Annotated in this window: 61 protein-coding genes and 6 pseudogenes (1 of these 67 running past the window's edge); 31 read left to right on the top strand and 36 right to left on the bottom strand. The window is 42.1% G+C overall.

Annotation, left to right across the window (positions count from 1 at the left end):
• The 21 genes from ACLFKQ_RS24500 to nifU form a co-directional block, all read right to left on the bottom strand.
• Positions 1-1,344: the 5' portion of a nucleoside recognition domain-containing protein gene (locus ACLFKQ_RS24500; RefSeq protein WP_449002308.1), read on the bottom strand. Its footprint begins 99 nt before the window's first position; only the first 1,344 of its 1,443 coding nucleotides appear in the window; the start codon lies at positions 1,342-1,344; its stop codon lies off the left edge, out of view.
• Positions 1,310-1,936 (bottom strand): FeoB small GTPase domain-containing protein, encoded by a 627-nt coding sequence (locus ACLFKQ_RS24495; RefSeq protein WP_449002307.1) that lies wholly within the window; start codon positions 1,934-1,936, stop codon positions 1,310-1,312. The genes ACLFKQ_RS24500 and ACLFKQ_RS24495 overlap by 35 nt, the downstream gene beginning before the upstream one ends.
• Before the next feature lie 153 nt (positions 1,937-2,089).
• Complete coding sequence (locus tag ACLFKQ_RS24490) at positions 2,090-2,302, bottom strand: hypothetical protein (protein ID WP_449002306.1); 213 nt, start codon at positions 2,300-2,302, stop codon at positions 2,090-2,092.
• Positions 2,303-2,322: 20 nt separating this feature from the next.
• Complete coding sequence (locus ACLFKQ_RS24485) at positions 2,323-2,667, bottom strand: hypothetical protein (protein ID WP_449002305.1); 345 nt, start codon at positions 2,665-2,667, stop codon at positions 2,323-2,325.
• Positions 2,668-2,743: 76 nt separating this feature from the next.
• Entirely contained in the window at positions 2,744-3,115 is a 372-nt protein-coding gene (locus ACLFKQ_RS24480) for a hypothetical protein (protein WP_449002304.1), read from the bottom strand.
• A 149-nt stretch (positions 3,116-3,264) separates the two neighbouring features.
• Positions 3,265-3,579 (bottom strand): 2Fe-2S iron-sulfur cluster-binding protein, encoded by a 315-nt coding sequence (locus ACLFKQ_RS24475; RefSeq protein WP_449002303.1) that lies wholly within the window; start codon positions 3,577-3,579, stop codon positions 3,265-3,267.
• 81 nt (positions 3,580-3,660) lie between these two features.
• Positions 3,661-4,029, bottom strand: a complete 369-nt coding sequence (locus ACLFKQ_RS24470; protein WP_449002302.1) for a HesB/IscA family protein — start codon at positions 4,027-4,029, stop codon at positions 3,661-3,663.
• Positions 4,030-4,055: 26 nt separating this feature from the next.
• Entirely contained in the window at positions 4,056-4,850 is a 795-nt protein-coding gene (locus tag ACLFKQ_RS24465) for a HesA/MoeB/ThiF family protein (RefSeq protein WP_449002301.1), read from the bottom strand.
• An 89-nt stretch (positions 4,851-4,939) separates the two neighbouring features.
• The gene (gene nifW, locus ACLFKQ_RS24460; RefSeq protein WP_449002300.1) at positions 4,940-5,281 is read right to left on the bottom strand and encodes a nitrogenase-stabilizing/protective protein NifW; all 342 of its coding nucleotides are present in this window, start codon (positions 5,279-5,281) and stop codon (positions 4,940-4,942) included.
• 39 nt (positions 5,282-5,320) lie between these two features.
• Positions 5,321-5,557, bottom strand: a complete 237-nt coding sequence (locus tag ACLFKQ_RS24455) for a CCE_0567 family metalloprotein (protein ID WP_449002425.1) — start codon at positions 5,555-5,557, stop codon at positions 5,321-5,323.
• Positions 5,558-5,593: 36 nt separating this feature from the next.
• Complete coding sequence (locus tag ACLFKQ_RS24450) at positions 5,594-6,070, bottom strand: NifX-associated nitrogen fixation protein (protein WP_449002299.1); 477 nt, start codon at positions 6,068-6,070, stop codon at positions 5,594-5,596.
• A 79-nt stretch (positions 6,071-6,149) separates the two neighbouring features.
• Positions 6,150-6,548 carry a nitrogen fixation protein NifX gene (nifX, locus tag ACLFKQ_RS24445; RefSeq protein ID WP_449002298.1) on the bottom strand — a complete coding sequence of 133 codons (399 nt, stop codon included), beginning with the start codon at positions 6,546-6,548 and terminating at the stop codon, positions 6,150-6,152.
• Positions 6,549-6,654: 106 nt separating this feature from the next.
• Positions 6,655-7,125 (bottom strand): DUF269 domain-containing protein, encoded by a 471-nt coding sequence (locus ACLFKQ_RS24440; RefSeq protein ID WP_449002297.1) that lies wholly within the window; start codon positions 7,123-7,125, stop codon positions 6,655-6,657.
• Between the two features lie 50 nt (positions 7,126-7,175).
• Positions 7,176-8,510 (bottom strand): nitrogenase iron-molybdenum cofactor biosynthesis protein NifN, encoded by a 1,335-nt coding sequence (gene nifN, locus ACLFKQ_RS24435; protein ID WP_449002296.1) that lies wholly within the window; start codon positions 8,508-8,510, stop codon positions 7,176-7,178.
• Between the two features lie 72 nt (positions 8,511-8,582).
• On the bottom strand, positions 8,583-9,968 hold the full coding sequence (gene nifE / locus ACLFKQ_RS24430) for a nitrogenase iron-molybdenum cofactor biosynthesis protein NifE (protein ID WP_449002295.1): 1,386 nt from the start codon (positions 9,966-9,968) through the stop codon (positions 8,583-8,585).
• 86 nt (positions 9,969-10,054) lie between these two features.
• Positions 10,055-10,369, bottom strand: coding sequence for a Mo-dependent nitrogenase C-terminal domain-containing protein (locus ACLFKQ_RS24425; protein ID WP_449002294.1), 315 nt, complete (start codon positions 10,367-10,369; stop codon positions 10,055-10,057).
• A gap of 7 nt (positions 10,370-10,376) precedes the next feature.
• A complete protein-coding gene (locus ACLFKQ_RS24420) occupies positions 10,377-10,640 on the bottom strand; it encodes a nitrogen fixation protein NifZ (RefSeq protein WP_449002293.1) in 264 nt (87 codons plus the stop codon).
• A 112-nt stretch (positions 10,641-10,752) separates the two neighbouring features.
• The gene (gene nifK / locus ACLFKQ_RS24415; protein WP_449002292.1) at positions 10,753-12,324 is read right to left on the bottom strand and encodes a nitrogenase molybdenum-iron protein subunit beta; all 1,572 of its coding nucleotides are present in this window, start codon (positions 12,322-12,324) and stop codon (positions 10,753-10,755) included.
• Between the two features lie 78 nt (positions 12,325-12,402).
• Positions 12,403-13,848, bottom strand: coding sequence for a nitrogenase molybdenum-iron protein alpha chain (gene nifD, locus ACLFKQ_RS24410; RefSeq protein WP_449002291.1), 1,446 nt, complete (start codon positions 13,846-13,848; stop codon positions 12,403-12,405).
• A gap of 72 nt (positions 13,849-13,920) precedes the next feature.
• Entirely contained in the window at positions 13,921-14,793 is an 873-nt protein-coding gene (gene nifH, locus ACLFKQ_RS24405; RefSeq protein WP_449002290.1) for a nitrogenase iron protein, read from the bottom strand.
• 475 nt (positions 14,794-15,268) lie between these two features.
• On the bottom strand, positions 15,269-16,183 hold the full coding sequence (gene nifU, locus ACLFKQ_RS24400; RefSeq protein WP_449002289.1) for a Fe-S cluster assembly protein NifU: 915 nt from the start codon (positions 16,181-16,183) through the stop codon (positions 15,269-15,271).
• Between the two features lie 107 nt (positions 16,184-16,290).
• Here nifU and ACLFKQ_RS24395 point away from each other — a divergent pair, with 107 nt between their 5' ends.
• On the top strand, positions 16,291-16,659 hold the full coding sequence (locus ACLFKQ_RS24395) for a four helix bundle protein (protein ID WP_449002288.1): 369 nt from the start codon (positions 16,291-16,293) through the stop codon (positions 16,657-16,659).
• Here ACLFKQ_RS24395 and nifS read toward each other — a convergent pair.
• The 4 genes from nifS to nifB are packed head-to-tail and all read right to left on the bottom strand — an operon-like array spanning position 16,656 to position 19,934.
• On the bottom strand, positions 16,656-17,861 hold the full coding sequence (nifS, locus tag ACLFKQ_RS24390; protein ID WP_449002287.1) for a cysteine desulfurase NifS: 1,206 nt from the start codon (positions 17,859-17,861) through the stop codon (positions 16,656-16,658). The two genes, ACLFKQ_RS24395 and nifS, sit on opposite strands and share 4 nt — an antisense overlap.
• 43 nt (positions 17,862-17,904) lie before the next feature.
• Positions 17,905-18,267, bottom strand: a complete 363-nt coding sequence (locus ACLFKQ_RS24385; RefSeq protein ID WP_449002286.1) for a 4Fe-4S binding protein — start codon at positions 18,265-18,267, stop codon at positions 17,905-17,907.
• A 13-nt stretch (positions 18,268-18,280) separates the two neighbouring features.
• The gene (locus ACLFKQ_RS24380) at positions 18,281-18,493 is read right to left on the bottom strand and encodes a hypothetical protein (RefSeq protein ID WP_449002285.1); all 213 of its coding nucleotides are present in this window, start codon (positions 18,491-18,493) and stop codon (positions 18,281-18,283) included.
• Between the two features lie 13 nt (positions 18,494-18,506).
• The gene (nifB, locus tag ACLFKQ_RS24375) at positions 18,507-19,934 is read right to left on the bottom strand and encodes a nitrogenase cofactor biosynthesis protein NifB (RefSeq protein WP_449002284.1); all 1,428 of its coding nucleotides are present in this window, start codon (positions 19,932-19,934) and stop codon (positions 18,507-18,509) included.
• A 1,455-nt stretch (positions 19,935-21,389) separates the two neighbouring features.
• On the opposite strand from nifB, the gene cysE reads away from it, so the two are divergent.
• From cysE to ACLFKQ_RS24310, 13 genes are all read left to right on the top strand, one after another.
• Positions 21,390-22,118, top strand: a complete 729-nt coding sequence (gene cysE / locus ACLFKQ_RS24370) for a serine O-acetyltransferase (RefSeq protein WP_449002283.1) — start codon at positions 21,390-21,392, stop codon at positions 22,116-22,118.
• Positions 22,111-22,380 carry an Asr1405/Asl0597 family protein gene (locus ACLFKQ_RS24365; protein ID WP_449002282.1) on the top strand — a complete coding sequence of 90 codons (270 nt, stop codon included), beginning with the start codon at positions 22,111-22,113 and terminating at the stop codon, positions 22,378-22,380. The genes cysE and ACLFKQ_RS24365 overlap by 8 nt, the downstream gene beginning before the upstream one ends.
• 12 nt (positions 22,381-22,392) lie before the next feature.
• Positions 22,393-22,935: a DNA starvation/stress protection protein DpsA gene (dpsA, locus tag ACLFKQ_RS24360; protein ID WP_449002281.1), complete on the top strand. Its 543-nt coding sequence runs from the start codon at positions 22,393-22,395 to the stop codon at positions 22,933-22,935.
• 95 nt (positions 22,936-23,030) lie between these two features.
• Entirely contained in the window at positions 23,031-23,225 is a 195-nt protein-coding gene (locus ACLFKQ_RS24355) for a DUF2949 domain-containing protein (RefSeq protein ID WP_449002280.1), read from the top strand.
• 34 nt (positions 23,226-23,259) lie between these two features.
• Positions 23,260-24,372 carry a homocitrate synthase gene (nifV, locus tag ACLFKQ_RS24350; protein WP_449002279.1) on the top strand — a complete coding sequence of 371 codons (1,113 nt, stop codon included), beginning with the start codon at positions 23,260-23,262 and terminating at the stop codon, positions 24,370-24,372.
• A gap of 71 nt (positions 24,373-24,443) precedes the next feature.
• A complete protein-coding gene (nifT, locus tag ACLFKQ_RS24345; protein WP_449002278.1) occupies positions 24,444-24,644 on the top strand; it encodes a putative nitrogen fixation protein NifT in 201 nt (66 codons plus the stop codon).
• A 65-nt stretch (positions 24,645-24,709) separates the two neighbouring features.
• The gene (locus tag ACLFKQ_RS24340; RefSeq protein ID WP_449002277.1) at positions 24,710-25,228 is read left to right on the top strand and encodes a flavodoxin; all 519 of its coding nucleotides are present in this window, start codon (positions 24,710-24,712) and stop codon (positions 25,226-25,228) included.
• Between the two features lie 268 nt (positions 25,229-25,496).
• Positions 25,497-25,733: a hypothetical protein gene (locus ACLFKQ_RS24335; RefSeq protein WP_449002276.1), complete on the top strand. Its 237-nt coding sequence runs from the start codon at positions 25,497-25,499 to the stop codon at positions 25,731-25,733.
• Positions 25,734-25,801: 68 nt separating this feature from the next.
• Positions 25,802-25,957 (top strand): hypothetical protein, encoded by a 156-nt coding sequence (locus tag ACLFKQ_RS24330; protein ID WP_449002275.1) that lies wholly within the window; start codon positions 25,802-25,804, stop codon positions 25,955-25,957.
• Positions 25,958-26,038: 81 nt separating this feature from the next.
• Entirely contained in the window at positions 26,039-26,524 is a 486-nt protein-coding gene (locus ACLFKQ_RS24325; protein WP_449002274.1) for a hypothetical protein, read from the top strand.
• 63 nt (positions 26,525-26,587) lie between these two features.
• Positions 26,588-26,842: a hypothetical protein gene (locus ACLFKQ_RS24320; protein ID WP_449002273.1), complete on the top strand. Its 255-nt coding sequence runs from the start codon at positions 26,588-26,590 to the stop codon at positions 26,840-26,842.
• A 7-nt stretch (positions 26,843-26,849) separates the two neighbouring features.
• The gene (locus tag ACLFKQ_RS24315) at positions 26,850-27,320 is read left to right on the top strand and encodes an ankyrin repeat domain-containing protein (RefSeq protein ID WP_449002272.1); all 471 of its coding nucleotides are present in this window, start codon (positions 26,850-26,852) and stop codon (positions 27,318-27,320) included.
• Between the two features lie 660 nt (positions 27,321-27,980).
• A complete protein-coding gene (locus ACLFKQ_RS24310) occupies positions 27,981-28,388 on the top strand; it encodes a transposase (protein ID WP_449002424.1) in 408 nt (135 codons plus the stop codon).
• Between the two features lie 16 nt (positions 28,389-28,404).
• Here the strand turns inward: ACLFKQ_RS24310 and ACLFKQ_RS24305 are convergent, their stop codons facing one another.
• Positions 28,405-29,385, bottom strand: coding sequence for a glycosyltransferase family 2 protein (locus tag ACLFKQ_RS24305; protein ID WP_449002271.1), 981 nt, complete (start codon positions 29,383-29,385; stop codon positions 28,405-28,407).
• A 108-nt stretch (positions 29,386-29,493) separates the two neighbouring features.
• Here ACLFKQ_RS24305 and ACLFKQ_RS24300 point away from each other — a divergent pair.
• Both ACLFKQ_RS24300 and ACLFKQ_RS24295 read left to right on the top strand, forming a co-directional pair.
• Positions 29,494-29,708 (top strand): annotated as a pseudogene (locus ACLFKQ_RS24300) (DUF4277 domain-containing protein); the annotation flags it as partial.
• A gap of 11 nt (positions 29,709-29,719) precedes the next feature.
• On the top strand, positions 29,720-30,664 hold the full coding sequence (locus ACLFKQ_RS24295) for a glycosyltransferase family 2 protein (RefSeq protein WP_449002270.1): 945 nt from the start codon (positions 29,720-29,722) through the stop codon (positions 30,662-30,664).
• A gap of 13 nt (positions 30,665-30,677) precedes the next feature.
• On the opposite strand, the gene ACLFKQ_RS24290 is transcribed toward ACLFKQ_RS24295, so the two are convergent.
• The 3 genes from ACLFKQ_RS24290 to fabI all read right to left on the bottom strand — a co-directional run bounded on the left by ACLFKQ_RS24290 (position 30,678) and on the right by fabI (position 32,874).
• On the bottom strand, positions 30,678-31,316 hold the full coding sequence (locus tag ACLFKQ_RS24290; RefSeq protein ID WP_449002269.1) for a chorismate lyase: 639 nt from the start codon (positions 31,314-31,316) through the stop codon (positions 30,678-30,680).
• A gap of 93 nt (positions 31,317-31,409) precedes the next feature.
• Entirely contained in the window at positions 31,410-32,054 is a 645-nt protein-coding gene (gene hisB, locus ACLFKQ_RS24285) for an imidazoleglycerol-phosphate dehydratase HisB (RefSeq protein WP_449002268.1), read from the bottom strand.
• A gap of 43 nt (positions 32,055-32,097) precedes the next feature.
• On the bottom strand, positions 32,098-32,874 hold the full coding sequence (gene fabI / locus ACLFKQ_RS24280) for an enoyl-ACP reductase FabI (protein WP_449002267.1): 777 nt from the start codon (positions 32,872-32,874) through the stop codon (positions 32,098-32,100).
• A gap of 184 nt (positions 32,875-33,058) precedes the next feature.
• Here fabI and ntcA point away from each other — a divergent pair, with 184 nt between their 5' ends.
• The 3 genes from ntcA (at position 33,059) to ACLFKQ_RS24265 (ending at position 35,723) form a co-directional block, all read left to right on the top strand.
• Positions 33,059-33,736, top strand: a complete 678-nt coding sequence (gene ntcA / locus ACLFKQ_RS24275) for a global nitrogen regulator NtcA (RefSeq protein WP_449002423.1) — start codon at positions 33,059-33,061, stop codon at positions 33,734-33,736.
• A gap of 83 nt (positions 33,737-33,819) precedes the next feature.
• Complete coding sequence (locus tag ACLFKQ_RS24270) at positions 33,820-35,244, top strand: DUF3084 domain-containing protein (RefSeq protein ID WP_449002266.1); 1,425 nt, start codon at positions 33,820-33,822, stop codon at positions 35,242-35,244.
• Between the two features lie 62 nt (positions 35,245-35,306).
• Positions 35,307-35,723: a pre-16S rRNA-processing nuclease YqgF gene (locus ACLFKQ_RS24265; RefSeq protein WP_449002265.1), complete on the top strand. Its 417-nt coding sequence runs from the start codon at positions 35,307-35,309 to the stop codon at positions 35,721-35,723.
• Positions 35,724-35,727: 4 nt separating this feature from the next.
• Here the strand turns inward: ACLFKQ_RS24265 and ACLFKQ_RS24260 are convergent, their stop codons facing one another.
• Complete coding sequence (locus ACLFKQ_RS24260; protein ID WP_449002264.1) at positions 35,728-35,991, bottom strand: DUF3146 family protein; 264 nt, start codon at positions 35,989-35,991, stop codon at positions 35,728-35,730.
• A gap of 328 nt (positions 35,992-36,319) precedes the next feature.
• Between ACLFKQ_RS24260 and lpdA the strand changes: the two genes are divergently transcribed.
• The 3 genes from lpdA to ACLFKQ_RS24245 all read left to right on the top strand — a co-directional run bounded on the left by lpdA (position 36,320) and on the right by ACLFKQ_RS24245 (position 39,572).
• Positions 36,320-37,756 (top strand): dihydrolipoyl dehydrogenase, encoded by a 1,437-nt coding sequence (lpdA, locus tag ACLFKQ_RS24255; RefSeq protein ID WP_449002263.1) that lies wholly within the window; start codon positions 36,320-36,322, stop codon positions 37,754-37,756.
• Positions 37,757-37,825: 69 nt separating this feature from the next.
• Positions 37,826-38,710: an indole-3-glycerol phosphate synthase TrpC gene (trpC, locus tag ACLFKQ_RS24250; protein WP_449002262.1), complete on the top strand. Its 885-nt coding sequence runs from the start codon at positions 37,826-37,828 to the stop codon at positions 38,708-38,710.
• Positions 38,711-38,849: 139 nt separating this feature from the next.
• Complete coding sequence (locus ACLFKQ_RS24245; RefSeq protein WP_449002261.1) at positions 38,850-39,572, top strand: polysaccharide deacetylase family protein; 723 nt, start codon at positions 38,850-38,852, stop codon at positions 39,570-39,572.
• A gap of 177 nt (positions 39,573-39,749) precedes the next feature.
• On the opposite strand, the gene ACLFKQ_RS24240 is transcribed toward ACLFKQ_RS24245, so the two are convergent.
• Together ACLFKQ_RS24240 and ACLFKQ_RS24235 are read right to left on the bottom strand one after the other, a co-directional pair.
• Positions 39,750-40,460 (bottom strand): IS6 family transposase, encoded by a 711-nt coding sequence (locus ACLFKQ_RS24240; protein ID WP_448997902.1) that lies wholly within the window; start codon positions 40,458-40,460, stop codon positions 39,750-39,752.
• Positions 40,461-40,522: 62 nt separating this feature from the next.
• A pseudogene (locus ACLFKQ_RS24235) lies at positions 40,523-41,082 on the bottom strand (M48 family metalloprotease); the annotation flags it as partial.
• Between the two features lie 128 nt (positions 41,083-41,210).
• Here ACLFKQ_RS24235 and ACLFKQ_RS24230 point away from each other — a divergent pair.
• Together ACLFKQ_RS24230 and tnpC (ACLFKQ_RS24225) are read left to right on the top strand one after the other, a co-directional pair.
• Entirely contained in the window at positions 41,211-42,422 is a 1,212-nt protein-coding gene (locus tag ACLFKQ_RS24230) for an IS256 family transposase (protein WP_448998010.1), read from the top strand.
• Positions 42,423-42,551: 129 nt separating this feature from the next.
• Positions 42,552-43,361: pseudogene (gene tnpC, locus ACLFKQ_RS24225) on the top strand (IS66 family transposase); the annotation flags it as partial.
• Between the two features lie 28 nt (positions 43,362-43,389).
• Here the strand turns inward: tnpC (ACLFKQ_RS24225) and ACLFKQ_RS24220 are convergent.
• Positions 43,390-43,782 (bottom strand): response regulator, encoded by a 393-nt coding sequence (locus ACLFKQ_RS24220; RefSeq protein WP_449002260.1) that lies wholly within the window; start codon positions 43,780-43,782, stop codon positions 43,390-43,392.
• Between the two features lie 287 nt (positions 43,783-44,069).
• Positions 44,070-44,345, bottom strand: a pseudogene (locus ACLFKQ_RS24215) (amino acid transporter); the annotation flags it as partial.
• A gap of 168 nt (positions 44,346-44,513) precedes the next feature.
• On the opposite strand from ACLFKQ_RS24215, the gene ACLFKQ_RS24210 reads away from it, so the two are divergent.
• Together ACLFKQ_RS24210 and ACLFKQ_RS24205 are read left to right on the top strand one after the other, a co-directional pair.
• A complete protein-coding gene (locus ACLFKQ_RS24210) occupies positions 44,514-44,663 on the top strand; it encodes a hypothetical protein (protein ID WP_449002259.1) in 150 nt (49 codons plus the stop codon).
• Positions 44,664-44,677: 14 nt separating this feature from the next.
• Entirely contained in the window at positions 44,678-45,007 is a 330-nt protein-coding gene (locus ACLFKQ_RS24205; RefSeq protein ID WP_449002258.1) for a PepSY domain-containing protein, read from the top strand.
• 189 nt (positions 45,008-45,196) lie between these two features.
• Here the strand turns inward: ACLFKQ_RS24205 and ACLFKQ_RS24200 are convergent, their stop codons facing one another.
• On the bottom strand, positions 45,197-45,766 hold the full coding sequence (locus tag ACLFKQ_RS24200; RefSeq protein ID WP_449002257.1) for a DUF3611 family protein: 570 nt from the start codon (positions 45,764-45,766) through the stop codon (positions 45,197-45,199).
• 216 nt (positions 45,767-45,982) lie between these two features.
• Here ACLFKQ_RS24200 and ACLFKQ_RS24195 point away from each other — a divergent pair.
• From ACLFKQ_RS24195 to ACLFKQ_RS24185, 3 genes and pseudogenes are all read left to right on the top strand, one after another.
• Positions 45,983-46,225, top strand: a pseudogene (locus ACLFKQ_RS24195) (IS6 family transposase); the annotation flags it as partial.
• 56 nt (positions 46,226-46,281) lie between these two features.
• A pseudogene (gene tnpC / locus ACLFKQ_RS24190) lies at positions 46,282-47,740 on the top strand (IS66 family transposase).
• Positions 47,635-48,225 carry an IS6 family transposase gene (locus ACLFKQ_RS24185; RefSeq protein ID WP_449002256.1) on the top strand — a complete coding sequence of 197 codons (591 nt, stop codon included), beginning with the start codon at positions 47,635-47,637 and terminating at the stop codon, positions 48,223-48,225. The pseudogene tnpC (ACLFKQ_RS24190) and the gene ACLFKQ_RS24185 overlap by 106 nt, the downstream one beginning before the upstream one ends.
• A 12-nt stretch (positions 48,226-48,237) precedes the next feature.
• Here ACLFKQ_RS24185 and ACLFKQ_RS24180 read toward each other — a convergent pair whose 3' ends face one another.
• A complete protein-coding gene (locus tag ACLFKQ_RS24180) occupies positions 48,238-49,362 on the bottom strand; it encodes an HhoA/HhoB/HtrA family serine endopeptidase (protein ID WP_449002255.1) in 1,125 nt (374 codons plus the stop codon).
• 297 nt (positions 49,363-49,659) lie between these two features.
• Here ACLFKQ_RS24180 and ACLFKQ_RS24175 point away from each other — a divergent pair, with 297 nt between their 5' ends.
• On the top strand, positions 49,660-52,248 hold the full coding sequence (locus ACLFKQ_RS24175) for a glycogen/starch/alpha-glucan phosphorylase (protein WP_449002254.1): 2,589 nt from the start codon (positions 49,660-49,662) through the stop codon (positions 52,246-52,248).
• The gene (glgX, locus tag ACLFKQ_RS24170; protein ID WP_449002253.1) at positions 52,238-54,316 is read left to right on the top strand and encodes a glycogen debranching protein GlgX; all 2,079 of its coding nucleotides are present in this window, start codon (positions 52,238-52,240) and stop codon (positions 54,314-54,316) included. The genes ACLFKQ_RS24175 and glgX overlap by 11 nt, the downstream gene beginning before the upstream one ends.
• The last annotated feature ends 199 nt before the right edge of the window (positions 54,317-54,515 follow it).

Here is a 54,515-nt window from a genome sequence, read left to right as displayed (position 1 = left end):
AACGCTTCGTTCTTTAAACATAAATTGCAATTGGGCGACACAGGGAATAAATAGAGTTAGGGTTACTGCAGCTACCACCAATTGTTGACCCGTCAAAATTCCCGAAGAGTGCAAGTCAAACATTCCCGCCGCACCGTAGTCGCGGCGGAAAAAGCCATAGAGAAAAGTAGGCGCGGCTTCTGTAGGCAATCCCAACCATACCATGATTGGTTCTAGTCCTCTAACTATAAGATCGAACAATCCCGTCAGTTTACCCACCCAAATTAATACTGAAGCAAAGATAAATAAGGGCAAAATTTCACCAAAGTACCACTTCAGACGAACGTAAGTTTTGGTCAGAATCGCTTGAGGACGGGGCAGTCTTAACGGAGGAATTTCCATATAAAAACAAGAGGTGTTTCCCGGTAAGACTTTACCTGCCAAAAAGCCAATCGCTAAAAAGATCGTCGTCATCACACTTCCCCAGATAAACAAAGCTGTGGGTTCTTGAGAAAGCAAGCCTAAAATTACCCCTAGCTGTGCCGAACAGGGAATAGTCAAAGCCAAAAGTAAGGTGGCAATAATTCTTTCTCGTTTGCTTTCTAGAGTGCGAGTAACTAAAGTTGCCATCGTACCGCAACCCAAACCTAAAATTAAGGGAATAATCGATCGCCCTGAAAGCCCAATGGTTTTAAACAGGCGATCGACTAATAAAGATAAACGGGGTAAATAACCGCTATCTTCTAACAGGGAGAACATCAAAAAGAAAGTAGTGACAATCGGTAAGACAATGGCAATGGCGTAACGAATGCCTAAAGTAATGATGCCATAGTCGTTGGCAAGTAAATCTCGAACTACTTGCCAGGGGAAAATAGCTGCGATTATTTGATTGACGATGGGATTGATTTGAGATTCAAAAAAACCTTCGATCCCGTCTACCAGGGTTCCCCCAACGAATACGCCAACAAACTGATAGATGCCAAAATAGAGAACTAAAACTAAAATTGGAATACCAGTTAAGGGATGAACCGTTAAGTGATGCAACCACTCATGTTTAAAACTCTTTTGCTGCTGGGATTGAATCGTAACTTCCTCTTCAATCGCCATAGCTAGTTGATGACGGGATTCGGCGATCGCCAAAGATAGGGATTCGGAAAAATATGCCTGAGTCTCGGTAACGATGCTCTCAATCTCTGGAAAATAAGATTCGTGCTGTAGCTGCGAGCGCACGAGCGGATCTCGTTGCAGCAGTAATAAAGCCATGCTGCGCCGTCCCATCTTACTTTCCGGGCGCTCTGCAAGTAAAGATTCAATGCGACTAATTGCAGCTTTAATAAGTGACGGATAGAGAATTTGGTCGTACATAATCTGCTACCTTAGCGATTAATTTTTTCAGTCCCACTTTTCGCGCTGCTGCCATCGAGATAACAGGAATATCGAGTTTATAGGCTAGTCGCTCTTCATCTACCCAAATACCTAGTTTTTGTGCCTCGTCAATCATGTTGACTACCAGTAATACGGGTAATTGAGCCTCAATTAATTGCAGGGTAAGATTGAGCATTCTACCCAAATGTTTGGCATCGACTACGTGAATCAGTAGATCGATGGTTTCGTTGGTAATTAAATCTCTAGCAACCCGTTCTTCTTCGGTAATGGGAATCAGAGAATACATTCCTGGGGTATCGAAAATAGTAACTTTCTCCCCAGCAATTATTGCATTACCCCGCGCTACTTCTACAGTGGTTCCAGGGTAGTTAGAAACCGTGACGTAAGTACCCGTTAACAGGTTAAACAATAAACTCTTACCTACGTTAGGCGAGCCGACCAAAGCAATATTCGTTAAAGAGTCCCGAGAAAAACTGCTTTTTCCCAAGCTGTTGGACTTGAAATCAAATAATTTCCAACCTTTATTCGGATATTTTGGATGACAACTCTGATGGCAATCATGGCAATCCATTTTTTTCTTACCTAATAATTTTTATCTAACTATTACTTTAGAATATTAAAAGATATTAGATAAAACTGTAGGTTGATATACAAAGTTATTTTATTTATTAGCGAAAAAGTTTATTAAAATTCGTAAAGCAATTACGCTTATTTTGGAATTATTTTATTTATAAACAGAAAAAAGTTTGTGTCCGATAGTTAAAAAAAATAAACTGAGCAAACCCTTGAATAAAGGAGGAGTTAAAATAAAAATACACGTTATAGCAATTAAACCCGATAAAAAAGCGACTAATTGATGAATTTCATCGTGACCGTGAATAGTTAATAAAATCGTTCCAATACAGATTGATAATATCAGTAAACTAACCGTTAACATTTTGAGCTCTCCTCCTAAAATCAATCTACTCGCTCGGCGATCCAGCAAAGCTCTAGCCAAAAACGAAAGTCTTGATGTTTAATTTTAGATCGCGGATCTTTTACTAAATGGTTGGCATTTAAAAAAACTACTTCTATCAGTCCCATATTCTCTGCGGCATCTTTAAAAATATCTTGTTGTTCTAATAAGCGACCACCGAGCCACTCTGGATAATAAACACCTAAATAATAACAATGTTTATTAGTGCCATCACTATTAAAATTAAGTACTTTTACCAAACAATAATGTAGTAATTGCCCTGCTATAGGATAATAGTTATAAATGACATTAATGTATTCTCGTGCTAATCGTTCGCGACTAATCATTTGAGTTAATCAGTAGTTAGTAGTTATTGAGCGTCAATAGATACCAATAGAAGTAATAAAAAACTAATAATAATTTTTATTTCTTCACTTCTAGATTTATTTTCAAACACATTATTTTCAGACAAGGTTCGGCAAGCCGTTGGCACTTGTGTTTGAATACTTCAGCCTGAGCCATACAATTATTGACTTTAAGCTTAAGCTTTTTGGGGTCAATTGCCGCTCTTGGAAGCGGACAAAAATCATCTATTTGAGGACAAAACTGGGGTGGATATTCAGTAATTTTTACCGTTCTGTGATTTTTACGATTTAAACCCAGATCTTCAGCAAAAACAAACTCGCTGTAATCGGCTATGTTATCCAAGCCAATGAGATTGAGCCAAATTTCAGCAGCCAGCCATACCCCAGATTTGTAACAAACCTGTTTCCATATGGTTTTGGCATTCGTCATTTGTCTTTCGTCCTTTGTTCTTGGTTGTTTGTTATTTGTCTTTTGTCATTAGTCCTCTATCTTTTGTTTTTAAAGAAAATAACGATGACTAATGACTAATGACTAATGACTTATGACTGATGAGTGATGACTGATGACCAATGATTAGCTCAAACCAAATAGGCTTCTTGATGAGTTTTAATCGTGCAATCGGATTTGGGATAGGCAACACACAGTAAAACGTAACCTTTAGCAATTTGGTCATCATCCAAAAAGCTTTGATCTTCTTGATCTACTTCACCTTCGACAATTCTGCCTACGCAACTAGAGCAAGCTCCCGAACGACAAGAAGATGGTAGATCTAAATCTTGGTCTTCTGCCGCATCCAAAATATACTCATCTTCGGGAACATCGATAGTTACATCGATTTCGGGTGGTTTTTTCCTTTTTCCTTTGATCAGACGGACTTTATAAGTAGTACCCATGATTTAATTCTCCTAAATTTAGTTGATTTTTATTTGTCCTTCGTTGTTCGTTCTTCGTCCTTTGTAACTAACAACTAATGACTAGCTACACGGCACGGCTGGGGGGGTACAATCGGCGACAGAGAAAGACTTGCCACAGCCACAGCTATCGGTAGCATTGGGATTTTCAAAAGTAAAACCTGCTTGAGTTAGGGTTTCGACAAAATCGATGACGATACCGTTTAAGTAGGGGGCACTTTGGCGATCGAGATAAATTTTTACCTTGTCTTGTTCGTAAATCAGATCGTCAATTTCAGGGCGATCGACGATATCTAAGTCATACTCAAAGCCGCTACAACCGCCATCGACTGCTGCTAAACGAATTCCTTTTTCGGGAGTAGTTGCCTCAGCATTGGTACGAATAAAGCTACGTAAACGGAAAGCGGCTTTTTCGGTTAAGTAAACGGTCATGGAAATTCTCCTTTTTCGGTTAGTAGTTAATGATTAGTAGTTAGGAGTTGGTGTTTAATTGCTCCCTCTGCTTTATCTGCTCTCTTCCCACACACGGGACATTTGGGATCTTGGTAAAGACGAAGTTTATGAAATTCTAGGTTGGCTAGATCCATATTGAGTAATTGTCCCAACAGAGGTTTACCCAATCCCGTAATTAGCTTAATTGTTTCTAAGGCACTCAAACAGGCGAGAGTACCGGAAACCGCACCGAGTACGCCAAAGGCACGGCGATCCCAGTCTGGCTTTTCAGGAAAAATACAAGAGAGACAAGGAGTTTTGCCGGGAACGATCGCAGTTAAATAAGCTTCCATGCTGTTCATCGCAGCTTCAATCATTGGCTTATTCCAGCGAACACAGGCAGCATTGAGCAGATCTCGTTCGGGAAAATTGTGAGCGCAACTGAGGGCAATATCGGAACGTCGGACGAGAGCATCGACATTTTCGGGAGTAATGTATTCGGCGATCGCCTCAATTTCTACATCGGGGTTGATTTGGCTGAGAGTTTCTTTGGCTTTGGTAACCCTTGACTTACCCACCCAATCATCGCTCATCAAAATCTGACGATTCATATCGTCGAGACGCAACCCCCCACCTCGAACTAGAATCAACTTTCCAATGCCTGCAACTGCCAGGTAAAGAGCCACGGTTCCTCCCAAACCGCCTACTCCAGAAACTAGAGCAGTAGTATTTTTTAGAGCTTCCTGTCCCTCTTCTCCCAAACCAGGAAGCTGAATTTGCCGGCTGTAGCGTTCTAGTTCTTTTGGTGTCAAAGTTGTCATTAGTTATTCGTCCTTTGTCATTGGTTTTTTGTCCCTTTGTCATTTGTCCTAATTTCTAAATACCAGTGACTAATGACTAAAGACAGTAACTATTTAGCTTTCTTACTTAACTCATCCAAAGAAACAAAGTTTTTCGGTTTGGTTTGAAATACCTTAAATAACTTGGTTTCTAAGGGACTAGAAGTTAAGAAAACCTGATAAGCTTCTTCTAAAGCGAGGCGATACTTGTCTAGTTTTTCTGCTTCGCTAACATCGGGAAAAGCTTTGTCTACCTCGCTAATCAGGAGAGAAAACTGTTTCAAAATGTGAAGGCGATTGATATTGACGAAATTGCGATCGTATTCGATGTCGAAAAACTGTAAGTAATCTTCCGCATCAGTTAAGGTTTTAAATGTGGTTAAAGTTTTTGGTTGATTAGCAGTCACGGTCATGTTCCTCGCTCCTCAAAGAATTTCAATTAACTAATTAACTTATGACACCTGTTTTTCCCAGGCTTTTAGTTGTTGTTTGAGTTCGGCTAGTTGACGATAGATGTCGTAGGTTTTAGTCGCTTCTTCGATTAGCTTTTCGTAATCTGTAGGTAAACCTTCGGCAAGATCGTGCAAATCCATCTTCATTTGTCCTGCTTTGCTGTTGAGTTTTTTAATGGTTTTTTTCAAATCTGCAACAGCTTCGGGGGTTGGGGATTTTGTTTTTAGTGCAATCATTTTTGTCATTGATAACTAAATAACTGTTTACTGAATTTAGGCATCGGCAACATTGGGGAACTTCTCAATAGTTTTGATGCCCGACTCAACTAATTTTTCTCCTTGGGCTGCTAGTTTTTTAAGAGAAGGATAACCAAAGCGTTGAGCGTCTCTTAAAGTGCGCGATAGCACCATCAAGCGTCCCGTCCAAACGATCGCCCAACCAAAGCCTTCGTGAGAAAGATCGATGACAACTTGGCAGAGTTTGCCCGTTTCTTTTTCGATACAAGCGGCGATCGCACGATAAAAACAGAGAATTCTTAATTGAGTCGCGGGATCGACATCTCCTTCCACAGAGATCTGGCTTTTCTTTTCTTTGCTAACTACAAAATTAGCCAGCACTAATTCATCTTTCCAACTGCGATAAACGCCATAATGATCTTGAGCGCGTACTTGCAAAACTAGTTGTTTGAGAAAAGTACTTTCTTCGACAATACTGATATTAGTTTCGGGGGTCGTAGTTGTAGTAGTCATGATTGGTTAGTGATTAATAGTTAGTAGTTAGTAAGGGAACATAGCATCGTTAGTGATTAGCAGTTAGTTGCTTCTTAATTTATTCCTCTTCATCAAAATCAAAACTTTTTTGCTTTTGTCCCACGATTTTACGCAACCAAGCAGGAGGATTGCCTAAAGTTTTTACTAAACTATTAAGAACGTCGGCAATTTCATCATTTTGATTTTCTGGTTTAAGTGGGGTAATCTGACTCTTGAGTAAACGAGATGCAGCACTGCCTCCGATCGCCGAAACGTAGACGATCGTGCAGTCGGCAACTGCATTAATTTTGGGAACTAGTTTATCTTCGTTGCCATCTTCTTTAAGGTTGCCGCCAAATTCAACCGTATTGAGTAAGTTATAACCTTCCGTAGAAACATCATAAATATCTACTTTTTTTGCCCAACCGAAGTGAGCATTAATATGAATGTTATCTTGGGTAGCAAATGCAACTTTCATTGTTTCAAATCTCCGAAATATAAATCATTTATCCTTCGTTGTCACTTACCGCGCCTCAGTCATTGGCCGTTTCGTTTAGACTAAAAGCTGAAATACTAGTAAACAATTAAACAAAATCCAAATAACAACTGGCTTTACTAACGGCATTACCAATATCAGTTTCAGCCGATTCAATTAGCTCTTGTAAAGATAAAAAACCAAATTTCTTATATCCCCAAATTAATGAATATAAAACCAAAACTCCACCACAAGAAATAACTGCAGAACTAAATTCTTTGTTTTTCAAATGAACGTAAATTTCTGTAGAATGACTGGTTCTTTTTTCGATACTTATTCCAATAGCGTGATAAAAGGCATTGGTTAAAAGTTGATTGAGAGGATCCAAGTTGAGATTTTTTGAAGAAACTGAGTCTCCACCGGGAGAGATAATTAATTCATTTAGTAATAATTCATCAGACCAGTCGCGATATTCATCCAAAGTATCTGCGAGACGAATTTGCTTAATTAACTTCTGCAGAAAAGGATGTTGTAGCTTAGGCGACTGTGGGGGTTTTACTCTGATTAAAAGTCGACTCATTTTCCTATTTTCCGGTTAGTGACAAATGGCAAAGGACAAATGATTAATCTCTAATGCCCTAATTCAATAAAAATATTGCCGAGATCGAATAAAAACTGCATCGTGCCTCGATAACCAATTAAACAACGAGAACCATTACCCAGGCGATCGTAGATGGGATAACCCATGCGATATAAGGGAATATTTAGTTTTTTGGCGAGGCTGTTTCCTTGGGAATTAGTAATAATTAGATCCGAACCAAGGGCTAAGTCTTCTAAGTCTTCCAAATCTCCAATCATCACCTCGTCAACAGGTAATTCTTCGAGCAACGGCGACTTGGTAGTAGTTACGGCAGCGTGAATTTCTGCTCCCATTTCCTTAAGCAACCAACTGGTTTGATAGAGCAAATCTGGTTCTAGTGCCAGGGAAACTTTTTTTCCTCCTAAATAAAAATGAGTATCTAGGATGGCATCTTGTAACTGACGACGTTGACGTTTGTATTTGGGAGGTATTTGGGGATCGAATTTCCAGTCGGGATCGCTTTTGTAGTTGTTAATTTGGGCGAGCAGCCACAAAAACTTGTCTACTGCCGTTAATCCTGCCAAGCGGGGTGTAACCTCGTAGTTAGTACCAAATTTTTGCTGTAAAATTTCAGCAGCAGGACGCATACTTTCCCCAATGGCAATGGTAAACAGCGATCGCTCTAATTGCTGTAACTGCGCTTTGTCAGTACCGCCAGAAGTTTTAGTGTTGTAGTCATCATCTAGGTGTCCATCTACCGAACCAGACAAATCGGGAATGACCAGAGGTGTCAAACCAAATGCCGCGACTATCTCCTTAATTTCTTCCACATCCCCAGGGGCGAGCAATGAACCAGCTAAAATTGTCACCTGTCGTACGGAATTCGACTCGAAAGTTTTTGTCGATTTGCCGTAGTCAGTAGCCACAGTTGACTGTACCGCTGCCGCAAAACCATCTTGCAATGAACCTTTGTAGTCGGGAGTTGAAACAAAAATAATCGGTAGTTCATCTAGTTCGGGATGACGCTGACGAATCCCTTTGAGAATGCCCTCCATATCATCTCCTCGGGTTTCGGTTAACCCTGTCGTCAGCAGACCAATTAAATCGGGTTGGGCTTTGTCTACCAAAGTTAAAATCGCCTGTTCGATGTTTTCCTCACCTCCCAAAATCGTCGAAACCTCGGTCATTGCGGTAGTTGCCAGGGGAATTGCCTCGCGGAAATGCCGTACTAACAACACCTTGGCAAATGCCGTACAGCCTTGAGAACCATGAAACAAAGGTACGATTCCTTTCAATCCTAGGAAAGCTAAAGCCGCACCTAAAGGAGGACTCTGCTTGAGAGGATTGACAGCTACAGATTTTTTAGATTTAGTGATGGTAGTCATGGGAATTTAGGGAATAAGGGAATGGGGGTGTAGGGGAATAAAGATTTAGGAGAGATAAATATTTATTACTTGTTACTTATTACTTATTACTTGTTCCCACGGTGCTGGCTGACGCACCTGTTCCCAAATGGGGCTATGAAGCACGCGATCGAATTCTTTTGCCATTTCGATGAGTCCGACGTATCCCGCATAGGGATTATGGCGTTCTTGATTGATATCGAGGAAGGGAATGCGGGCTTTGAGAGCGGTGTATTGGTTGCGTCCCCCCGCTACGAGCATATCGGCTTTAGTTTTGGCAATGACTTTTAAGAGTTCCTGAGCGTTACCTTTTGCTAGTTGGATACCGTCTTTGCCTAATAACTGTTTGATTTTGGCTTTATCTTCTTCCGTACTCTTTTTAGTGCTCGTAGCCGCTACTTCCATGCCTAAATCTTGAGCGGCAGAAACAATCGACCAACTTTTTACTCCTCCCGTATAGAGCACAATTCGCTTGCCTTTGAGTCTGGCACGATAGGGCGCCAGAGCAATATTGAGTTTGGCAGTTTCTTTGGCAATGACTGTTTCTACCCGTTGCTGCAGGGCTTCGTCACCTAACTTTTTGGCAATATTGCGCAAACAGCGGTTCATATCGGCAATGCCGTAGAAAGACTCTTCGATATAGGGAATACCGTAACGTTCCTCCATTTTACGCCCCATGTTAATTAGGGCTTTAGAGCAAATCATCACGTTGAGTTTGGCACGATGGGCGTAGCGAATCTCTTCAAAGGTGGCATCACCAGTTATCTTAGAGAGAACGCGAATGCCAACTTTTTCCAATAGAGGCAATACGCCCCAAAGTTCCCCGGCAATATTGTATTCCCCAATTAGGTTGATATCGTAAGGAGTAGTGTATTCAGGTTCGGCAGTACCGACTACGTAGTCTAAAAGAGATTCTCCAGCCAATCGGTTACCGAGATTTTTACTGCCAACGAAACCAGGGGAATTAACGGGAATGATGGGAGTGTCAAATTTGTTGGTGGCTGCTTCGCACACGGCATCCAAGTCATCGCCAATTAGTGCGGTAACGCAGGTAGAGTAGACAAAAACCGCAGGAGGCTGATAGCGTTTGATTACTTGGGCGATCGCCTTATAAAGCTTTTTTTCGCCGCCAAAAATAATGTCATTTTCGCTAATGTCGGTAGTAAAACCCATTTTATAGGTAGTCGCACCAGAAGATAAACTACCGCGACTGCCCCAAGAATTACCCGCACAGGCAATCGGTCCGTGAACCAAATGAGCGGCATCGGTAATCGGGACGAGGGCGATCGAAGCTCCATCAAAGGCACAACCTCCCTGAGCGGCTCCTGGTTTAGCTTGTTGTTTACAAGCTTTATTTTTACCTTGTTGTCCTTTTTGGTGATTGTGTTCGCAACCTGGTTCGTTTAAGAGGTCTGCGATTTTGCCTTTGGTGAGTTTCATAGTTCGATCTTAGTTAGTGGTTAATAGTTAGTGGAAAGCGAGCGATCGCAGTTTGGTGATTTCTACTAACGAATTCTTACCAACGACTAACAGATATACTGCGTAATATCTTCGCCACAGTCTCCTTCTAAATAACTAAGGGCGCGGAGGCGCAGACTGACAACTTCGTTATAGAGAGGGTTTAGTTTGCACAGAGCGGGAATGTGAAAGGTTTTGCCGAAGATGTTGACATCGTGCTCAAACGGACAGGTACAGGGAATTAATTTACACAGAAAATGAGCGAATTTGTCGTTAGTAACTTCAATGCTATTTACCCAACGACGCAGGGGATAAAAAAGATCGATCGGGAATTTTTTAAAAGCGTTCGCCGAGTAAAAATGGTTTCGGGTTTGAGTAGCCATAATTGCCTCAGTTTTCTGAAACCAGTTCTAGTTCTTTCCCCAGACAACCGACCACGTTATTAGTTTCTAAAAAATGAACGGAATAGATATAGGCAGTTTGGAGATAAGTGCCGATGGAAATGATGTATCCTTCATCTCCTTTATTGGCTAGGGTTTCGCCTAATTGTTTGCCAGGAAAAGTGCCATCGTTGCGAATCTTTTTACGGACTCTAACTTTAGACTCGAGCTCGAAATCAGGTTCGCGATCGAGTTCTACATCACCTAGTTTCATAGTTTTCCTTTTCAGTTAGTAGGTAAGGGCGATTCGCGAAGCGGAGGGGCTGTCATTTGAGGTTTCCTCAAATGCTTGTACGCCCCGTCCCTTACAAAATATTGGTCGTTGACTAACGAATCAGATCGAAAGAGATATCGGTTTTGGCGGGAATAATCGTCTGGCGATCGAGTTCGTCGAGGATGGTGTTAACGATCCAGTTATGGAGGTTGAGCGCACCTCGATAACCCAAAGTTTCATAGCGGTGCATGTGGTGGCGATCGAAGATCGGATAGCCAATGCGCACTAGAGGAGTTTTGGTGTCGCGCCAGAGATACTTGCCGTAAGAATTACCGATGATTAAATCTACTGGTTCGGTAAACAAAAGACTGCGTAAGTGCCACAAGTCTTTTTTACCCCAGATAGTGGCATCTTTACCGTATGGGCTAGCATCGAGAACGGCCTGTAGTTCTTTTTCAAATTCGGGGTTACTATTAGTAACAACAATATGAACTGGTTCGGCACCTAATTCTAGTAAGAAGTTAACTAAACCAAATACATGGTCGGGATCGCCGTAGAGGGCAACGCGTTTTCCATGAATCCAAGCTTGGGAATCATTAATCGCATCAACTGCACGACCTCTTTCTTCCACCAATTCTTGGGGTACGGCTTTACCAGTTAGTTCTGAGAGTTTAGTTAGAAACTCGTCAGTACCGCGAATACCAAAGGGACGGAAGTTATAGGTAGACTGTCCCCATTCTTTTTCAATGTATTCTTGAGTTTTGGGAGTAGTGTATTTTTGGAAGAAGAAAGTGCCTTCAGCGTTAATCGAGTCACCAGCTTCTTCTAAAGTAGTTAGACCGTTATACATTTTGAATTCACCAGTATTAGGAGAATCAAACGCATCCGCATTGTCAGAAAGAACGGTATAGTCGATACCAAATAATTGGAGAATTCGTTTTAATTCGCGAATGTTACCAATGTAAGGATCGAAGCCCAGGTTAAAATTATACTTACCGTTAGTAGTTTCTTGCTTTTTGCCTTTAGTCAAGCATTGTAGAATGCCCTTGAGCATATTGTCGTAACCAGTAATATGAGAGCCGACAAAGCTAGGAGTATGGGCATAGGGGACGGGGAAATCTTGGGGAATCGAGCCTCTATCTTTTGATGTTTGGATAAATGCACCCAAGTCATCTCCAATTACCTCAGCCATACAGGTAGTACAGAGGGCAATCATTTTAGGTTGATATAGTTGATAGGAGTTTGCCAACCCATCTACCATATTGTTGAGTCCGCCAAATACCGCTGCATCCTCAGTCATGGAGGAAGAAACAGCTTGGAACGGTTCTTTGAAATTACGGGTTAAGTGAGTACGGAAGTAAGCCACGCAACCTTGCGAACCGTGAGAGTAGGGTAAAGTACCTTCAAAACCTGCTGCTACAAACAGAGAACCTAAAGGTTGACAAGCTTTGGCAGGGTTGATGGTTAGAGCTTCACGGGAAAAGTTTTTCTCACGATAATCCCAAGTTTTCGTCCATTCAGCAATGCGGGCTACTTCTTCTGGGCTATGTGCGCCTTCAAACTGACGTTTGTATTCAAATAAGTCTTGATAGGTATCGGTTTGGAATAAATCGAAGTGGTCTTGAATTTTACCAGGTTCGGTAGCTACGGGAGTATTTACGTTGTTTCCGTTGTTCTCAGTCATGATGTTTTACCTTTGAGAAAAATGATTGCTGTTTGGGCGCAGGTTTTTTTTGCGCCCCTACTGATTACGTAAAGACTATTAATCTTGCCAAGGATTTTTAATTAAATCCCAAGTTGGGTTATTGATTGCTAAATCCATATCGCGAGCGAATACGGCAAAGCCTTCATAACCGTGATAGGGACCCGAGTAATCCCAAGAGTGCATTTGACGGAATGGTAATGCCATTTTTTGGAAGACATATTTTTCTTTAATTCCTGCTGCAATCAAGTCGGGATTTAGTTTTTTAGCAAATTCTTCAAATTCATGACCGCTAACATCATCGTAGATGACCGTGCCGTCTTTGACATAGTCTGCGGTACGTTTATAGTCATCGCCGTGTCCGAATTCATAACCAGTACCGATTACGTTCATACCCAAGTCTTCAAAAGCAGGGATTACGTGACGGGGGCGAAGTCCACCAACCATCATCATCACTTTTTTGCCTTCAAGGCGAGGACGATACTTGGCAACTACTGCATCCATTTCAGCTTGGTGTTCAGCAATTACCCGTTCGGCATTTTCTTGAATGGTCTCGTCAAACTGAGCGGCAATTTTCCGTAAAGACTTGGCAATTTGAGTAGGACCGAAGAAATTGTATTCTAACCAGGGTATACCATATTTTTCTTCCATGTGACGGCAGATGTAGTTCATCGACCGATAACAGTGGATCAGGTTCATTTTTGCCAGTGGAGTCATGACCACTTCGTTAAATGTTCCATCTCCAGAAAATTGGCAGATTACCCGTAAACCAATAGCTTCGAGCAGTCTTCTACTGGGCCAAGCATCACCACCGATGTTGTAGTCACCGATAATGTTGACATCATAAGGAGTTGATTCAAAACCTTCAGGAGTTTGACGATATTCATCGGCTTTGGGTAATACCCAGTCACGAACTGTATCGTTAGCAATATGGTGTCCTAAAGATTGCGAAACACCTCTAAAACCTTCACAACGGACTGGTACTACTGGTTTACCAGTTTCTTTAGCTTTTTTTCTAGCTACTGCTTCAATATCATCCCCAATTAGACCGATAGGGCATTCTGATTCAATAGTAGTTCCTTTGCTGAGGGGGAAAAGTACTTCTAGTTCGTCAATCAGTTTGGCTAGTTTTTTGTCACCCCCGAAAACGATGTCTCTTTCTTGGAAGTCAGAGGTAAATTGCATCGTACCAAAGGTATCAACTCCAGTGGTGCCGACGTAATAATTACGACGGCCGGACCAGGAGTAGTAACCGCAGCCGACAGGACCGTGACTGAGGTGGACCATATCTTTGACCGGACCCCAAACCACCCCTTTTGCCCCTGCATAAGAACAACCGCGAGTAGTCATTACTCCAGGAACGGATTTTTTATTGGATTTTACGCCGCAGTCGGAATTACTTTCTTCATAAACATCGAGGTGCTTGGTGCGTTTTTTAGCAGCTTTCTCTGGATATGCTTCTAGTACCTCTTGGATCAGTTTTTTGTTCTCTTCGACAGTTGACATGATGTTCTCCCCTTATTCGGTTGTCAGATTTGCCAGGGCATGGCGATGCCATGCCCCTACTAAAATTAGAAATTAGACCTTAGCAGCAGCTTTATCTGCTTCGAGTGCTTTTTGGTATTCTGCATCAGAATCCATAAATCCGAACTCAACTAATAATTCTTCTAGCTCGTCCATACTGATGGGAGTAGGAATAACTAAGTCTTTGTTGTTGGAGATTTTTTCAGCTAAGGCACGGTATTCGTTAGCTTGAGGATGATCGGGTTCATACTCAATAACAGTCATACGACGTAATTCTGCTCTTTGGACGACGTTGTCACGAGGAATGTAGTGAATCATCTTGGTTCCTAGTTTCTCAGCTAGAGCCTCGATTAGTTCGATTTCACGGTCAACTTTACGGCTGTTACAGATTAGACCGCCTAAACGAACCCCACCAGACTGAGCGTATTTGAGAATACCGCGAGCGATGTTGTTAGCGGCATACATTGCCATCATTTCACCAGAGGTGACGATGTAAATTTCTTGGGCTTTACCTTCACGAATGGGCATAGCAAAACCACCGCAAACCACGTCACCCAATACGTCATAGGATACTAAGTCGATGTCTTCGTAAGCACCTTCTTCTTCGAGGAAGTTAATGGCAGTGATAATACCACGACCCGCACAGCCTACACCTGGTTCGGGACCGCCAGACTCAACACAACGAACGTTGTTATAGCCATTGAGCAATACTTCATCTAGTTCGAGGTCTTCTACCGAGCCTCTTTCGGCTGCTAAGTGCAGAATAGTAGTTTGAGCTTTACAGTGGAGCATCAAGCGAGTAGAGTCAGCTTTGGGGTCGCAACCGACGATCATGACTCTTTGAAGTTCTGAGAGGGCAGCAATAGTGTTTTGAGAAGTAGTGGATTTACCGATACCGCCTTTTCCGTAAAATGCAATTTGTCTCATGGTTATTTCTCGTTAAATTTTTAGTGTTCAGTGGAATTCGGAAAGAAATTTCAGATGCTGCAAACCAAGAAGATATAAAAGTCTGGTAATATTTAGTCTGGGAAATTACATTCCTGCGAACCTTCAACTCTCGATTGTCGCAGCGCTCTGAAAGTCTAGAGGTGATTGAGTTTGGAGAAAATGTGCGCTAAAAATATAGAATGCAAGATAGTGGATCTAACCTAAAAGGATTAACGATCGCAAGCAACTAGATAAAGATAATTAGTAGTCGATTTAGTCGTGTTGGGAAATTCCGTTCCCTGCGAATTATCTCATCTTTAGCCGATGCCAATCTTTAATCCTAATGAGAACTAAGCTGGGGGCGATCGCTCTCCGTATTTATGGGGGTTGCAAGTATACATCGTATTTAGGGGTGTAAAGTTTTAGAAGTTTAGGGTTAGCAGAATCCTAGAGCAAGGGTGCCTAATGCCTACATTCAGACTGATTCCACAGTTAGAGTGGGTAATACGCGCTCTTTGAGGGTAGCTTCAATGGCAATTTTTAAGGTTTCAGTGGAAGAAGCACAGCCGCTACAAGCACCTTTGAGAATAACTTTGACGACATCTCCTTCAATGTCAAATAGTTCCATGTCGCCGCCGTCTTCAGCTAGCACCGGTCGGATTTCTTCGTCAATTACTCGTTGAATTAAGGTGATTTTTTGGAGATTAGTTAAAGGTTTTGGAGTTTGAGTAGTTGTGGCTGATGGTGCAGGAGTTAGATTGTTATCCTGCCAAACTTGCGTTGCCACCTCCACGCTCTTTTCTTTTTCGGTGGCAATTTCATAGAGCAGATCGTCGATATCTGGTAAACACGAACTGCATCCGCCGCCAGCTTTAACATAGTTGCTTACCTGTTCTGCAGTTGTAAGATTATTCTCGCGAATAATTCTTTTGATTTTTGTATCAGAGACACCAAAACAGCGACATATAAGATTTCCTTCATCTTCTTCGTGGGCGTCGAGAGGAATGCCTTTGTAATTATAGATAGCAGCTTCTAAAGCTTCCTGTCCCATTACCGAACAGTGCATTTTTTCTTCAGGCAACCCACCGAGAGATTCGGCAATTTCTTTATTAGTTAGTTTGAGAGCTTCTTCTACTTTTCTACCTTTGAGTAGTTCGGTGAGGGCAGAAGAAGAGGCGATCGCGCTAGCACAACCAAAGGTTTGAAATCTAGCCTCTTCAATAGTTTGAGTTGCTTCGTCAATTTTGAGATGGAGTTTGAGAGCATCTCCACAGGCAATGCTGCCTACTTCTCCGGTGACAATTTTTTCTCCTTCCTGTTTTTCCGTAATCTTACCTTGATTGCGGGGGTTATGGAAGTGTTCCATTACTTTGTCTGTATAGTCCCACATGATTTTGTCCTTTGTCCTTGGTTATTTGTCATTTGTTGTTGGTGTGTTGTCACTGATGAATGAAGGAGAGTTAGTTATGGTTGGGCTTCGAGTTATTTGAGTACATTATGGCGAGTAAGAAATTTCAGGATTTGAACGTTTATCGCTTAGCAGAAAAACTGTCGGAAGAAATTTGGCGAATTGTTAGTGAATGGCAGTCATTAGCAAAAGATACAGTGGGAAAACAAATTATTCGTTCTGCGGATAGTATTGGGGCAAATATAGCTGAGGTTGCTGGTAGGGGTAGTTTTAATGACAATAAGAGATTTGTAAGGATTGCTAGGGGTTCTTTGTATGAAACTCAACACTGGTTGAGAAGAGCTTACTGTCGTCAACTACTCACTCCAGAACAATTAGATCGATTGAAAACCATAATTGAAGAATTAGCTCCCAGATTAAACGCATACTTAAACTCAATCGGCAAAACAAATGACTAATGACTAATGACTAATGACTGTTCTTGTTCTTTGAGCCATTCTGCATCGTCGCTGTTGAAGGGAGAAAGTTCGCGGAGGCGGTCGATAATGTCTGGCAGAACTTCCAAGACGCGATCGATTTCGGTTTCGGTCGTGTAACGGGAGAGGCTAAAGCGAATCGAACCGTGAAGTACGCTATAGGGGAGTCCCAAAGCTCTGAGCACGTGGGAAGGTTCTAACGAGCCAGAGGAGCAAGCCGAACCAGAAGAGGCATAGATGCCATATTGGTCGAGAGAGAGCAAAATAGCTTCCCCTTCAATATATTTAAAACCTATATTAGTCGTGTTGGGTAAACGATTATCCCGATCGCCATTGACTGCCGTATTGGGAATAGTGGCAAGAATACCTCGTTCGAGCTTATCTCGTAACAGTTTTTCTCGACTGATATCTGCTAAATGTTGTCGTGCCAATTCAGCTGCTTTACCCAACGCAACTATACCTGCTACGTTTTCCGTTCCGCCTCTACGTCCTCGTTCTTGGTGTCCGCCAATTAATAGGGGACGAAATCTAACACCTTTACGTACGTATAAAGCACCAATACCTTTGGGAGCGTGAATTTTATGACCGGAGAGAGTTAACAGATCGATGGTGCTGGTTTTCATATTGAGGGGAATTTTCCCTACTGCCTGTACGGCATCGACATGAAACAACGCGCCATATTCTTTAACGATTTGCCCAATTTGTTCGATGGGGAAAATTACACCAGTTTCGTTATTGGCATACATAACAGACACTACCGCTGTGTTGCCAGTGATAGAGGCTTGTAGCTCGTCTAGGTCTAGTTGTCCTTTGCTATTAACCGAAAGATAGGTAACAGTGTAACCATCTTTTTCCAGTCTGCGACAGAGGTTTAAAATCGCGGGATGCTCGACTTTGGTGGTAATAATGTGTTTCTTATTGGGTTGAGCTTTTAAAGCGGCAAGAATAGCTGCATTATCTCCCTCAGTGCCGCAACTGGTAAAGATAATTTCGGAATCTTCTGCTCCTAAAAGAGAAGCTACTTGCGATCTTGCTTCTCTAACGGCACGTCCGATTTGTCCGCCAAAGGTATGCATACTAGAAGGATTGCCATAATAGATGCTGAGATAGGGTAGCATTGCTGCTAAAACATCTTCATCTATTTTGGTCGTAGCGTTGTTATCGAGATAAATGCAGTCGTTCATTGCTCTTTCTGATTAAATATTCCGTAATTTTTTAAAACGAGTTTTATGTATGCAGTAAGATGTCTAATTTTTGGGAATAAGTATCGAACCAATGCTGCCAGTGTTTGGTTTCTCGTTTGGCTTTCAGTCTAGAGATCAGGCGATCGTAGGTTGCAAACCAGTTATCCCAGTAATTGTTAGTGGTAGCCCGAGAAGATTTAATCAAACTAGAAATAGTGGGGGTGCAACCATTAGAAGTCGGACAGCCTGCCATGCATTGAGGCACTCCGTAAGAGCCAACGCAATCATTGCAGAGATTGGGATCGATGGAAAATTTGCCGCTATCGTTTTGGTAAATTGCTTCTGTAGGACAGTGAGGTAAACAATTTTCGCAAGCGATACATTGGTCGGAAATAGTGTAAGTCATGGTCTACTCCTGCTTAGTTGCTATCTTGACTGATGAGACTGGGGAAACAACCACTATCGGTAGTAAAGTTAGTTTGACAGGGAGGTATATCGTAATAGTCGGAACAATCAATACAGAGACTGTGTGTGGGAGAAGCACTAGTGTGTTGTTGTTTTACTAACTCTCGGTAATCTTTAAACCAATAGCGATCGCTCGTTTTGTTAGTGTGGCTAGTGGAAATCTTCATTGCCCTACTCCATTTATTTTTGTTGTTTGAATTTTTCGTAGTATTCCAGGGCAATTTTGTCGATGGTGTCGTAACCTTGAACTGGTTCTACACCAGCTTCTCTGAGCATTCCTTGAGGACAATCACCAATCTTAGAAGCGAGTACGGCTTTGCAATCTTTAATAGCACCGATAATATTATCTAGAGTGGCATCTTCGCCATAACCGCCCTGACAGTAATGGTCTACTTTGCGGTGACCGACAAATTTAGCTTCTACACCATCGACTTCAAAGATTTGAAATTCTTTGGCATGTCCGAAGTGTTGATTGACCACGCCGCCGCCTTTGGTGGCTACTGCAACTAAAATTTTCTCGCCTCTTGGTTGTTTTTTAGTCGCTCTTGCTGCTTTGGCAGCCTGCATGGCTTCTTTAATCTGTTTGATGCCTGCATGAACTCTGACTCGTTTTTCGAGGTCGTATTCGGGAGTCATTTCCAAGAACTTCTCTTTAGTAAATTCTTGAGAACGATCTTCACCCAGTAAGCCAACGGCATCAGCACGACATTGGCGACAGTGACGCATCATTTTCATGTTGCCCGAACAACTGTCTTGTAAAGCCTTTAGCTCTTTGGGTGTTGGACCTCTCTGTCCGGTTAAACCAAAATACGTGCCGTGTTCGGGAGCGGAAATTAGCGGCATTATATTGTGTAGGAATGCACCCTTAGAACGAATTACTTCATCTACTTCTACTAAGTGTTCGTCGTTAATTCCTGGAATCATTACCGAGTTGACTTTACAGAGGATATCGGCTTCCTGTAGTGCCTGTAAGCCTTCCATCTGGCGTTCGTGAAGTAACTGTGCGGCTTCTACTCCTTTCCAACGTTTGCGGTTATAGCGTACCCAAGGATAGATTTTGGTTCCAACTTCTGGGTCGACCATATTAATAGTAATGGTGACGTGATCGACATTTAGATCTTTGATTTGTTGGACGTGGTTGGGAAGCATCAACCCGTTGGTAGATAAGCACAGTTTGATATCTGGTGCTTTATCGGCAATTAATTCAAAGGTACGGAAAGTTTGCTGCGGATTGGCTAGAGGATCGCCAGGACCGGCAATACCTAGAACCGTCATTTGGGGAATTTTACCCGCAATTACCAACACCTTATGTGCCGCTTCTTCGGGAGTGAGTAGTTCGCTAACTACCCCAGGACGACTTTCGTTGGCACAGTCATATTTGCGATTGCAAAAATTACACTGAATATTACAAGCAGGTGCGACTGCTACGTGCATCCGTGCATAGTGGTGGTGTGCCTCTTCGCTGTAACAGGGATGCTTTTCAATTCTTTCTTGAATCTTAGGATCGATCTTTTGGGGAGTAGGAGAACTACATCCACAGCCTTGAGAAGACTTGTTTGCTTTAGCTTTAGATTCTGCCGTAATGGTAGTGCTGGTAGTTGGTGACATTGAATTGAATTCCGCAATAATTTGACCTTTGTAATTCGTATTCTTCAGGGGTATTTATTTGAAAAAATCTCAAATTTTATACCACCCGTTCTCGGTCATCTGTTTTTTGTCATTTTTTTATTTATTCTTTGCATAAAACCCAGTGACTGATGACTGTTAACTGATGACGTTATGAAAGTTATATCACTCAGATTTTGGCTGTATATAAAATCTGCACTCGGTTAGTTTTATTGAATTGCTTAGACTGTACTCAAGCTCTCAAATCCTTGTTTGGCAAAGAAAAAAAAAATTTATGGGTATGGGATACTAGTATTGTGATGATGGGGGGTTAGTATTTATTTCTCAAGCCTCTGGTATTTGTTCTACTCGATTAAAACTCTAAACTATACCTGGCTTTGAGGGGATTATAGCCAGGAATTTTTTCTGAACTTTTCTTATACTCAATTAGTTTTTTTGCCCACATACTTAAAAGTAATAACTAATGATAAATAGCTAGAAAATTGTTACGGAAACAACAAATTAAATCTATTTTGTATTCAAATTTACTATTTTTCAAGTTAGTTGAACTTGGCGATCGCGTAGTAACTTATATTTAATCGATAATTACACTTTTTAAACTTTTAAACTAATTTGTTCTCTAGAAGATATAAAAAAAGCGATCGCCTTAGTTGCTCTCGATTAAAAACTTGAATTTTCTTTATATAGTCGCTCTCGAGCGCTTGGCTCTTCATGAATTGGCGGCGATCGTACTAAGTCGGTTGGTCAATTAACCATCAACAGTTAGAGGAAGGGTCTTTTCCCGTCGCTTTTTGGAAAAACTTGCCTCTACGATGCGATCGCGCAGTTGAAGCCTAGCCTCATCGCCTCCACTAAAAAAAGCAACAAAAAAACTGGAGCAGGCTTGTCAAACCCCCTCCAGAAGCGTCACGGAATTCAAAGTTAATTGCTGTTGCGAAGTTCTACTCATCTCTCGAATCCGTATCTAAATTAACATCATTATTTTACTGAGTTTGATATGTGTCAATCGACAGTTTGATCGAAGGGTAACAACAGCTACAAACTAGATAACATCTGAGTTCTGACTTCGTGACCGAGGGTGGGCGATCGAGTACCTAATTTTGGGCATTAATAACTCGATCTATTGCTGAGTTTGACTGGGTTATAGAAAATACCATTTTGAGTAGGAAATACTAATACCTTTACCAAACAATACTCAGACCCGTCGGTAAAAATACCAGTAGGCATACCCCAAAAAAAATTATTGCTCGCTCAAACCTTTATCTTGACTGAATTGCCAGACGATAAGTACAAATTAATGAATCTAATCAATCTAACCTTTGTCTATCGTCCAAGTCAACATTCGACCGGTTGATATAAGCATTACATACAGTTTAGTCATTAGTCATCGGTCAATCGATCGTTGATTACAAAAGACAAATAACAAAAGACAAACCCATGCAACAGCCACTAACGGTCGACAGACAAAGAGAGATAACAAATGGCAAGCAGATTAAATTGTCAGCAACTACCTCTTGGCTGACAACTCTCCGGACAGATTTTAAGATTATCTTCGATCGCGACCCTGCAGCAAACAATTGGCTAGAAGTCTTAATTTGTTACCCCGGTCTGCACGCATTGGCATTACATCGACTAGCTAGTTGGCTGTGGCACGGTCGGGTTCCTCTCTTACCCCGGTTATTATCTCATTTGGCAAGATTGTTCACCGGAATTGAAATTCATCCTGGTGCAACTATCGGCAAAGGAGTATTTATCGACCATGGGATGGGGGTAGTAATTGGTGAAACTGCCATCGTCGGAGATTACTGTTTGATTTACCAAAACGTTACCCTGGGTGGCACTGGTAAACAGACAGGAAAACGTCACCCGACTTTAGGTAAAAATGTTGTCGTCGGTACGGGTGCAAAAGTTTTAGGCAATATCAATCTCGGTGATAACGTTCGCGTCGGTGCGGGTTCGATCGTCTTACGGGACGTACTCAATGATTGCACCGTAGTAGGAGTTCCAGGTCGTATCGTTTCCCGTGCTGGACGTGTTTGCCCCCTCGAACACGGCAAACTACCCGATCCAGAAGCTCACATCATTCGTTCCTTACTGAGTCGCATCGAGAATTTGGAACAACAGATACAGAAATTATCCCACTACCATCCACAAAATCATGTATAAATTCACTTCCCCTGATGCCATTGTCAGTCAGGTCGCTAAAATCGACCGTAGCGATCGCTGGATAGTCTATCGTCGTCTGCAAGAATTAAATATTTCCTGCTGGTGTCCCCAAGATGGCACGCTCTGGGTACAGATCGATCGCTGTATCGATGCCGTTTTGCTCCGCAGCACCATACAACAATTCACTAGCACTCGCTCGGAACTAAGCGACTGGCTAGAGCGATGCTGGTCAACCAAAGTTTTATCCACAACTAATAATTAGGAACTCAAACTCATGACACAAACATTAGTAGTTCAACCTTTTGGTGAAGTCGCCAATAACCCCATCGGTTTAGACAAAGAGATCGTCATTTCCATATGCGAAGGCTTGAATCTTGCCCTAGCGAGTTTTCAAGGTCTATATCTGCAATACCAAAAGCATCACTTTGTCGTCGAAGGTGCGGAATTTTATTCACTCCATCAATACTTTCAAGAAAGTTACGATGCCGTACAGGAGCACGCTCACGAAATTGGGGAACGTTTGAATGGCTTGGGAGGCACTCCCGCAGCTAGCTTTAGCAAACTAGCCGAGCTTTGCTGCTTTACTCCAGAAGACGATGGCATCTTTAACTGTCGCCAAACGATCGAACACGATCTTGCAGCAGAACAAAAAATTATCGAGCTAATTCGTCGTCAGGCAGCCCAAGCTGAAAGTGTAGGCGATCGCGCTACACGTTATTTATACGAACAGATTTTGCTAGCGACAGAAGAAAGAGCCTTCCATCTCGATCACTTCCTAGTTACCGATAGTCTTACTTTAGGCTTTGTTGGTAAATAGTCATATACTCATCAGTCCTTTGTCATTAGTCATTGAACCAGAGACGAAGGACTGATAACCCAGGACGAAGCATAATTAACCGAGGATAAACGATCATGGAATTCGAGTTTAAAGTCACGGAATTAGAACAGTTTTTACAAGATGAGTTAACCGTATCGGCTACGGAAATCGCTTTAGTGGTGCAAAAACAAAAGGAATTAAACGCACCCATACCCATGCTTCTCTGGCAATACGGTTTAGTATCGTGCTCGGGATTAGACCGCATCTTTGATTGGTTGGAAGCTCGATAGTCTTTGACACTTTTTAGCAGATTGAGGTTTAGTTATGCTACCAATTCAGATTAACGATACGACTTTACGGGATGGGGAACAAGCAGCAGGAGTTGCTTTTACCGTAGCCGAAAAAGTTGTCTTTGCCACATTGATGGATGCCATTGGCGTACGGGAACTCGAGGTGGGCATTCCGGCAATGGGTAGCACCGAAGCCAAAGCCATTACCGAGATGGTTCGTCTTGGTTTGCATACTCTGCTTACTGGCTGGAATCGCGCCGTGCGCTCGGATATCGATGCTTCTTTGGCTTGTGGCTTAGAAAGAGTGCATATATCCGTTCCCGTATCGGAAATTCAAATCGCGGTTAAGTTCCGAGGCAATTGCCAATTAGTTTTCGATCGCCTGAGAGATACGATTAGCTACGCCTGCGATCGCGGTTTGTATGTTTCTGTCGGTGGTGAAGACTCTTCCCGCGCCGATGACAGCTTTTTGCTCGATGTAGCCTTGGCGGCTCAAGATTGGGGAGCATCCCGTTTTCGTTTTTGCGATACGGTAGGAATTCTCGATCCTCTCACTACCTATGACAAAGTCAAGCAGTTAGTTGACAGGCTGATTATTCCCGTAGAGATGCATACTCACAATGACTTTGGCATGGCAACGGCTAACGCCCTCGCCGGAGTTAGAGCCGGAGCGACTTCGGTCAATACCACTGTCAATGGTTTGGGAGAAAGAGCGGGCAATGCTGCTTTAGAAGAAGTAGTTATGGCACTAAAATGCATCTATGGCATTAAGACTGGAATCGATACCAGTAGATTTAAAGAAATCTCGGAATTTGTCGTTAAAGCCTCTGGCTGCGATCTTCCTCCCTGGAAAGCGATCGTCGGTAAAAATGCTTTTGCCCACGAGTCCGGTATCCACGGACATGGAGTGCTGCAAAACCCCTCAACTTACGAACCCTTTACCCCCGAAGAAGTGGGACGAGAACGCCAGTTAGTAATTGGCAAGCATTCTGGCAAACATCTGGTTACTAACTTGTTAAAGCAATACGGCATCGCTCTGAGCTTAGAAGAAACGCGATCGCTTGTCGATGCCGTGCGAGACTTGTCGGTCGAGCTAAAACGCAGCCTAACCCCAGATGAGTTACTAGGTTTAATCCCTAACCATTAGTCATTGGTTCCTTTTGTTTGCGACTAATAACCAATTACTAACCACTAACCACTAACTACCAACTAATAATCATGAAAGTAATGTTACATAAAAACGATCTCGGACATCTATCAGTTTATGTCCCCAAGAAAGATTTGGAAGAAGAAGTAGTCGAACAAACCGCTACTTCAGATGGCAAAATTTTAACCCTGGCTAACGGTTGGCAGTTGTCTTTTAAAGATTTAGGAGAAGACACCAAACTACCTCAAACTTTTAACGCCAAAAAATTGTAATTTTGTTTTTTCTCTTTTGCAAACACCACAAACACAATATTTATAGATTTATAGGAGGTGCGATCGTGGCAAAAATTGGAATTTTTTATGGCAGCACTGCTGGTGTAACTGAAGAAATCGCTGAAAAACTTGTCGAATATTTTGATGAAGATACTTGCAATCTCTACAACATGGAAGACTTCGATGGTTTTGACGATATGCTGCAATATGATTACTTGCTGCTTGGTTCGTCTACTTGGGGTTCTGGAGAAGTACAAAATGACTGGCGCGATCCTTTGGTAGATATGGAAGATGAAAAGCCCGATTTTACCGGGAAAACCATTGCTTTCTTTGGCGCGGGAGATTGTGGTACACATGGCGAGAATTTTGTCAGTGCTTTGGGGACCTTATATGACTATTTTAAAGAAGCAGGTGCAACTATAGTCGGAAATGTTCCTACTGATGGCTATGATTTTAACTATTCTTATGCCGTGCGAGATGGTCAATTTGTCGGATTGCCGATCGACGAAGTTAATGAAAGCGAAAAAACTGAAGAACGCATTGAAAATTGGATTGCAACTCTTCGTCAATGTTTTCCTCAGTAGGTAAAATTGGGCAGCATTATCTATGCCCTGCATGAGTACATTAGACTTGTTGCGTAATAACGGAAAAAGTCGCTGAACTGCTTATTCTATATAGCTTACAGCTCTCAAAGATACCGATCGCTTAAAACATTTGCTGTGTCTAGGTTTCAAGCAATTTTAAAGCCTATTTCGCAACAAGTCTATTATCTATCTGGTAGCTGTTAAACCGATGAACAAGTCGAATCTACAGCGAACAGTTAACAGTAATACTCGCAAGCAATCGTCAAAAATGATGAGATCGCTAGAACAAGAGCTAAAACTGGCTGCTGTTCGCCAGAAATTTTTCTTTCTTTTACTTCTAACTCTGACTTTGATGTTCGATATAGTTGTTAATCAGTCAGATTCTAAATTATTCGATAGTCAAAAATTAATGCAAAGACAAGCGAACGCTCGCCAAGAAGCTCCGCAGCTCGTTCTGACCGTCGAGCGATTTCTACCTAAAAAACTAGCACCATTAGAGATTTAGAAGTAATCCAGAAACTTAGTAGGTAACAATTATGCCAAAAAAAATTGGTAGAAATACAGGAAACAACCATGAAAGATTTAGAACGTATCCGAGAAGAGATTGTCACCATTTTAGTCCTTATACTGACCCTCGCTTTTACCTCTAGCAATTTCACTCCAGAGTTAATCGAAGAAAAATCTGTAACTGAGGAATTTCCTTTGACATCTTCTTTACCCTCAAACTAGCAAAGCTCCAATTGACCTAGTTAGTAGTTAGTCGTTCCCTCACTAACCACTAACTACTAACCATTTGACTAGATTAAAATCATGCAAACTATTCCAGACCAGCTTTCTTGGTGTGATGTCGAACCAGAAATCAAACAATTATTGCTCTTAGCTAGCGAGAATTGGCAATATACGGGTTTAGCCGAACATTACATCAAGCAAGCTTTATTTAAAGCTCAAAATAACCTGGATGTTTTAGTTGGAGCCTATCGTTTCTTTTTCTACAAACATCAACCGACAACTGCACTTTCAATTGCCCAACAAGTTTTAGAGAAAATTGCGATCTTAGAAGATTTACCAGTTGAATGGTCTCAACTCAAGCCAATTTTGCTAACTGGCAAACAGAAACCAAATATCAGACTCTATCTTAATGCCTATGCTGCCAAAGGTTTAATTCTCGCTCAGCTTGGCAAAATTGACGAAGCTAAGGCAATCAGCCAGAAAGTTAGAGAGATTGATGACAGCAGAGAGTTTTGTGCCACTACCGTCTATGAAGTCATCACTACAACTCCTGATGACGATGAATAAACCAAGATGAAGTAGAGACTAGCAACTAACCACTAACCACTAACCACTAAACACTAACAACAAATGACCGACAACCAACGCCAAGAAGAATATTACCAGTTAATCGATCGCCTGCTACGTTGTCCTAATGGTAAAGAACCAGAAGTTTTAAATGCCAGTGCCGACTTAATTGACGAAAATTTTATCCGAACCGTGATGCAAGTAGCTACCATCATGGCACATGAAAACAATCAAGAAGGATCTAAGTTCTTAATCTTTATCGCCCGTCAACTCGCCAGACAATTGGGCTTATATCCAGAATTATCAACCAAACCATAGTAGACCAATGACGATAACTCAAAGACTGAGCCAGACTACAGAGATTTGGCTGCAAAAAAAAGGCTACAATACCGAAAATTTAGATGAGCGAGTCAAAAATGGTACGACGGCTTTAATAGCTGCCAGTCGCGAAGGAGCGATTGATGTCGTGCGGGATTTACTCGCTAACGATGTCAACCTCAATCTTAGAAATAACGATGGTAACAATGCACTGTGGTTTGCCTGTTTTCACCATCATTTTCCTCTTGTGGGGTTACTAATTAATGCAGGGATCGATCTAGACAACCAAAATGATAATGGCGTAACAGTATTGATGTATGCCGCCTCTGCAGGAAAAACCGAAGTGGTGAAACTTTTATTAAAAGCAGGAGCCAATCCCCAGCTCAGAAACCTGGATAATTATAGCGCGATCGAGTTTTCTAGTACCGTAGAAATTTTCAAATTATTACGTCAAAGAATCAGGGAAGTAGAGGTATAAGATATATGGATTTAAGGGAAGGTGAGTTCGACGTTGCTGAATGTGTAATGATAAAAGTCTATTTTGCTCACTCACGACTCAAATGATAGTCTCTTAAAAGCTAAAAGCTAAAAGCTCATGGCTAATGGCTACGAACAGTATTATTTTGTACGTCATTACTTTAATCAGCAACGCCGATTTGCGAGAAAAGATAATTGATGCGCTCGAGAAAGGTGATAGCTCTATCAGAAAAGTGGCACAGCGTTTTGGAGTGAGCAAAAATTAGTTACTCAGAAGCGAATACAAGGACATATTCTTCCGCGAAAGCAAGGTGGCTCAATGGTGAGTCCAGTTATAAAACATAAAGCCAAGTTGATGGAAATCTTTGAGAAACAGAATGATGCAACCTTAGCAGAATATTGTGAGCTACTTTTTCCTGAAACAGGATTATGGGTAAGTCAAAGTACTATGTGTCGTACATTTCAGCGACTAAGATTGCCTCTAAAAAAAAACGCTCCGCTCTAGCCAAGCAACAAGTGAAAGAGTCCAACTCCTCAGAGCCAAGTATTGGGCACAAGTGAAAGAAGTAGACCTCAAAGATTTGGTATTTCTTGACGCAATGCGCCTGGAGAAAGAGCTGATGATTACAAACCCTTCGATCGAGGCTCCAAAGTAAGTCTAATTGGTGCAATCACGGTTTCTAAAGTGTTGGCTGTAATGACGCTTGATGATTCAATGGATGTTGCTGCTTTTAAAGTTTATGTCTCTAAGTGTCTTGTGCCTCAACTCTGGAAAGGCGCAGTAGTGGTCATGGATAATTTGCCTGCACATCAAGTCAAAGCGAGCGCGCCTTTGATTGAAGCGGTGGGAGCGAAAATTTTATATTTGTCTCCCTACTTCCCAGAGTTTAATCCGATTGAACATTGGTGGTCACAGCTAAAGGCTTTTCTCAGACAGTTCTCTCCCAAGACTTCTAAAAGAGTCGATCTGTTAATTAAAATAGCGATACATCTGATAAATCCTAATCATCTGCGTAACTGGTTTGCCCACTGCTGTTACTGTCCCTTATCAACCTGCAAATCGCTGTAATTAGAGAACACCAAAATCACTTGCTACCCAGCTTGCTTAATGTAAATTTACGAACAGTCTTTAAACGACGTTCCATAAGTTTAGGAATATGTAAGGTTAGATATTTAACAACAAGAGGATTATGATATATCGTTTTCAAACCAGTTAATATTTGTCCTCGCTTGAGTGGTTCGACCAGGCGATAATAATCGAGCCATTTTTGGGTCTCTATCCTTTTCAATTGCAAGGCATTTAACACCTGCGGATTATCATTAAGATAGTCCCGATGCTTCATAAAATCATCAATGGCTTCACAATTTTCTTGTAGTCGCTTTATCTTGTCACTAGAAACTAAGGAGCCCGGACGAGCGCGATAATAGTAGTATGGTTCGGGGACGAGAAAAAAGCGTGCTCCATGTAAAAAGCAGTACATATCGAACCAAAAGTCTTCGGCTACTTTAATATTTTGATATTTAATCTCGTGTTTGACGAGAAAGTCTCTTCTAAAAAGAGGTTTACTAAAGCCAAGATGCAAACTAACTTTGTTTTCTATATCTGAGAGAATAAAATCAGCCGCTTCAAATTGTTTGACTGAAGATATTTTCTCTCCGCTCTCGCCAATTAGCGTTCCCCAAGGAGAACTATTGCCATCTTCAATTAAATACAAATCGTCAGCAATAAAATCTGCATTTTTTTGTTCGGCTATTTTGACTAGAGTTTCCAGTCTTTGCGGCGCATACCAATCATCAGAGTCGAGAACTGCAATCCATTTGCCACTAGCTGCTTGAAGCCCCTTATTACGGGCATTTCCTGCTCCTAGATTTTCGGAATTCAATAGTAATTTCAAACGAGGATCCGAGAAACTTCGAACCACTTCTACTGTGTTATCAGTGGAGCAATCATCTACGACTATAACTTCAATATCCCTCAAAGTTTGTGAGAGAGCTGAGGAAATTGCTTTGGCTATGTATTTTTCCGTATTATAGGCAGGAACGATCGCAGATACTTTAATATTCATTGATTGTTTTCTAAATCGTAGTTAGCGATGAGTTAGAGCTCTTTGTAAGAGAGGTCTGCTATCCTACATTCTGAAGGTTAAAGAGAAGAGCTATAATATTTTTATTTCATGACACCAATAGCATCTTCAATGAGAGTACAAGATCTTGACCAATGCGGCATAGTAGCGGGAATTATCGACTAAATGGAGCGGGTGGAACAAATTAAGCAAAAATTGAGAACCCACCCCCAAGAAATTGTCAGTACGGAAGTAGCCGTCAAAGCAATGATTCTCAACATTTTAGGTTTGGTCAGTGCTTTCTGTACCTGTTTGCCTGTTTTTATAAAATTACCATATGTTAGTTTCTATTTGTATTATTACTTATAAACGCCCTCAAGGATTAAAACGTTTACTTCAAGCTATTAACAACCTAACTTTCGAGCAGCTCGAACCTCCCGAGCTTGAAGTTGTAGTAGTCGATAATGATACTCTCGGAGTAGCTGCTCGAGTTTGCGCCGAACTTGACGCCGATTTTCAATGGACGCTCAAAGTTGATGTTGAATCCCAAAGGGGTATTACCTACGCCCGCAATAAATCGCTGACTTTAGCCGCAAACACGGCCGACTTCATAGTTAGTATTGATGATGACGAAGTTCCAGAAACTGCTTGGTTAGAAGAATTATTGCTAGTTCAGCAACAATATGATGCTGATGTAGTTACAGGACCAGTTATACCTCATTTTAAAGAAGACAAAGTGCCTGAGTGGATAATTAAAGGAGGATTTTTCGAGCTGCCTCGCTATCAAACGGGAGAACGACGTCACGTTGCCTTTTCTGGTAACGTTTTAATTCGCGGTTCGATTTTAAGACAGTTCGACCGCGTTTTTGACGACCGCTTTGCTATTACTGGTGGTGAAGATTCCCATCTTTTTCTGCGCTTAAATCAATTGGGCTATGAAATCGTTTGGGCAGATAATGCAGTAGTTTACGAATGGATTCCCCCTTCTCGAACTAATTTAAAGTGGATTTTAAACAGGGGCTATCGTATGTGGGGAACTCACAGTTTACTTGAAAAAGAACTATATCCCTCACTAACGACTCAAGCTATTAGATTAATTAAAGGACTGGCTTTGATCGTTATCGGGCTTTTAAAACTGATTCCCGCTTTGATTGTAGGCAAACAGGCGCTCGCCGAAGCTCTGCTTTATATTTATCGAGGAGCGGGAACTTTTGCCGGTTTCTTGGGTATCGATTATCAGGAGTATCAACAGGTTCACACCGATTTTGGTCTGAGTAAGTAGCAGCTAGAGAATACTATTTTCGCCTATTGAGAGTATTTATGTCATGATTGCTCATTTCTCCCAAATATTTACGTAAATAAGGCGAAAAAACCTCATAAATTAAGGTTAATGGCTGGCGATCGTGCCAAAATAAATAATGACGTCCCCAAAATGCTTCGGGTTCGCCAAACTCTTTTTCTAAAGCCTGAGATTTACCGTAATAAATACCCCGTATGTCTCGATACAGTTCTGTGTGCAGCCGGGAAAAACTTTCCCAAATAGGCAAAGAGCGATTTTGTAAATAGTCGTCTACCTGAGTTGCATTCCACCAAGAAGCAGCATAGGCTAATCTCTGACCCGAAGCAGTTCTCAGCCATACCTGCCGTCGCAATCTCGGTTTGCCAATAGCCTCGATTTCCTCTGGTGCGCCATCGCGATCTTTACCGACGAGAGACATATCGATAACGTCTACTTCAGTTTTTTCTCCCGTGAGTAGTTGCAGGTGTCGAGTAGGAGAACCATCTCCTAAAAGCAGTATTTGCCAAGTAGGCGCTAGTCTCTCGTGGGGTAAACCCCGGTCAATATCCTCTTTTCCTCCTTGCCAAATTAGTTTGAGAGAGTGCCAGCGATCGGAAGTAGTTTGAGAGTTTAGGGAGGGGAGATTTGCAGTCACAGTTTTTTACAAAACTTCATTTTTCTTTAATTTTAGCTCCTAACCCTCTTTTATGGTTTTTTATTTATTTGAGAAATAAATCTTCTCGCTGGTTTACAGTACCCCTTTCGAACTAGGAATATTGTTAGCACGACGGGGATCGATCTCAATTGCCATTCGCAGGGCACGAGCAAAGGATTTAAAAGTTGCTTCGATAATGTGATGGGAATTAATACCATCTAGCTGACGGATATGTAGAGTCATCTGAGAGTGATTGACAACCGCTACAAAAAACTCTCTAACTAATTGAGTATCGTATGTGCCAACTCTTTGAGTAGGAATCTTCAGACCAAAGCTTAAATGAGGTCTTCCCGAAAAATCGAGGGCTACCTGAATTAGAGATTCATCGAGGGGGGCAAGGAAATGACCAAAACGGGCGATCCCCTGACGAGCGCCCAAAGCCTCCTTTAAAGCCTGACCTAAGGTTATACCTACATCTTCATTAGTGTGATGATCGTCGATCTCGAGATCTCCTGTAGCTTTAACTTCCAAGTCAATTAAGCTGTGAGAAGCAATCTGTTGGAGCATATGGTCGAGAAAAGGAATCCCGGTATCGGCACTACATTGGCCCGTGCCGTCTAAATTGAGATTAACTGCGACATCGGTTTCTTTAGTAGTTCGCTTGACTTCACCAGTTCTGTTGAGTAAAAGAGATGATGGACGATCTTGCTTGTCAATGGAACGATCGCTAATTTGCATGGTGTTTTTTGATAAATACTGAGATTATTGTGGCTGTTGGTTACTAAAGACCCATAATTTCATAGCCAGCATCGACATAAATCACTTGCCCGGTAATTCCGCTAGCGAGATCGCTGCTTAAAAAAGCAGCAGTGTTGCCTACCTCTAGCTGGGTTACAGTGCGCTTGAGGGGTGCAGTCTCTTCAACATGGCGAATCATATCGAGGATGCCGCCGACTGCAGAGGAAGCCAAAGTGCGAATCGGACCGGCGGAAATAGCGTTAACGCGAATATTTTGCGGTCCTAATTCTGCAGCTAAATAGCGAACGCTCATTTCTAAAGCCGCTTTAGCCACTCCCATTACATTATAGTTAGGAATCACTTTGACTCCCCCTAGATAGGACATGGTAATAATGCTACCGCCTTCTTTCATCAATGGTTGGGCTCTTTGCGCCAGACAGGTTAAAGAGTAAGTACTAATATCTAAAGCTTTGGCAAAACCACTTCTAGAAGTGTCAGAAAAATTTCCCGTCAAATCTTCTTTGTCAGCGAAAGCAAGACAGTGAACTAAAATGTCCAATTTACCCCATTTATTAGCAATAGTTGCAAACATTTCAGCCAGTAATTCGTCATTTTGGACATCGCAAGGCACAATAATACTAGGAGAAAGAGGTTCGACTAAATCTCTAACTTTTTTTTCGAAGCGTCCTCGTTCGTCAGGTAAGTAGTTAACCCCGAGATTAGCACCAGCTTGATGTAGCTGTTGAGCAATTCCCCAGGCAATGGAGCGATTGTTAGCTATTCCAGTAACGAAAGCGTTTTTTCCGGTTAGATCTAGCATGATTTTAGAAAATTTTAGTCGCAGCTTTTTATCCTATCAAAAAGTTTCCTACCTTGAATCAGAATCGCTCCCTATTCAAGCAGTAAAAAAACAAAAAGGTACATAAAGCTAGAATAAATCTTTAATTTATTCTAGCTTTATGTCACTATTAAAAAATTATTAGTACTAGGCATTGGTGAGTTCTATGGAACTATCTCTGACGCAAAATCAACCATTGGCATCTGTATTCCGCAAGCTTGGAAGAGGCTCGTTTCCCCCGATCGTGGAAAATTTCGAGCGCGGCAAAACGATTTTTTTTCCAGGAGATCCGGCAGAAAGAGTTTATTTCTTACTTAAAGGAGCGGTCAAACTATCTAGGGTATACGAAGCAGGAGAGGAAATAACCGTAGCACTACTGCGGGAAAATAGTGTATTTGGCGTACTATCGTTGATCACGGGACAAAAAAGCGATCGCTTCTATCATGCAGTAGCATTTACTCCTGTCGAGTTACTTTCGGCACCAATCGAGCACGTAGAACAAGCTCTTAAAGAAAATCCGGAATTATCGATGTTAATGTTGAAAGGACTATCATCGCGAATCTTGCAAACCGAGATGATGATTGAAACTTTGGCTCACAGAGATATGGGTTCTCGTTTGGTGAGCTTTTTACTAATTCTCTGTCGCGATTTTGGCATACCTACTAATGAAGGGATTAGAATAGATCTCAAGCTCTCTCATCAAGCGATCGCCGAAGCTATTGGTTCGACTCGCGTCACTGTCACTCGTTTGCTCGGAGACTTAAGAGATCGAGAAATGATTTCGATTCACAAGAAAAAAATTACGGTACACAATCCCGTAGCTTTAAGCCAACAGTTTGCCTAGGAAATGGGCGATCGGACCTAAGCCAACGGGCGTTATCGAATAGAGTATAAGTAGAATTTATAATCCCCGACTTACAGCTAAAGATGACCAGTGGTTATATCCTGATTGCAGCTATTTTTGTTTTAGGAGGTTTGATTGCCGCATTAGGAGACCGCTTGGGAACGAAAGTAGGAAAAGCCAGGCTGAGACTGTTCAATCTTCGACCTCGTCAAACTGCGGGAATGGTTACGGTAATTACTGGAATGTTAATTTCTGCTTCTACCCTAGGCATTTTGTTTGGTTTGAGTGAGTCTTTACGCAAGGGGATATTTCAGCTTGACGATATTCTTCAGGAGTTGCGACAAACCAAGAAAGAACTGGCTATAGCCGATCGCGAAAAGCAACAGGTCGCCAGTGAATTGATGACTGTCAAAAGACAGCAGATAGCTGCTACCAAAAAACTAAACGCTATCAATCAAGATTTTCAACAATCTAAGCTCCAACTAGCCGCGATCTCAGAAAGAGCCGCTAAGTTGCGTTCGGAATTAAATACTTTATTAGACGAAAGAGCCAAACAGCTAGAGCAACTAGAGCAACTCAAGCAAAAAAGTCAACAACTCCAGAGCCAACTGCAACAAAGAGAACGAGAAATTGTCGCTCGCGATCGCACTCTAGATGAAAAAGAAACTCGCTTGCAGCAGCTAGAAAAACAACAGCAGGTTTTACAAACCCAAATCCGCCAACGAGACAATTCGATTTCGGAGTTGGACCGTAAGATTGCCCTCAAAGATCGAGATTTAGCAACCAGAACCGAGCGGCTTAACGAACTCGAATCTCAACTGGAGTTTTTAGAACGTGAAGTAGCAATCCTCGAACAATACTATCGAAATTATCAGGAGTTAAGAGAAAGACAAATTGCCATTTTTCGAGGGCAAGTTCTGGCTTCGGCTACGGTGCGGGTTGTCGATCCCGATGCAGCTCTTTTGGCAATAGACCGCCTGCTGCAGGAGGCAAATAGCGAGGCAATTGAAGCAGCCATGCTGAGTGATTCGACCGAACAAAGAATTGTCAAAATTACCAATGCTCAGGTAGAACAGTTAGCCGCAGAAATCAAAGACGGTCGGGATTATGTGTTGCGGATTTTGTCTGCTGGTAATTATGTTCGAGGCGAGAAAGAAATTAGGGTCTTTGCCGATTTAGTTCCCAACAAAAAAATCTTTCAAGCAGGTGAAGAAATTGCCACAGTCTCAATTGATTCTGACAATATAACTTCTAGTGAGGTACAGGATCGATTGGATTGGTTGCTATCTGCTTCTAAATTTCGCGCTCAAAGGGCGGGGGTATTGGGAGATATTCAAGTTGGCGATGGACAAATAGCGACCCTAGTCAGGTTTGTCGATAGAATAGCCCAAACTAAAGAATCTCTGGGGGAAATTAGAGCTATTGTCGCCGAACCTGCCTATACCGCACAAACTCTCAAACTCAATTTGGAAGTAGTACAAAACGGTAGAGTCGTGTTTAAAATCTAATCCCGCACTCTAGAAAAGAATATTTATAATATTTTTGAAGTAATTATCTTGTTTGGTGAGGCTTGAACGCGGACACTTATTTATTGGGGTTCGATCCTGGAAGAGACAAATGCGGTATTGCCGTGTTGGGATCTGATGGACGAATATTTTATCACCAGGTAATCGAATCGGGCGAGGCGATCGCCACTATCCGAAAACTGTCTCAACAGTTTACCCTCAATACCATTGTCATCGGTAACGGAACTACCGCCAAAACTTGGCAGCGCGACATCAAATCCAATTTAGCAGGTTCTCCAAAAATTGTAGCGGTGGATGAGAAAAATAGTACTTTAGAAGCTCGCGATCGCTACTGGAGTATGTATCCTCCTCGAGGTCTACAAAAATTGATTCCCCGAGGACTGCGTCTTCCGCCTCGTCCTGTAGACGATCTTGTCGCTATTTTATTGACCGAACGCTATTTGAATTTACCATCTTCTTAGATAGTTAGATTTTCGACCTGACTGTAAATGTGTAGTCGCTACCAGCTTCTAACTGATAATCGCAACGTTCTAAAAAACGTTCTAGGGGTTCTTTAATTAATGCCTTTCCTAAAGAAGGACGAACCAATAGTTGTCTTTGACAAAAATGCCATTGAAACTGCCATTTATATTCAGCAGCATTGACCTCTCCTTCTATTTTGCCCGACTGTAAAGATTGTTGAGTAATACGGACATAGGCGATAGTTTCTGGTGGACGACGAAAATTCACGATGTTTTGATTGAGCAATAGGCTGGCAAATATAGCTGCACTCGTGCTGGTAAGCTATAGTTTAAACAGTTTAACATCTTAGCTTTGATTCACTAGAGCTACCTTATGACTCTGAAAATTGCTATTTAGTGCTGAAATTTTATTAACTAATATAAGATCGTTGGTGGTAAATTCAAACTTGCTGGCTGAGATTACCAATTACTCTGGCACTCGGAGTATCTTTAGCATTGGCTAGATATTTTAAGATTTCCTTGGTAAGCGGCAAACTTTAAGATAGCGATAAACTTTACAATAAAAAACTACGGCATAAGTATCAAAAGTAAGAGTAATGAGCGAATTCGATTACGATTTAATAATTATTGGTGCGGGTGTAGGTGGTCACGGTGCAGCTATACACGCAGTTAAATGTGGTTTGAAAACGGCGATCGTCGAAGCAGGGGACATGGGTGGGACTTGCGTCAACCGAGGCTGTATCCCTTCGAAGGCTTTACTTGCCGCTTCTGGTAGAGTTAGGGAGTTGAGTAACACCCATCATCTACAGGATATGGGCATTCAGTTAGGAGGAGGAGTCCATTTCGATCGGAGCGCGATCGCCGCTCATGCTACTAATTTAGTCGATAAAATTCAGGGAGATTTAACTAATAGTCTCAAGCGCCTCAAAGTCGATATCATTCGCGGTTGGGGACAACTAGCTGGTAAACAAAAAGTAACGGTAGAAACTCCAGAAGGAGATAAAACCTATACTGCTAGAGATATCATGCTCTGTCCCGGTTCGATTCCCTTCGTTCCTCCGGGAATAGAAATTGACGACAAAACGGTCTTTACTAGCGATAGTGCAGTTAAACTCGGATCCCTGCCCGACTGGATCGCCATTATCGGTAGTGGCTATATCGGTTTAGAATTTTCCGATGTCTATACGGCGTTAGGCTGTGAAGTAACGATGATCGAGGCTTTAGATAATTTGATGCCTGGTTTCGATCGCGATATTGCTAAAATTGCCCAGAGAGTTTTGATCGCTCCTCGCGACATCGAAACTTACCAAGGTGTTTTTGCTACTAAAGTAACTCCTGGTGCCCCAGTGGTTATCGAACTAACCGATGCCAAAACCAAAGAGTTGACACAAGTTCTGGAAGTAGATGCTTGTTTAGTAGCAACCGGACGCATTCCCGCTACCAAAAAACTTGGTTTAGAAAGACTCACCGTCACTACCGACAAACGAGGCTTTATTCCCGTTAACGACAAAATGCAGATACTGCGCGATGGCGAACCAGTTCCCCATCTGTGGGCGGTAGGAGACGCTACGGGTAAACTGATGTTGGCTCACGCCGCATCGGGACAAGGAGTAGTAGCCGTCGAAAATATTTGCGGACATGACCAAGAAATCGATTATCGCAGTATTCCCGCCGCCGCTTTTACCCATCCAGAAATTAGCTATGTGGGCTTAACTGAAACTCAGGCAGTAGAATTAGGCGAGGAAGAAGGGTGGGAAGTAGCAACGGTCAAAACCTACTATAAAGGCAATTCCAAAGCTTTAGCGGAAGGTGAAACCGACGGCATGGCAAAAGTCATCTATCGTAAAGATACCGGAGAATTACTAGGGGTACACATTATTGGCATTCATGCCTCCGACTTGATTCAAGAAGCAGCTAATGCGATCGCCAAACGAGAATCAGTTACTAATCTCTCCTTTAATATTCACACCCATCCTACTCTCTCTGAAGTTCTCGACGAGGCATACAAACGCGCTCAGGTAGTTGGCGTTTAGTTAGGTTTTAAATTAGGTAGGGACGCAAAAGTCTCTACAATAAAAATTGCTCGTTCAAATAATTTACCAATGCAAATTAGACGCATAAATCCCAACCCACCAGTTAACACGGGAGAAGTAATCTATCAGTCGAAAATTCCCAATACCGAACCAGAGCATATTTTAGAAGAAATCGTCTGGCACAAAGAATCCGAAGTCGCTCGAATGCGCGATCGCCTGCCTTTACAGCAACTACGCCAGCAGGTTGCCGATGCTCCCGCCGCTAAAGATTTTCTTGCTGCCTTGCGTCAGGGCAAAACTAACCCTGCTTTGATTGCAGAAGTCAAAAAAGCCTCCCCTTCTAAAGGAGTAATTAGAGAAGACTTCAATCCAGTGGCGATCGCCCAGGCTTACGAGAAAGGAGGTGCCAGTTGTCTTTCAATATTAACCGACGAAAAGTTTTTTCAGGGCAGTTTTAGTAATCTTAGTTTGATTAGACAATCGGTAGATTTGCCTCTGTTGTGTAAAGAATTTATTATCTATCCCTATCAGCTCTATTTTGCTCGTGCTAAGGGTGCAGATGCAGTTTTGCTGATTGCGGCAATTTTAAATGACCAGGATCTCAAGTATTTTGTCAAAATCACTCGAGGTTTGGGCATAACTCCCTTAATAGAAGTGCATACTCTAGCCGAATTAGATCGGGTACTGGCGATTGAGGGAGTAAAGTTAATCGGAATTAATAATCGTAATCTGGAAAATTTTTCGGTCAATTTGAAAACTACTCGCGAGCTGATCGAGTCACGAAAAGAAACTTTAATCGAACGAGATCTTTTAATAGTTAGTGAGTCTGGTTTACATACGGCAGATGATTTAAATATGGTTAAAGCAGCAGGAGCAAAAGCAGTTTTGATCGGTGAATCTTTAGTCAAACAGCAAGATATAGAACGAGGTATTTCTCAGTTATTTTCTGTTTAAAAGTTTGAGGGGATCGCAACTTACTCAAATCGACACTGCTAGCCAATTAGTAAATTTGGGCGTAGCTACAAAACAGCTTGTTTTGCCTGGTCACGATCCCTCTATGAGGCAGTTTAGCTAATAAGCAATTAATCGATTGATGATCAATTTGCCACAGGGACTAGTAGGGGTTGTCGCCAAACTATTTCCCGATGCGATCTTCTACAAACCAACTCAAGAAAAAGTGGTGGCTCTAACTATAGACGATGCACCAAGTTTTGACGATCCAGACGACCTTGCCACTCAATTAATTTTAGATGCGATCGCCAAACACAATGCACGATTCAATCCCTCTCATCAGGTTAAAGCTACCTTTTTTATTATTAGCAATCACATCGAAGACCACTCTGACATTCTGCAAAAAATCGTCAACCAAGGTCACGAAATTGGCAATCATGGTACTTTAGACACTACCCATGCTTGGTTATCTGCTCGGGAGTTTGAGAAACAGCTACAAGAAGCACAAGAAAAATTGCTGTCTCTTACAGGTAAAAGCCCAATTCGCTGGTATCGTCCTGGCAGAGCATTTTACAATCGGCAAATGTTAAAAGCGATCGAGCGACTGACGGAACGAGAAGATTATGAGATGAAACTGGTATTAGCTTCAATGATTCCCGTCGATACCTACGATCTAGCCAATCATCCTCGATTAACTGCATGGTATGTCAGACAGTTGGTTTTTCCAGGAGCAATTTTAGTATTTCATGCAGGCTCGGCAAAAGTAGCACAGCAGACAGCAACAGCATTGGGCATGATTTTGGATGAACTGAAGCAAAAAGGTTATCGTGTTGTCTCAATGAGTGAGTTATGGGATTTATATTAAATTCAAAAAAAGTTGCTTTTTAACCGTTCTATTTCTCAATCCAATGCTCTACTGATACCGTAAGCAGCCAAACCTGCAACCGTTCACATAGTAGCCAAGCCTAACATTCCGACACCAAAAGCGGTTCTGTTGCAAAAAATCCGAACAGAGAGAATATACCTGTGATTAACTAATTTTTTAGACAGCGATCCCAAACAGAGAATAGACAAAATTTCTTTGTCCCAAGATGTCACCTTTAGCGATATTTTTTATTTGCCCTTTGCGAATCACATTCATGATTTCATACCCTTTTAATGTCCGCCATGCTGAGTGGAAATGTTGAAAGTATAATTTATACTTAGCCTGCTTTTTCGGAAATCTATGGTCTTGCTCGATGATATTATTAAGATATTTGTTCTGTCTCAATTCACACTCACTAGAGATAATTTCTTCCGTTTGAAGTTCTTCAACTGCTGCGGGATAAGCAGGATTTTGGTCTACGTTAATAACTCTTGGCTGCTTATTATGTCTCGATTTCAGGGCTTTCTTCAAGAATCTTTTAGCAGCTTGTTTATCTCTCCTGGCACTAAACATAAACTCTATGGTAATACCATTGCTGTCAACTGCTCTATATAGATATTTCCATTTTCCTTTGACCTTGAGATAAGTTTGATCTACTCGCCAAGAGTCATTAGTTGAGATGAGATGCTTTCTGGCTCTTCTTTCTATTTGTGGTGCATAAATCATCACCCATCGGTAAATCGTGGTGTGGTCTACAGATAGTCCTCGCTCTTGCATGATTTCTGCTAAATCACGATAACTCAAACCATAGCGGAGATACCACCTCACACAAAGTAAAATTATTTCTCCTTGAAAATGTTTCCACTTAAATGGTTGCTTTGAGTTCATCTGGTCTAGTAGTTATTTACGTTTGTTAAATACTACAAGTTTGTCTTAAGTTTTTGCAACAGTACCGTCATTTGAATCAGGGTAGCCGCCAAAAGAGCGAGAAACACCATCAGAAGTAGACCGATTGGATTGATATTGTTGTTATCGCGAGACGAAAAACCTCTGAACCATAAGCTGTAGCTGAGTAGATGAGCGAAAAAAGCGATCGCGCCTCCAACCGTTGCTGCAACCGCTTGAGTAAGGGTATCGCGATGACGAATATGGACGAATATGGCTGAGTTCGTGAGCGATAACTGCTTCCAACTCATCAGCTGGTAAGAGGTTGATGATTCCTTGGGTGACTGCTACAGCAGCGTTTTCGGGATTTCTTCCCGTAGCGAAAGCATTGGCAGTTTGGCTCGGAACTAGGTAAATTGCAGGCATAGGCAGTCGAGCGCGCGCACAATCGCCCTACCATTTGATAAAGTTTGGGAGCTTGTTGCTGGCTGACGGGTTGTGCTCGATAGGCAGCTAGAGCAATTTTGTCTGAATAATACCAGGAGCCGAAGTTGGTAACGGCAGCAATGACAATTCCGAATAAAGCTCCTGCTACTCCTCCAACAGCCCAATAACTAATAGCAATTAGCGGTACTTAAACAAAAATCAAGCCCAAACAAAGCCCAAACTAGCTTTATAAGGGGTATGTAAAATAAATTGTGTCAAAGGTCAAAACACACTCTAATAAATAGAATTAATGTGAGGAATGAGACTATGACCTTTCGACCAGAGTTAATTGATGAACTGCTCAAAGACTATGAAAAACCAGAAGACCTTATTGGAGAAGGAGGAATCCTCAAACAACTGACCAAAAAACTCGTAGAGCGTTGTTTAGAAGCTGAAATAGACGTACATCTAGAGACTCAGAAGGCAGAGCGGGGCAAAAAAGAGCGACAAAATCGACGCAACGGACACAGCCGTAAAACCATTAAGGGGGAGTTTGGCGAAGCGGAACTTGCCGTGCCTCGCGATCGCGATCGCCAATTCGAGCCTCAGATGGTCAAAAAAGGACAAACTCGTTTTACAGGCTTCGATGACAAGATTCTCGCCCTGTATGCGAGAGGAATGACCACTCGTGATATCCAAGCCCAACTACAAGACCTTTATGGAGTAGAAGTATCGCCAGCCCTGGTATCTCAAGTAACCAATGCGGTTCATGAAGAGCGACTCCAGTGGCAAAATCGCAGCCTAGAGGCAGTGTATCCAATTATCTTTTTTGATGCTTTGGTCGTCAAAGTCAGACAGGAGGGAAGAGTCATCAACAAAGCCGTCCATCTAGCTCTGGGAATCAACATCGAAGGCGATAAGGAGTTATTGGGGCTGTGGATGACCCAGACAGAAACGGCAAAATTCTGGCTGTCGGTGTTAACTGAGTTAAAGAATCGTGGAGTCAAGGATATCTTTATTGCTTGTATCGATGGTCTGACGGGCTTCGCCGAAGCGATTGAAACGGTATTTACGCAAACCCGCGTACAGTTATGTATGGTACACATGGTCAGGAACTCCCTACGCTATGTCTCCTACAAACACCGTAAAGCTGTTGCCGCTGACCTCAAACGAGTGTACACTGCCGCTACTGAAGCTGAAGCCGAACAGGCACTAATAACTTTTGCTGACAAGTGGGACTCCACTTATGCCCCAATTAGTAGGTCTTGGCTGGCTCACTGGCAGCACGTGATTCCGTTTTTCCAGTTTCCTCCAGAAATCCGTCGCATTATTTACACCACTAATGCGATCGAGTCGATGAATATGACTCTTAGAAAAGTGTTGAAGAATCATCGGATTTTTCCAACAGATGAAGCTGCGCTCAAAGTTATTTATCTTGCGATTAATAACTTATCTCAGAGATGGACTAGACCTTTACGGGATTGGAAAGCTGCTTTAAATCGATTTGCCATCGAGTTTGAAGGACGGCTTCCACTTTAACTTTCTTTGACACAAACTTATTGACAGATCCTTCTCTGTTTGGGATCGCTGTCTAAAAAATTAGTTAATCACAGGTATATTCTCTCTGTTCGGATTTTTTGCAACAGAACCCTTTAGTTGCCACCAATGAACGAACGAGTACAACAAGCGAGTATCAACAGTGTTGAAGGGTTGAAAAAGTCGATTAATTCAGAGCATCCTCCTCTACATTGTGACGAAACCCCCTGCTCAGTTAAAGGAGTCAAAGAATGGCTCTGGGTTTTAGCTGGGTCAGAGTTCTGCCTGTTTCATGCCGGCGATACTAGAAAACGCAGAGAATTGGAAGCTGTATTAGGAGTATTCTATGATGGAGTTTTGATTAGCGACGATTTTAGTGTCTACAACGGCTATTCAGTAGCAGGACAACAAAAGTGTTTGGCTCATCTACGTCGTCATTTTCAAAAACTGTTAAAGACTAAAGGGGTAGATAACCAAGAAATTGCTACCACCTTTCTGTCTCTAATTGATGAGGCATTTAAGCAACATCGGGTTTGGCGACAGACCCATCAGGAAAGCCACTATCGAGATTGGGCAGAGGATTTCCGAAGGCGAGTGACTAGCGCAATTAAGACTTGGCTCAAGAATGCTGGTCATGAAGCTGGAAAACTGCTACGTTCGCTGCGTGATAAGGCGGAGCAATGGTGGTATTTTCTGACACATCCTCAGATACCCCCCGACAATAATCTAGCTGAACGATGTTTGAGAACTGCTGTAACCAAGCGGAAAGTTTGTGGTGGCTCTCGTTCCATCGAACGGTTTCAACATACAGCCAACCTGCTGAGTGCAATTCAATCTTGTCGTTTGCAAGGACGTTCGGTGATTACTTTTTTTCAACAGACTTTACAAGCTACAGTTGGACATTATTCTTATCCTTCTCTTATTCCTCATGCTTGCACCTGAATCCTTACACTATTATTTTAATAGTTGTTTAATTATTTGCTACTAAATAGCAATTGTATGCTTCTATTATTCGCTCGGCTAAGGTGGTGATATCAAAAGGCTTGGTGATTACTTCTATGTTTTCAACAATTTGGTATTTAATTGTTTTTTTCATACTCACCATAGCCGTAATAAAAATTATCGGAATCGAACGAGTAATTCGATTTAATTTTAGTAATTTATAGACCTCTAATCCATTGATATCGGGCATGACTATATCTAGTAAGATCGCATTGGGATGTTTTAATTGTGCTAATTCCACTCCCTCTTTACCCTTACAAGCCGTCCAAATTTGCCAATTGGTTTCACAAGTTAAAACGAATTTTATTAAGGTAATACAATCGGGATCGTCGTCAATTAATAAAAGGCTATCAATAGACATGTTTAAATCCTTTTACTTGAATATTTTGCTCAAAAGAATGACTACTGTTTTTTTAATTATTAAAAACAATCGCTAACATTTACTGGTTATTCCTTTTCATAGCCTAATTTGTTCCAATTAAAGCTTGAATATTCTTAGACTAACAAGACTCTGTGACAAGAGCGTGACAGACTTGTTACGGATAGTTGCCATGTACCCGAATCGAATTTGAGTGAGATGCCATCACAAATTTCTGAGCTCTAGCTGCATTACTACAACAATAATTAGATTTTTATTATTTAAGCAGCAGCAAGTAAACCTTCTCCATGAGGACTGAGGCTTGCCATGCGATAGTAAATCAGTAACGCTCCAATTAGAGTCAATAAAATCAAAAATAGAGTGGCAATGGGAGACAATGCACCCGCAGCTAAAGCAGCAATTCCAGGTTGATAACCGAGAGTCGAAAAATAATCAACACCCGTCAAACACATCACCTGCCACCAAGGATGAGTTAGAGCTTCACCTTTTGATTCTTCTGCTAGCAGCCAATGAGCCAAATTTCTGCGATGTTTTTTCCAGAGCATACCGAGCCAGATAATTTTAGTTACCGCTAATTTTAAAATTATTACTCGGCAAGTTGTCCAAACTTAACTCTGAATACTTATCATCTGTTCGCTCTTTGCTTGCAAACCTCCTAACAATTACTTCTTAACTTAGAAATACCAACAAAAAAATTATTAAGGATGGAAGTAATGAACAATTCGACAAAGACTACATTAGCAGTTTTACTAATCGGTATTCTAGCGGCTAGTGGAGTTACTGCCACTGCTCTAGCAAACTCTGCCAATCGTAGCGCAGCAAAACTATTCTCGCTCAAGGAGTTGAAGACGAAACCGAAATAAATGAAGATCGAGAAATGAAAGAAGAACGAGAAACCGAAGCAGACGAGGAGCAAGAAGAACAACAAGAAGCAGCAAGCTTACAACCCTTAGCTAAAATCACTGCTGACCAAGCAAAAGAGGCTGCTTTAAAGGTTTACAGTGATGAAGTTAAAAAACTAGAGTTAGAGGCAGAAAATGGTAGCTTAGTCTATGAAGTTACTGTTGGCGAAACTGAAGTATTTGTAGATGCGGGTAACGGTGAAGTTCTCTACACTCAAGGAGTAAACGAAAAAGTAGATGAGGCTACCGAACAAAGTAGACCTCGTGGCAGCATTCAAGTTCCCAATGATGAGAATTATCAGTAGATATAAGCTAGAGAGATAATCGTCGTCTTGCCAAACAACATTTAATTTCTCTAGCTCGGAATTGCCCGAAAATATTTCGGCAACAATTGAACTATACCTTAAATATCGACAATTAGCGGTGTTAATTCTAACTTCTAATTGTCGATAGCAATAAGCATATTAATTTAACAATTAATATGAATTGTCTGTTTAATGATGACCGATACGGCTAATCAGCCATGCAGACAAGAGAATTCCTGTAGCTTGAGCCACAATTGTATTAACATTTGCTTGGATAACCAATAAATCCAAAGGTTCGATTAATTGACTGGAGTTGTAGATGGCAAGTCCTTCTACTTGGGTGAGAGACTTAGCAATTAACGTTCCTACAATTGATTCAACACCTAATAACGTTAGCACTAGTCCGACTGCATTAATAAACAAACCCCGCCAAAGCACCTGAATAACCTCAGATTTCTTAAGATGAACGCCACCATCAAAATCATCTAGTTGTTTGGCTACGCGACCATAAGAAAATGTCCAATAGATTCCCATACCCAAGGCAAGCAACCCACTGACAGCAAAAAATAGACCGACTCCCGACATGGGATTAGTGCTTTTAAGATTAAAATTAGGGTCTGCAAGGGCAAATGTCAGAATAGCAATTGAAACTACCGCTAATCCTAGCTGTAACCAGAAGGCAAAACCACCTGCCATACTTAGAATTCGGGAAAACTCTTGAGGTGTAGTTTTAGAGGAGCGTTCTAGATCTTTAAACATAACTAGTTTAAATTATTTTATCTTAAAGAAATTTGCGGTTTAATCCCCAACAAGAAACATGATTTAAAATCTCATTTAAACTCAAAATCGAGAGGCTTATGTTTCATGTCATAATATCGAGTATTTTTCTCATCCGTCTATACATGATATGGTACTGTTGCAAAAACTTAAGACAAACTTGTAGTATTTAACAAACGTAAATAACTACTAGACCAGATGAACTCAAAGCAACCATTTAAGTGGAAACATTTTCAAGGAGAAATAATTTTACTTTGTGTGAGGTGGTATCTCCGCTATGGTTTGAGTTATCGTGATTTAGCAGAAATCATGCAAGAGCGAGGACTATCTGTAGACCACACCACGATTTACCGATGGGTGATGATTTATGCACCACAAATAGAAAGAAGAGCCAGAAAGCATCTCATCTCAACTAATGACTCTTGGCGAGTAGATCAAACGTAAGGATTCAGGTATCAGGGTTGACAAAAAGGAAAAAGAGATTAAAGTAGCCAATAATGAGCGAAGCTAATCACCCCTTCAAAGCCGAAGAACTGCGCCAGTTGTCCAATGAGAAACTGGCAGAAATCGTGACTACCCAACAAAAGCTGATTGAGAAGCTAGAAAAAAGAATAGAACAACTGGAACAGAGCCTCAACCTCGACAGCCAAACCTCATCGAAACCCCCTTCAACTGACTTGCTGAAAAAAAGCGAGAGAAAACCAGAAGTAGGGTTGGAAGAAGCCAAAAAAGAGACAAAAAGAAAACCAGGAGGACAACCAGGACATCAAGGGAAGACGAGAAAAGGATTTGGGCGTGTAGACCGCTACGAAGTATTGAAACCGACCATCTGCTCCAACTGTGGAAATCAACAATGGAAGACTAAGGGGGTACGAGTAGATACTCAACAGGTAGCCCAGTTGGTGGCAAAACCGATACAAGTCGTAGAGTACCAACGTCATCACTGTCAATGCGGCAAGTGTGGAGCAATAGAGGCAGCTCGACGGTCTCCCACAATGATTCCAGGTCAAGACTTGGGAGTCAGACTACAGGGGTTACTTTCCTGGCTGGGAAACTATGCTCATATGTCCTATGCTAAACAGCAAGAACTGTTGTGGGAACTGGGAGCAATAGAAATTAGTAGGGGAACTTTAGTTGCCACCAATGAACGAACGAGTACAACAAGCGAGTATCAACAGTGTTGAAGGGTTGAAAAAGTCGATTAATTCAGAGCATCCTCCTCTACATTGTGACGAAACCCCCTGCTCAGTTAAAGGAGTCAAAGAATGGCTCTGGGTTTTAGCTGGGTCAGAGTTCTGCCTGTTTCATGCCGGCGATACTAGAAAACGCAGAGAATTGGAAGCTGTATTAGGAGTATTCTATGATGGAGTTTTGATTAGCGACGATTTTAGTGTCTACAACGGCTATTCAGTAGCAGGACAACAAAAGTGTTTGGCTCATCTACGTCGTCATTTTCAAAAACTGTTAAAGACTAAAGGGGTAGATAACCAAGAAATTGCTACCACCTTTCTGTCTCTAATTGATGAGGCATTTAAGCAACATCGGGTTTGGCGACAGACCCATCAGGAAAGCCACTATCGAGATTGGGCAGAGGATTTCCGAAGGCGAGTGACTAGCGCAATTAAGACTTGGCTCAAGAATGCTGGTCATGAAGCTGGAAAACTGCTACGTTCGCTGCGTGATAAGGCGGAGCAATGGTGGTATTTTCTGACACATCCTCAGATACCCCCCGACAATAATCTAGCTGAACGATGTTTGAGAACTGCTGTAACCAAGCGGAAAGTTTGTGGTGGCTCTCGTTCCATCGAACGGTTTCAACATACAGCCAACCTGCTGAGTGCAATTCAATCTTGTCGTTTGCAAGGACGTTCGGTGATTACTTTTTTTCAACAGACTTTACAAGCTACAGTTGGACATTGTTCTTATCCTTCTCTTATTCCTCATGCTTGCACCTGAATCCTTACGATCAAACTTATCTCAAGGTCAAAGGAAAATGGAAATATCTATATAGAGCAGTTGACAGCAATGGTATTACCATAGAGTTTATGTTTAGTGCCAGGAGAGATAAACAAGCTGCTAAAAGATTCTTGAAGAAAGCCCTGAAATCGAGACATAATAAGCAGCCAAGAGTTATTAACGTAGACCAAAATCCTGCTTATCCCGCAGCAGTTGAAGAACTTCAAACGGAAGAAATTATCTCTAGTGAGTGTGAATTGAGACAGAACAAATATCTTAATAATATCATCGAGCAAGACCATAGATTTCCGAAAAAGCAGGCTAAGTATAAATTATACTTTCAACATTTCCACTCAGCATGGCGGACATTAAAAGGGTATGAAATCATGAATGTGATTCGCAAAGGGCAAATAAAAAATATCGCTAAAGGTGACATCTTGGGACAAAGAAATTTTGTCTATTCTCTGTTTGGGATCGCTGTCTAAAAAATTAGTTAATCACAGGTATATTCTCTCTGTTCGGATTTTTTGCAACAGAACCCTTTCAATTGTAGTTCCCTCAATCGCGACAATCGCGTCACCCCGACGTAAACCTCCTTTAGCTGCTGGACTATTAGGAACTACATCTATCACCAATACTCCTTGGATTTCGGGGACAGTAAAAGTTAGGTTGGGGTCTTGATTCAATTGTCGGGCAACTTCTGGTGTCAGGGTTAACATTTGAATACCGATATAGGGATGGTCAATTTTTTTCCCGCGAGCTAATTTCTCTTCAACCTCTTTAGCTCGATCGATCGCAATAGCAAAGCCAATTCCTTCAGCATCAGTACGAATGGCGGTATTGATGCCAATAACTTCCCCACGCTGGTTTAAAAGAGGACCACCTGAGTTCCCAGGATTAATCGCAGTATCGGTTTGAATAAAGTCGAGACGCTTATCGGGAATGCCGACTTGCGCACTAGAACGATTGAGACTACTAACAATTCCTAGAGTGACGGTATTGTCGAGTCCCAAAGGATTACCTAGAGCGATCGCCCAATCCCCTGCCTGAATCTGGCTCGAATCACCCAAGGGAGCAACGGGCAAATTTTCTCCCTTAATTTTGACTACTGCCAGATCGGAAAGCTCGTCAATTCCTCGAACTTCCCCTTGAAAACTCCGTCCGTCTCGCAGCGATACCGTAACGCTATCAGCACCGCTAACCACATGGGCATTAGTAAGAATAATCCCCTTGCTGTCGATAATGAATCCCGAGCCTTGACCCCTCTGGCGGTACTCTTTGGGCAGTTGAGGAAAAATATCCCGACCAAAAAATTCACGGAAGAAAGGGTCGTCAAAAGCATGAGGAATGTTGGTCGCAACAGTACGTTCGGTGTCAATTCTGACTACCGCTCCTCCGACTCGATTGGCAGCAGCAACTACAAAGTTAGTAGGATTGCTCTCGGTTAAGTTTGAAGACTGGGGGGGAACTACTTGCTCGACCGATTTCCGACTAGCAGTAGAAGCGGGTAACAGTTGAGGAAATAGCCTCAGCGAACCTAATGTTAACCCAACACTGGTAGCAACAACTAGGGTATAAATGCCTGTTTGACGCAGAGGTCTAATACTAGATTGGTTAGGCATGATTTCCATTCTCCTAAAAATATGGCAAAAATTTATTTGCGCTCGAAGAACGAGGTCGAGGAGCATTTTCTCTCAGCTTTTTCAAACTCTGTTAATTATCTCTGCCCGCTCGATTAAGATTAACCAAGAAAGCTGAAGAACTTGTGAGGAGTTCACGAGAGAAAGTTAGTTAGCAACTGTACCGATTAGAAATATTTCTACTTCACAAGTTTCTCAAATTTTCAATTTAATTTAACAACTATAGTCAAATAATTAACTTGAAATGCCCAAGCAACTACTCACTCAATCCTAAAATCCATGGATGGAAACCACTCCAAACAACATTATACTCGCCTCAAAACTCATATTTTCGGTAGCAAACGTGCCAAAGTTCAAGTCGAAGACGATCGCACGGGGATGAGCATCGAAACCCTCAAACGAGCTATAGCCGATAACCTCTATTACATCCAGGGTAAAAGTAAATTCCTGGCCACGCCTCACGACTACTACATGGCATTAGCCTATACGGTGCGCGATCGCCTGATTCACCGTTGGCTAAAAACTATCGAAGCTTATCTCCAGCAAGATGTCAAACTAGTTTTCTATCTCTCGGCAGAGTTTCTCATGGGTCGGCAACTGGGTCACAATCTAGTTAACGTCGGTCTTTGGGAACGAGCTTACCAAGCACTTACTGAATCGGGACTAGATCTTTATCAACTGATGGAACAGGAAGCCGAACCTGGATTGGGGAATGGGGGTTTAGGAAGGCTGGCAGCCTGCTTTTTGGATTCTCTGGCTACTTTAGAAATTCCCGCCATGGGCTATGGCATCCGTTACGAGTTTGGCATTTTTGACCAACAAATCCAGGATGGTTGGCAGGTAGAACGTCCCGACAGGTGGCTACATTTAGGCAACCCTTGGGAAATTCCCCGACCTGAGTATATGGTGGAAGTTAAGCTAGGGGGGTACACCGAAGCTTACACCGACCTCCAGGGTCGCTATCGAGTCCGTTGGATTCCCGAGCGCACGGTACTAGGTACGCCTTACGATACCTTAGTGCCAGGATATAATACCAATACCGTCAATACCCTACGTCTTTGGAGTGCCAGAGCCAGCCAAGATTTTGACTTTCAGGTTTTCAATGCGGGAGACTATAACCGCGCCGTAGCTCAAAAAACATTTTCAGAAAATATCTCGAAAGTCCTCTATCCCAACGACAATACCCCCCAAGGCAAAGAATTACGCCTAGAACAACAATATTTCTTTGTTTCCTGTTCGCTGCAAGATATTATTCGCCTTTACTTATTAAATCACGACAATCTCAATCGCCTGCATGAGAAGGCAGCAATTCAACTCAACGATACCCACCCTTCTATTGGTATTGCCGAGTTAATGCGCCTTCTGGTAGACGAACATCAACTGGATTGGGATACCGCATGGCAGATTACCCAAAAGACTTTTGCCTATACCAATCATACTCTACTGTCAGAGGCATTGGAGCGTTGGTCTGTGAGTCTATTTGCTCGTCTGTTACCCAGACATTTAGAAATTATCTATGAAATTAACCGTCGTTTTCTCGATCGGGTATGGTTGCAATACTCTGGCGATCGCGATAAACTGGCTCGCTTATCTTTGATTGAAGAAGGCACGGAAAAACAAGTACGGATGGCTCATCTAGCCTGTGTCGGCTCTCATGCCATTAACGGTGTCTCGGCTTTGCACACCGAGCTATTAAAACACGATCTTTTAAAAGATTTTTACGAGTTAGAGCCAGACAAGTTTACCAACAAGACTAATGGCATTACTCCCCGTCGCTGGCTGTTGTTGAGCAACCCCAAACTAACTCTGCTGATTACCAAAACCATCGGTAAGAACTGGATTAAAAATCTCGAAGAGTTGAGGCAGTTAGAAGCATTAATCGATGACAGTAGTTTTTGCCATCGCTGGAAGCAGATTAAACAAGAAAACAAGCAAGATTTAGCAGCTTACATTCTCCACCACCAAGGCATAACAGTAGATGCTAATTCCCTGTTCGATATTCAAGTCAAACGCATCCATGAATACAAGCGTCAACTGCTTAATGTCTTGCACATTATTACTTTATACAACCGCATTAAAAACAATCCCGCTCTCGATCTCCAACCGCGTACTTTTATCTTTGGCGGTAAAGCAGCACCAGGCTATTTTATGGCAAAACTAATTATTAAACTGATTAACTCGGTAGCCGAAGTAGTCAACCGCGATCCCCATGTCAGCGATCGCCTAAAAGTAGTTTTTCTACCAAATTTTTCCGTAACTTTAGGCGAAAAAATCTACCCTGCTGGGGATATTTCCGAACAAATTTCTACCGCAGGAAAAGAAGCTTCTGGTACGGGAAATATGAAGTTTGCCCTCAGTGGTGCTTTAACTATCGGGACTCTCGACGGGGCTAATATTGAAATTCGTGAAGCGGTTGGTGCGGAAAATTTCTGGTTGTTTGGGCTAACGACGGAAGAAGTAGCCCAGCTTAAAACCCAAGGCTATAATCCGCGAGATTACTATAACGATAACGCCGAACTGCGAGAAGCGATCGCTCGCCTTGCTTCTGGTTATTTTTCCCTCGACGATCCCGACCGTTTTCAGCCAATTGTTGGTTCGCTATTGAATCGAGATGAGTATTTAATCTTAGCCGATTATCAATCTTATCTAGACTGTCAAGAACAAGTCAGTCAGGCTTATCAAGATAGCGACAACTGGACTCGGATGACAATTTTGAATGTAGCCCGCATGGGTAAATTTTCTTCAGATCGAGCAATACAGGAATACGCTACCGAGATTTGGCAAGTCAAGCCAGTTAAAGTCGAGCTTGAAAACAGTGAATTAAGGGAGAAATCGAAACCCTTGAGCCAACTAAATCATGAATCTTGATATCTTACCTGGTCAAAGTTTTCCTCTCGGTGCTACCGTTTACCCCAATGGGGTCAACTTCTGTATTTTTTCCAAAAATGCCGAGGTTTTAGAATTACTTTTATTCGATCCTCCATCCCAAAAACCAACTCGTGTCATTCAACTCGATCCCCAACAGCATAAAACCTTTTACTACTGGCACATTTTTGTTCCTGGTATTGAGGCAGGACAGATATACGCCTACCGAGCCTACGGTCCTTTTGCCCCAGAACGAGGCTATCGTTTTAATGGCACTAAGGTATTGCTAGATCCTTACGTCCGTGCGGTAGTAGATGATAACTATAGTCGCGAGGCAGCGATCGCGCCTGGAGATAATTGCGATCGCGCACTTAAGGGAGTTGTGGTCGATCCGAGTGATTATGACTGGGAGGGAGATAAACCCCTGCATATTCCCTATGCAGCTACGGTAATCTACGAACTGCACGTTCGTGGCTTCACCCGTCATCCTAATTCTGGTGTTACTCCCGTTAAACGGGGTACGTATGCAGGATTAATCGAAAAGATTACCTACCTCAAGGACTTGGGCATAACTGCCGTAGAATTGATGCCCGTACAGCAGTTTGACGAACAAGGTGCGCCTTCAACCTCGACTAACTACTGGGGTTACAGTCCCGTTGCTTTCTTTGCACCCCATCGAGGCTACAGTTCTCAAAAAACTTCCCTGGGAGTTGTCAATGAGTTTCGCGATTTAGTTAAAGCATTGCACCAAGCTGGGATTGAAGTGATTCTCGATGTCGTTTTCAATCATACGGATGAGAGCGATCGCAATGGACCGACTCTTTCCTTTCGGGGCTTGGAAAATCCAGCCTATTATATTTTAGAAGCAAATAAAGCCAACTACGCCAACTATAGTGGCTGTGGAAACACCTTGAATGGCAATCATTCCATCGTGCGCCGTCTGATCGTAGACTGCTTGCGTTACTGGGTAAGTGAAATGCACGTTGATGGCTTTCGTTTCGATCTCGCATCGGTGCTGTCTCGCGATGAATCGGGCAAACCGTTGGAAAACCCTCCTATACTCTGGTCGATTGAATCCGATCCAGTGTTGGCAGGAACTAAAATTATTGCCGAAGCCTGGGATGCTGGAGGACTATATCAGGTTGGCACTTTTATTGGCGATCGCTTTTGTCAGTGGAATGGTCCATTTCGCGATGAGGTGCGCCGTTTTGTTAGAGGTGACGATGGTACGGTTGAGGCTTTAGCTGCCAGGATTATGGGCAGTCCCGACATTTATCCCCAGGGCGATCGCGACGTCAACCGCAGCATCAATTTTGTTACCTGTCACGATGGCTTTACTCTCAATGATGTGGTTTCCTATAGCAGCAAACACAACGAGGCTAACGGTGAAGATAATCGCGATGGAGCTGAGGATAACTTTAGTTGGAACTGCGGTGTTGAAGGAGAAACAGACGATCTAGAGATTGAAGTACTACGGAATCGGCAAATAAAAAACTTTTTAACTATCTTGTTTTTATCTCAAGGTACGCCCATGTTGCTAATGGGAGATGAAGTAAGGCGATCGCAACTAGGCAATAATAACGCTTATTGTCAGGACAACGAAATCAGTTGGTTTGACTGGAGCAGTTTAGAAAAGTATGCAGATTTACGGCGTTTTACTAAATATTTAATTGATTTTACTCAATCGAAAGCTATTTTTCGCCAGGAGAGAATTTTAGCGACAGACACGACAACCAAAGCACCCCAAATTATCTGGCATGGCATTCATTTAGGACAACCAGACTGGGGACATGATTCCCATAGTCTGGCTTTTTCCCTGCATCATCCTGAGTGCGGCGAGCATCTACACGTCATGCTCAATGCCTATTGGCAACCCCTTACTTTCGATCTACCACCTCCGCGACAACCAGGTGATTGCTGGCATCGAATTATAGATACAGCTTTGCCCTCACCAGAAGATTTTTGCTCTTTGGAAACTGCATCGGCGATCCAACAAGGTACATATCAGGTAGCCCCGCGAACTTCTGTATTGCTGATGACACACCCTAGCCTATTTGAAAACTCTTCATAAATTCCTCAATTTTAATTTCTAATTTCCGCATTAATGAAATAGATTTGGTACAGCCTCTTTGAGCAAGGCGAATACACCATCGGCAATTAGCTGAACGGCGATCGCTAAAATAAAAAAACCCAGCACTCGATTTAACGCACCTATGGTGGTTCTGTTGCAAAAAATCCGAACAGAGAGAATATACCTGTGATTAACTAAT

The organism is Myxosarcina sp. GI1(2024) (assembly GCF_053543375.1).
The sequence above is the reverse complement of the archived record's forward strand: the minus strand, read 5'-3'. Positions and strand labels throughout refer to the sequence as shown.

What these genes read in the sequence shown, in the direction of transcription:
- ACLFKQ_RS24295 (WP_449002270.1), top strand. Translation starts at nt 29,720, where the DNA reads ATGTTAGTTTCTATTTGTATTATTACTTATAAACGCCCTCAAGGATTA.
- ACLFKQ_RS24180 (WP_449002255.1), bottom strand. Translation starts at nt 49,362, where the DNA reads ATGCCTAACCAATCTAGTATTAGACCTCTGCGTCAAACAGGCATTTAT.
- ACLFKQ_RS24355 (WP_449002280.1), top strand. Translation starts at nt 23,031, where the DNA reads ATGGAATTCGAGTTTAAAGTCACGGAATTAGAACAGTTTTTACAAGAT.
- ACLFKQ_RS24455 (WP_449002425.1), bottom strand. Translation starts at nt 5,557, where the DNA reads ATGATTGCACTAAAAACAAAATCCCCAACCCCCGAAGCTGTTGCAGAT.
- nifS (WP_449002287.1), bottom strand. Translation starts at nt 17,861, where the DNA reads ATGAACGACTGCATTTATCTCGATAACAACGCTACGACCAAAATAGAT.
- nifV (WP_449002279.1), top strand. Translation starts at nt 23,260, where the DNA reads ATGCTACCAATTCAGATTAACGATACGACTTTACGGGATGGGGAACAA.
- ACLFKQ_RS24335 (WP_449002276.1), top strand. Translation starts at nt 25,497, where the DNA reads ATGATGAGATCGCTAGAACAAGAGCTAAAACTGGCTGCTGTTCGCCAG.
- dpsA (WP_449002281.1), top strand. Translation starts at nt 22,393, where the DNA reads ATGACACAAACATTAGTAGTTCAACCTTTTGGTGAAGTCGCCAATAAC.
- ACLFKQ_RS24440 (WP_449002297.1), bottom strand. Translation starts at nt 7,125, where the DNA reads ATGAGTCGACTTTTAATCAGAGTAAAACCCCCACAGTCGCCTAAGCTA.
- nifH (WP_449002290.1), bottom strand. Translation starts at nt 14,793, where the DNA reads ATGAGACAAATTGCATTTTACGGAAAAGGCGGTATCGGTAAATCCACT.
- ACLFKQ_RS24330 (WP_449002275.1), top strand. Translation starts at nt 25,802, where the DNA reads ATGAAAGATTTAGAACGTATCCGAGAAGAGATTGTCACCATTTTAGTC.
- ACLFKQ_RS24480 (WP_449002304.1), bottom strand. Translation starts at nt 3,115, where the DNA reads ATGACGAATGCCAAAACCATATGGAAACAGGTTTGTTACAAATCTGGG.
- nifE (WP_449002295.1), bottom strand. Translation starts at nt 9,968, where the DNA reads ATGAAACTCACCAAAGGCAAAATCGCAGACCTCTTAAACGAACCAGGT.
- ACLFKQ_RS24380 (WP_449002285.1), bottom strand. Translation starts at nt 18,493, where the DNA reads ATGAAGATTTCCACTAGCCACACTAACAAAACGAGCGATCGCTATTGG.
- cysE (WP_449002283.1), top strand. Translation starts at nt 21,390, where the DNA reads ATGCAACAGCCACTAACGGTCGACAGACAAAGAGAGATAACAAATGGC.
- ACLFKQ_RS24490 (WP_449002306.1), bottom strand. Translation starts at nt 2,302, where the DNA reads ATGTTAACGGTTAGTTTACTGATATTATCAATCTGTATTGGAACGATT.
- ACLFKQ_RS24475 (WP_449002303.1), bottom strand. Translation starts at nt 3,579, where the DNA reads ATGGGTACTACTTATAAAGTCCGTCTGATCAAAGGAAAAAGGAAAAAA.
- ACLFKQ_RS24485 (WP_449002305.1), bottom strand. Translation starts at nt 2,667, where the DNA reads ATGATTAGTCGCGAACGATTAGCACGAGAATACATTAATGTCATTTAT.
- ACLFKQ_RS24230 (WP_448998010.1), top strand. Translation starts at nt 41,211, where the DNA reads ATGACCTTTCGACCAGAGTTAATTGATGAACTGCTCAAAGACTATGAA.
- ACLFKQ_RS24470 (WP_449002302.1), bottom strand. Translation starts at nt 4,029, where the DNA reads ATGACCGTTTACTTAACCGAAAAAGCCGCTTTCCGTTTACGTAGCTTT.
- ACLFKQ_RS24450 (WP_449002299.1), bottom strand. Translation starts at nt 6,070, where the DNA reads ATGACTACTACAACTACGACCCCCGAAACTAATATCAGTATTGTCGAA.
- trpC (WP_449002262.1), top strand. Translation starts at nt 37,826, where the DNA reads ATGCAAATTAGACGCATAAATCCCAACCCACCAGTTAACACGGGAGAA.
- ACLFKQ_RS24200 (WP_449002257.1), bottom strand. Translation starts at nt 45,766, where the DNA reads ATGTTTAAAGATCTAGAACGCTCCTCTAAAACTACACCTCAAGAGTTT.
- ntcA (WP_449002423.1), top strand. Translation starts at nt 33,059, where the DNA reads ATGGAACTATCTCTGACGCAAAATCAACCATTGGCATCTGTATTCCGC.
- nifX (WP_449002298.1), bottom strand. Translation starts at nt 6,548, where the DNA reads ATGAAAGTTGCATTTGCTACCCAAGATAACATTCATATTAATGCTCAC.
- ACLFKQ_RS24210 (WP_449002259.1), top strand. Translation starts at nt 44,514, where the DNA reads ATGAACAATTCGACAAAGACTACATTAGCAGTTTTACTAATCGGTATT.
- ACLFKQ_RS24465 (WP_449002301.1), bottom strand. Translation starts at nt 4,850, where the DNA reads ATGACAACTTTGACACCAAAAGAACTAGAACGCTACAGCCGGCAAATT.
- nifU (WP_449002289.1), bottom strand. Translation starts at nt 16,183, where the DNA reads ATGTGGGACTATACAGACAAAGTAATGGAACACTTCCATAACCCCCGC.
- nifT (WP_449002278.1), top strand. Translation starts at nt 24,444, where the DNA reads ATGAAAGTAATGTTACATAAAAACGATCTCGGACATCTATCAGTTTAT.
- hisB (WP_449002268.1), bottom strand. Translation starts at nt 32,054, where the DNA reads ATGCAAATTAGCGATCGTTCCATTGACAAGCAAGATCGTCCATCATCT.
- ACLFKQ_RS24315 (WP_449002272.1), top strand. Translation starts at nt 26,850, where the DNA reads ATGACGATAACTCAAAGACTGAGCCAGACTACAGAGATTTGGCTGCAA.
- nifW (WP_449002300.1), bottom strand. Translation starts at nt 5,281, where the DNA reads ATGACCGTGACTGCTAATCAACCAAAAACTTTAACCACATTTAAAACC.
- ACLFKQ_RS24245 (WP_449002261.1), top strand. Translation starts at nt 38,850, where the DNA reads ATGATCAATTTGCCACAGGGACTAGTAGGGGTTGTCGCCAAACTATTT.
- ACLFKQ_RS24240 (WP_448997902.1), bottom strand. Translation starts at nt 40,460, where the DNA reads ATGAACTCAAAGCAACCATTTAAGTGGAAACATTTTCAAGGAGAAATA.
- ACLFKQ_RS24205 (WP_449002258.1), top strand. Translation starts at nt 44,678, where the DNA reads ATGAAAGAAGAACGAGAAACCGAAGCAGACGAGGAGCAAGAAGAACAA.
- glgX (WP_449002253.1), top strand. Translation starts at nt 52,238, where the DNA reads ATGAATCTTGATATCTTACCTGGTCAAAGTTTTCCTCTCGGTGCTACC.
- ACLFKQ_RS24270 (WP_449002266.1), top strand. Translation starts at nt 33,820, where the DNA reads ATGACCAGTGGTTATATCCTGATTGCAGCTATTTTTGTTTTAGGAGGT.
- fabI (WP_449002267.1), bottom strand. Translation starts at nt 32,874, where the DNA reads ATGCTAGATCTAACCGGAAAAAACGCTTTCGTTACTGGAATAGCTAAC.
- ACLFKQ_RS24395 (WP_449002288.1), top strand. Translation starts at nt 16,291, where the DNA reads ATGGCGAGTAAGAAATTTCAGGATTTGAACGTTTATCGCTTAGCAGAA.
- ACLFKQ_RS24305 (WP_449002271.1), bottom strand. Translation starts at nt 29,385, where the DNA reads ATGAATATTAAAGTATCTGCGATCGTTCCTGCCTATAATACGGAAAAA.
- ACLFKQ_RS24220 (WP_449002260.1), bottom strand. Translation starts at nt 43,782, where the DNA reads ATGTCTATTGATAGCCTTTTATTAATTGACGACGATCCCGATTGTATT.
- nifN (WP_449002296.1), bottom strand. Translation starts at nt 8,510, where the DNA reads ATGACTACCATCACTAAATCTAAAAAATCTGTAGCTGTCAATCCTCTC.
- ACLFKQ_RS24495 (WP_449002307.1), bottom strand. Translation starts at nt 1,936, where the DNA reads ATGGATTGCCATGATTGCCATCAGAGTTGTCATCCAAAATATCCGAAT.
- nifK (WP_449002292.1), bottom strand. Translation starts at nt 12,324, where the DNA reads ATGACTGAGAACAACGGAAACAACGTAAATACTCCCGTAGCTACCGAA.
- ACLFKQ_RS24325 (WP_449002274.1), top strand. Translation starts at nt 26,039, where the DNA reads ATGCAAACTATTCCAGACCAGCTTTCTTGGTGTGATGTCGAACCAGAA.
- nifD (WP_449002291.1), bottom strand. Translation starts at nt 13,848, where the DNA reads ATGTCAACTGTCGAAGAGAACAAAAAACTGATCCAAGAGGTACTAGAA.
- ACLFKQ_RS24175 (WP_449002254.1), top strand. Translation starts at nt 49,660, where the DNA reads ATGGATGGAAACCACTCCAAACAACATTATACTCGCCTCAAAACTCAT.
- ACLFKQ_RS24425 (WP_449002294.1), bottom strand. Translation starts at nt 10,369, where the DNA reads ATGGCTACTCAAACCCGAAACCATTTTTACTCGGCGAACGCTTTTAAA.
- ACLFKQ_RS24365 (WP_449002282.1), top strand. Translation starts at nt 22,111, where the DNA reads ATGTATAAATTCACTTCCCCTGATGCCATTGTCAGTCAGGTCGCTAAA.
- nifB (WP_449002284.1), bottom strand. Translation starts at nt 19,934, where the DNA reads ATGTCACCAACTACCAGCACTACCATTACGGCAGAATCTAAAGCTAAA.
- ACLFKQ_RS24385 (WP_449002286.1), bottom strand. Translation starts at nt 18,267, where the DNA reads ATGACTTACACTATTTCCGACCAATGTATCGCTTGCGAAAATTGTTTA.
- ACLFKQ_RS24420 (WP_449002293.1), bottom strand. Translation starts at nt 10,640, where the DNA reads ATGAAACTAGGTGATGTAGAACTCGATCGCGAACCTGATTTCGAGCTC.
- ACLFKQ_RS24320 (WP_449002273.1), top strand. Translation starts at nt 26,588, where the DNA reads ATGACCGACAACCAACGCCAAGAAGAATATTACCAGTTAATCGATCGC.
- lpdA (WP_449002263.1), top strand. Translation starts at nt 36,320, where the DNA reads ATGAGCGAATTCGATTACGATTTAATAATTATTGGTGCGGGTGTAGGT.